61 protein-coding genes and 1 tRNA gene (1 of these 62 only partly in view) are annotated in these 55254 nt (G+C 63.9%); 9 read left to right on the top strand and 53 right to left on the bottom strand.

All coding sequences use genetic code 11. The features are described 5' to 3' along the window. Positions 1–970: the 3' portion of an OprD family porin gene (locus CTR55_RS00675; RefSeq protein ID WP_296283612.1), read on the top strand. The gene continues 269 nt to the left of window position 1, outside the view; 970 of the gene's 1239 nt are visible here — the last part of the coding sequence; the start codon falls outside the window, past its left edge; it ends in the stop codon at positions 968–970. Positions 971–1018: 48 nt separating this feature from the next. Here the strand turns inward: CTR55_RS00675 and CTR55_RS00670 are convergent, their stop codons facing one another. Further along, positions 1019–1351, bottom strand: coding sequence for a DUF5629 family protein (locus CTR55_RS00670; protein ID WP_296283610.1), 333 nt, complete (start codon positions 1349–1351; stop codon positions 1019–1021). A 132-nt stretch (positions 1352–1483) separates the two neighbouring features. On the opposite strand from CTR55_RS00670, the gene CTR55_RS00665 reads away from it, so the two are divergent. Beyond that, positions 1484–2437: an aldo/keto reductase gene (locus CTR55_RS00665; protein ID WP_296283609.1), complete on the top strand. Its 954-nt coding sequence runs from the start codon at positions 1484–1486 to the stop codon at positions 2435–2437. Between the two features lie 154 nt (positions 2438–2591). On the opposite strand, the gene CTR55_RS00660 is transcribed toward CTR55_RS00665, so the two are convergent. The 21 genes from CTR55_RS00660 to trmJ form a co-directional block, all read right to left on the bottom strand. Continuing rightward, positions 2592–3398, bottom strand: coding sequence for an amidohydrolase (locus CTR55_RS00660; RefSeq protein WP_296283608.1), 807 nt, complete (start codon positions 3396–3398; stop codon positions 2592–2594). Next, a complete protein-coding gene (locus CTR55_RS00655; RefSeq protein ID WP_296283607.1) occupies positions 3386–4534 on the bottom strand; it encodes a pyridoxal phosphate-dependent aminotransferase in 1149 nt (382 codons plus the stop codon). Before CTR55_RS00655 ends, CTR55_RS00660 begins: the two co-directional genes overlap by 13 nt. Positions 4535–4614: 80 nt before the next feature. After that, the gene (gene der, locus CTR55_RS00650; protein ID WP_296283606.1) at positions 4615–6102 is read right to left on the bottom strand and encodes a ribosome biogenesis GTPase Der; all 1488 of its coding nucleotides are present in this window, start codon (positions 6100–6102) and stop codon (positions 4615–4617) included. An 84-nt stretch (positions 6103–6186) separates the two neighbouring features. Further along, on the bottom strand, positions 6187–7329 hold the full coding sequence (gene bamB, locus CTR55_RS00645) for an outer membrane protein assembly factor BamB (protein ID WP_296283605.1): 1143 nt from the start codon (positions 7327–7329) through the stop codon (positions 6187–6189). Between the two features lies 1 nt (position 7330). Beyond that, positions 7331–7975: a tetratricopeptide repeat protein gene (locus CTR55_RS00640; protein ID WP_296283604.1), complete on the bottom strand. Its 645-nt coding sequence runs from the start codon at positions 7973–7975 to the stop codon at positions 7331–7333. 23 nt (positions 7976–7998) lie between these two features. Next, positions 7999–9288 carry a histidine--tRNA ligase gene (hisS, locus tag CTR55_RS00635; RefSeq protein WP_296283602.1) on the bottom strand — a complete coding sequence of 430 codons (1290 nt, stop codon included), beginning with the start codon at positions 9286–9288 and terminating at the stop codon, positions 7999–8001. Positions 9289–9306: 18 nt separating this feature from the next. Continuing rightward, on the bottom strand, positions 9307–10416 hold the full coding sequence (gene ispG / locus CTR55_RS00630) for a flavodoxin-dependent (E)-4-hydroxy-3-methylbut-2-enyl-diphosphate synthase (RefSeq protein ID WP_296283601.1): 1110 nt from the start codon (positions 10414–10416) through the stop codon (positions 9307–9309). Between the two features lies 1 nt (position 10417). After that, positions 10418–11440, bottom strand: a complete 1023-nt coding sequence (locus tag CTR55_RS00625; RefSeq protein ID WP_296283600.1) for a RodZ family helix-turn-helix domain-containing protein — start codon at positions 11438–11440, stop codon at positions 10418–10420. Further along, positions 11437–12195, bottom strand: coding sequence for a type IV pilus biogenesis/stability protein PilW (gene pilW / locus CTR55_RS00620; protein WP_296283598.1), 759 nt, complete (start codon positions 12193–12195; stop codon positions 11437–11439). The genes CTR55_RS00625 and pilW overlap by 4 nt, the downstream gene beginning before the upstream one ends. Before the next feature lie 16 nt (positions 12196–12211). Continuing rightward, entirely contained in the window at positions 12212–13360 is a 1149-nt protein-coding gene (rlmN, locus tag CTR55_RS00615) for a 23S rRNA (adenine(2503)-C(2))-methyltransferase RlmN (RefSeq protein ID WP_296283596.1), read from the bottom strand. A gap of 27 nt (positions 13361–13387) precedes the next feature. Further along, the gene (ndk, locus tag CTR55_RS00610; RefSeq protein WP_296283595.1) at positions 13388–13819 is read right to left on the bottom strand and encodes a nucleoside-diphosphate kinase; all 432 of its coding nucleotides are present in this window, start codon (positions 13817–13819) and stop codon (positions 13388–13390) included. A gap of 250 nt (positions 13820–14069) precedes the next feature. Further along, a complete protein-coding gene (gene iscX / locus CTR55_RS00605) occupies positions 14070–14270 on the bottom strand; it encodes a Fe-S cluster assembly protein IscX (protein WP_296283592.1) in 201 nt (66 codons plus the stop codon). Positions 14271–14284: 14 nt separating this feature from the next. Then, positions 14285–14623 (bottom strand): ISC system 2Fe-2S type ferredoxin, encoded by a 339-nt coding sequence (gene fdx, locus CTR55_RS00600; RefSeq protein WP_296283591.1) that lies wholly within the window; start codon positions 14621–14623, stop codon positions 14285–14287. Positions 14624–14629: 6 nt separating this feature from the next. Next, positions 14630–16489: a Fe-S protein assembly chaperone HscA gene (hscA, locus tag CTR55_RS00595; protein ID WP_296283589.1), complete on the bottom strand. Its 1860-nt coding sequence runs from the start codon at positions 16487–16489 to the stop codon at positions 14630–14632. 44 nt (positions 16490–16533) lie between these two features. After that, positions 16534–17055, bottom strand: a complete 522-nt coding sequence (hscB, locus tag CTR55_RS00590) for a co-chaperone HscB (RefSeq protein WP_296283587.1) — start codon at positions 17053–17055, stop codon at positions 16534–16536. 8 nt (positions 17056–17063) lie between these two features. Then, positions 17064–17387 (bottom strand): iron-sulfur cluster assembly protein IscA, encoded by a 324-nt coding sequence (gene iscA / locus CTR55_RS00585; protein ID WP_017522292.1) that lies wholly within the window; start codon positions 17385–17387, stop codon positions 17064–17066. A 26-nt stretch (positions 17388–17413) separates the two neighbouring features. Further along, entirely contained in the window at positions 17414–17800 is a 387-nt protein-coding gene (iscU, locus tag CTR55_RS00580) for a Fe-S cluster assembly scaffold IscU (protein ID WP_015478505.1), read from the bottom strand. 27 nt (positions 17801–17827) lie between these two features. Then, a complete protein-coding gene (locus CTR55_RS00575) occupies positions 17828–19042 on the bottom strand; it encodes an IscS subfamily cysteine desulfurase (protein WP_081515981.1) in 1215 nt (404 codons plus the stop codon). A 28-nt stretch (positions 19043–19070) separates the two neighbouring features. Next, entirely contained in the window at positions 19071–19565 is a 495-nt protein-coding gene (gene iscR, locus CTR55_RS00570) for a Fe-S cluster assembly transcriptional regulator IscR (protein ID WP_296283581.1), read from the bottom strand. A gap of 141 nt (positions 19566–19706) precedes the next feature. Continuing rightward, positions 19707–20486, bottom strand: coding sequence for a serine O-acetyltransferase (gene cysE / locus CTR55_RS00565; protein ID WP_296283578.1), 780 nt, complete (start codon positions 20484–20486; stop codon positions 19707–19709). Then, positions 20479–21258: a tRNA (cytosine(32)/uridine(32)-2'-O)-methyltransferase TrmJ gene (gene trmJ / locus CTR55_RS00560; protein WP_296283577.1), complete on the bottom strand. Its 780-nt coding sequence runs from the start codon at positions 21256–21258 to the stop codon at positions 20479–20481. Before trmJ ends, cysE begins: the two co-directional genes overlap by 8 nt. Positions 21259–21407: 149 nt before the next feature. Between trmJ and suhB the strand changes: the two genes are divergently transcribed. Beyond that, the gene (gene suhB, locus CTR55_RS00555; protein ID WP_296283574.1) at positions 21408–22223 is read left to right on the top strand and encodes an inositol-phosphate phosphatase; all 816 of its coding nucleotides are present in this window, start codon (positions 21408–21410) and stop codon (positions 22221–22223) included. A 203-nt stretch (positions 22224–22426) separates the two neighbouring features. Here the strand turns inward: suhB and CTR55_RS00550 are convergent, their stop codons facing one another. The 6 genes from CTR55_RS00550 to queA form a co-directional block, all read right to left on the bottom strand. After that, positions 22427–22963 carry a glycine zipper 2TM domain-containing protein gene (locus tag CTR55_RS00550; RefSeq protein WP_296283573.1) on the bottom strand — a complete coding sequence of 179 codons (537 nt, stop codon included), beginning with the start codon at positions 22961–22963 and terminating at the stop codon, positions 22427–22429. Positions 22964–23122: 159 nt separating this feature from the next. Then, positions 23123–24040 carry a protein translocase subunit SecF gene (secF, locus tag CTR55_RS00545; RefSeq protein ID WP_296283571.1) on the bottom strand — a complete coding sequence of 306 codons (918 nt, stop codon included), beginning with the start codon at positions 24038–24040 and terminating at the stop codon, positions 23123–23125. Between the two features lie 10 nt (positions 24041–24050). Further along, positions 24051–25913 (bottom strand): protein translocase subunit SecD, encoded by a 1863-nt coding sequence (gene secD, locus CTR55_RS00540; RefSeq protein WP_296283569.1) that lies wholly within the window; start codon positions 25911–25913, stop codon positions 24051–24053. A 64-nt stretch (positions 25914–25977) separates the two neighbouring features. Beyond that, positions 25978–26319, bottom strand: a complete 342-nt coding sequence (yajC, locus tag CTR55_RS00535; protein WP_024762947.1) for a preprotein translocase subunit YajC — start codon at positions 26317–26319, stop codon at positions 25978–25980. Between the two features lie 38 nt (positions 26320–26357). Then, entirely contained in the window at positions 26358–27476 is a 1119-nt protein-coding gene (tgt, locus tag CTR55_RS00530) for a tRNA guanosine(34) transglycosylase Tgt (protein WP_296283954.1), read from the bottom strand. Positions 27477–27488: 12 nt separating this feature from the next. Next, positions 27489–28532, bottom strand: coding sequence for a tRNA preQ1(34) S-adenosylmethionine ribosyltransferase-isomerase QueA (gene queA, locus CTR55_RS00525; protein WP_296283566.1), 1044 nt, complete (start codon positions 28530–28532; stop codon positions 27489–27491). 106 nt (positions 28533–28638) lie between these two features. Here queA and CTR55_RS00520 point away from each other — a divergent pair. From CTR55_RS00520 to CTR55_RS00505, 4 genes are all read left to right on the top strand, one after another. Next, a tRNA-Leu gene (locus CTR55_RS00520) sits at positions 28639–28724 on the top strand. A gap of 188 nt (positions 28725–28912) precedes the next feature. Next, on the top strand, positions 28913–29188 hold the full coding sequence (locus CTR55_RS00515) for a hypothetical protein (protein WP_296283564.1): 276 nt from the start codon (positions 28913–28915) through the stop codon (positions 29186–29188). Between the two features lie 119 nt (positions 29189–29307). Beyond that, positions 29308–29658 (top strand): hypothetical protein, encoded by a 351-nt coding sequence (locus CTR55_RS00510; RefSeq protein WP_296283562.1) that lies wholly within the window; start codon positions 29308–29310, stop codon positions 29656–29658. Between the two features lie 158 nt (positions 29659–29816). Beyond that, entirely contained in the window at positions 29817–30506 is a 690-nt protein-coding gene (locus CTR55_RS00505) for an SOS response-associated peptidase (protein ID WP_296283560.1), read from the top strand. 1 nt (position 30507) lies between these two features. Here the strand turns inward: CTR55_RS00505 and CTR55_RS00500 are convergent, their stop codons facing one another. The 25 genes from CTR55_RS00500 to CTR55_RS00380 form a co-directional block, all read right to left on the bottom strand. After that, the gene (locus CTR55_RS00500) at positions 30508–30789 is read right to left on the bottom strand and encodes a hypothetical protein (protein ID WP_296283559.1); all 282 of its coding nucleotides are present in this window, start codon (positions 30787–30789) and stop codon (positions 30508–30510) included. A 489-nt stretch (positions 30790–31278) separates the two neighbouring features. Continuing rightward, complete coding sequence (locus CTR55_RS00495; RefSeq protein ID WP_296283557.1) at positions 31279–31539, bottom strand: hypothetical protein; 261 nt, start codon at positions 31537–31539, stop codon at positions 31279–31281. Further along, positions 31536–31910 carry a hypothetical protein gene (locus tag CTR55_RS00490; RefSeq protein WP_296283556.1) on the bottom strand — a complete coding sequence of 125 codons (375 nt, stop codon included), beginning with the start codon at positions 31908–31910 and terminating at the stop codon, positions 31536–31538. The genes CTR55_RS00495 and CTR55_RS00490 overlap by 4 nt, the downstream gene beginning before the upstream one ends. Before the next feature lie 9 nt (positions 31911–31919). Continuing rightward, positions 31920–32330, bottom strand: a complete 411-nt coding sequence (locus tag CTR55_RS00485) for a cell wall hydrolase (protein ID WP_296283554.1) — start codon at positions 32328–32330, stop codon at positions 31920–31922. Positions 32331–32393: 63 nt separating this feature from the next. Continuing rightward, positions 32394–32630, bottom strand: coding sequence for a hypothetical protein (locus CTR55_RS00480; RefSeq protein ID WP_296283552.1), 237 nt, complete (start codon positions 32628–32630; stop codon positions 32394–32396). Next, positions 32630–34393 (bottom strand): hypothetical protein, encoded by a 1764-nt coding sequence (locus CTR55_RS00475; RefSeq protein WP_296283551.1) that lies wholly within the window; start codon positions 34391–34393, stop codon positions 32630–32632. Before CTR55_RS00475 ends, CTR55_RS00480 begins: the two co-directional genes overlap by 1 nt. Beyond that, positions 34393–35244 (bottom strand): hypothetical protein, encoded by an 852-nt coding sequence (locus tag CTR55_RS00470; RefSeq protein WP_296283550.1) that lies wholly within the window; start codon positions 35242–35244, stop codon positions 34393–34395. The genes CTR55_RS00475 and CTR55_RS00470 overlap by 1 nt, the downstream gene beginning before the upstream one ends. Continuing rightward, positions 35244–36209: a hypothetical protein gene (locus tag CTR55_RS00465; protein ID WP_296283548.1), complete on the bottom strand. Its 966-nt coding sequence runs from the start codon at positions 36207–36209 to the stop codon at positions 35244–35246. Before CTR55_RS00465 ends, CTR55_RS00470 begins: the two co-directional genes overlap by 1 nt. Then, positions 36209–39781, bottom strand: coding sequence for a hypothetical protein (locus tag CTR55_RS00460; RefSeq protein ID WP_296283546.1), 3573 nt, complete (start codon positions 39779–39781; stop codon positions 36209–36211). The genes CTR55_RS00465 and CTR55_RS00460 overlap by 1 nt, the downstream gene beginning before the upstream one ends. Before the next feature lie 69 nt (positions 39782–39850). Then, complete coding sequence (locus tag CTR55_RS00455) at positions 39851–40150, bottom strand: hypothetical protein (protein WP_296283544.1); 300 nt, start codon at positions 40148–40150, stop codon at positions 39851–39853. Between the two features lie 11 nt (positions 40151–40161). Next, complete coding sequence (locus CTR55_RS00450; protein WP_296283543.1) at positions 40162–40557, bottom strand: hypothetical protein; 396 nt, start codon at positions 40555–40557, stop codon at positions 40162–40164. Further along, positions 40557–43829, bottom strand: coding sequence for a tape measure protein (locus CTR55_RS00445; protein ID WP_296283542.1), 3273 nt, complete (start codon positions 43827–43829; stop codon positions 40557–40559). The genes CTR55_RS00450 and CTR55_RS00445 overlap by 1 nt, the downstream gene beginning before the upstream one ends. A gap of 75 nt (positions 43830–43904) precedes the next feature. Next, the gene (locus CTR55_RS00440; RefSeq protein WP_296283541.1) at positions 43905–44651 is read right to left on the bottom strand and encodes a hypothetical protein; all 747 of its coding nucleotides are present in this window, start codon (positions 44649–44651) and stop codon (positions 43905–43907) included. A gap of 29 nt (positions 44652–44680) precedes the next feature. Beyond that, complete coding sequence (locus CTR55_RS00435; protein ID WP_296283540.1) at positions 44681–44902, bottom strand: hypothetical protein; 222 nt, start codon at positions 44900–44902, stop codon at positions 44681–44683. Between the two features lie 49 nt (positions 44903–44951). Further along, on the bottom strand, positions 44952–45389 hold the full coding sequence (locus CTR55_RS00430; protein ID WP_296283539.1) for a hypothetical protein: 438 nt from the start codon (positions 45387–45389) through the stop codon (positions 44952–44954). After that, positions 45386–45700 carry a hypothetical protein gene (locus CTR55_RS00425; RefSeq protein WP_296283538.1) on the bottom strand — a complete coding sequence of 105 codons (315 nt, stop codon included), beginning with the start codon at positions 45698–45700 and terminating at the stop codon, positions 45386–45388. Before CTR55_RS00425 ends, CTR55_RS00430 begins: the two co-directional genes overlap by 4 nt. Further along, positions 45700–46695 (bottom strand): major capsid protein, encoded by a 996-nt coding sequence (locus CTR55_RS00420; RefSeq protein WP_296283537.1) that lies wholly within the window; start codon positions 46693–46695, stop codon positions 45700–45702. The genes CTR55_RS00425 and CTR55_RS00420 overlap by 1 nt, the downstream gene beginning before the upstream one ends. Positions 46696–46764: 69 nt before the next feature. After that, complete coding sequence (locus CTR55_RS00415) at positions 46765–47124, bottom strand: head decoration protein (RefSeq protein WP_296283535.1); 360 nt, start codon at positions 47122–47124, stop codon at positions 46765–46767. A gap of 10 nt (positions 47125–47134) precedes the next feature. After that, positions 47135–48325, bottom strand: coding sequence for a head maturation protease, ClpP-related (locus tag CTR55_RS00410; RefSeq protein ID WP_296283533.1), 1191 nt, complete (start codon positions 48323–48325; stop codon positions 47135–47137). After that, positions 48322–49800, bottom strand: coding sequence for a phage portal protein (locus CTR55_RS00405; protein WP_296283531.1), 1479 nt, complete (start codon positions 49798–49800; stop codon positions 48322–48324). Before CTR55_RS00405 ends, CTR55_RS00410 begins: the two co-directional genes overlap by 4 nt. Beyond that, positions 49800–50024: a gpW family head-tail joining protein gene (gene gpW / locus CTR55_RS00400; RefSeq protein WP_296283529.1), complete on the bottom strand. Its 225-nt coding sequence runs from the start codon at positions 50022–50024 to the stop codon at positions 49800–49802. The genes CTR55_RS00405 and gpW overlap by 1 nt, the downstream gene beginning before the upstream one ends. Positions 50025–50039: 15 nt before the next feature. Continuing rightward, positions 50040–51968, bottom strand: coding sequence for a terminase gpA endonuclease subunit (locus CTR55_RS00395; RefSeq protein ID WP_296283528.1), 1929 nt, complete (start codon positions 51966–51968; stop codon positions 50040–50042). Further along, on the bottom strand, positions 51940–52485 hold the full coding sequence (locus tag CTR55_RS00390; protein WP_065086006.1) for a terminase small subunit: 546 nt from the start codon (positions 52483–52485) through the stop codon (positions 51940–51942). The genes CTR55_RS00395 and CTR55_RS00390 overlap by 29 nt, the downstream gene beginning before the upstream one ends. Before the next feature lie 194 nt (positions 52486–52679). After that, positions 52680–53432 carry a hypothetical protein gene (locus tag CTR55_RS00385; RefSeq protein WP_296283523.1) on the bottom strand — a complete coding sequence of 251 codons (753 nt, stop codon included), beginning with the start codon at positions 53430–53432 and terminating at the stop codon, positions 52680–52682. 1 nt (position 53433) lies between these two features. Continuing rightward, positions 53434–53805 carry a hypothetical protein gene (locus CTR55_RS00380; RefSeq protein ID WP_296283521.1) on the bottom strand — a complete coding sequence of 124 codons (372 nt, stop codon included), beginning with the start codon at positions 53803–53805 and terminating at the stop codon, positions 53434–53436. Positions 53806–53947: 142 nt separating this feature from the next. On the opposite strand from CTR55_RS00380, the gene CTR55_RS00375 reads away from it, so the two are divergent. Together CTR55_RS00375 and CTR55_RS00370 are read left to right on the top strand one after the other, a co-directional pair. After that, a complete protein-coding gene (locus CTR55_RS00375; RefSeq protein WP_296283519.1) occupies positions 53948–54232 on the top strand; it encodes a hypothetical protein in 285 nt (94 codons plus the stop codon). Positions 54233–54508: 276 nt separating this feature from the next. Then, positions 54509–54850 (top strand): hypothetical protein, encoded by a 342-nt coding sequence (locus CTR55_RS00370; protein ID WP_296283517.1) that lies wholly within the window; start codon positions 54509–54511, stop codon positions 54848–54850. Positions 54851–55254: the final 404 nt, after the last annotated feature.

The raw sequence follows: 55254 nt of genomic DNA, 5'->3' as shown, positions 1-55254 counted from the left end.
CGCCGGCACCAGCAACGACAGCAACCTGCCCTATGACCGCACGACCGGTGAGCCGGTCGATGACTTCAGCCGTGGCGGCGCCACGCTCAAGCTGCGCTATTCGAAGACCACGCTGAAGGTCGGCCTGCTGGAGCCCCGCCTGCCGGTGATCTTCCAGGACGACGTGCGCGTGCTGCCGCAGACTTTCCAGGGCGTGATGCTGGAGTCGAAGGAGTCGGAGCGCTTCAAGTTCACCGCCGCGCAACTCTGGAATACCAGCACCCGCGCCTCCAGCGACCGCGAGTCGTTCTACCTGGCTACCCGTCCCGCCAGCCAGGACAGCAACAAGCTGAACCTGGGTGGCGTCGATGCGCAGTGGACGCCCGGTTTGTCCACCAGCTACTACTTCGCCCAGCTCGAGGACGTCTACGACCAGCACTACGTCGGCGCCAACTTCAAGCAGCCGGTGGGCGAGAACACCGCGCTGCTCGGCACCCTGAGCTACTTCCACAACGAGGAATCCGGGCAGGCGCTGTCCGGACGCATCGACAACCGCGCCTACGGCGCTCGGCTCGGGGTGAAGCACGGCGGCCACACGCTATCCGCCACCTACCAGCGCATGCTTGGCGAGGACATGTTCCCCATGCTACTGGGCAACACGCCGCAGCCGTACCTGGTCAACTGGGTCACCAATGGCGGCTTCTTCTGGGCGCAGGAGCGCTCCTACCAGCTGCGCTACGACTACGACTTCGCCAGCCTCGGTCTACCAGGTCTGACCCTGATGACGCGCTACACCAAGGGCACCGACATCTCGCGGCCGGGCAAGAGCGATGGTCACGAGTACGAGCGCGACACGGATATCGGCTACACCCTCCAGAGCGGGCCCTTGAAGACACTGTCGTTCCTCATGCGCACCTCCACGGTCCGCAGCAGCTACGCCAACGATTACGACGAAGTGCGCTTCATCACCAGCTATCCGCTGGCGTTCTGAATGTCATAAAAAAGGCCCCTCACGGGGCCTTCTTCGTTCACGGGACGCTTACTCGTCGTCGCCGCTGGCGGCGACTGCGCCAAGGCAGCAGAGTCGATGCTGCTGCTCCCCGGCCTGCAGCAACCAGGTCTCGTCTTCGGCCTGGTAGCTGGCCTCCATCACCTGGTTGTAGCTGAAGCGCCATTCGCGGCGGTCGCGCCCGTCAATGGACTCGATCTGCAGCACCACGTCTTCGCTGGCGAACGGCTGATCGGCGTGGGCGGCGGCGTCAGCCTGGTCCAGCAATGCCTCGTTGAGCTCGAACTGCCAGGCGTGCAGACCGTCGATCAACAGCATGTCGGCGGTTTCCAACTGGTCCAGCAGATAGGGAGTCGTGGTCATGACGGGCACTCGGCAATTGGGCAGGTCGCCATGATAGACCAGTCAGCGCACCACTGCCGGTCATTCCGCCCGGCGACGGCAGGAGCGGCGTCTACACTGAGGGCTCCCGCACAGCCTCAGGAGCCAAAGCAGATGCGTACTCGCGAACTCGGCCAATCGGGCCTGAAGATTCCCGCGCTGGTGTTCGGCGGCAACGTGTTCGGCTGGGCCGCCGACGAGGCGACCTCGTTCCGCTTGCTGGATGCGCTGGTCGATGCCGGGCTCAACTGCATCGATACCGCCGACGTCTATTCGCGCTGGGTACCCGGCCACGAGGGCGGCGAGTCGGAAGTGCTCATCGGCAAATGGCTGAAGAAGACCGGCAAGCGCAACCAGGTGCAGATCGCCACCAAGGTCGGCATGGACATGGGCAACGGTCACAAGGGCCTGTCGGCGGTGTACATCGAGCAGGCCCTGGGACGTTCGCTCAAGCGCCTGCAGACCGACTACATCGACCTCTACCAGGCTCACTGCGACGACCCGCACACCTCCATGGAGGAAACCATGGGGGCCTTCGCCGATGCCGTGGAGAGCGGCAAGGTGCGGGTGATCGGCGCCTCGAACCTGGAGGCCAAGCGTCTGCGCGAGGCACGCGATGTCTGCGACCGCCTGAAGCTGCCGAACTACCAGAGCCTGCAGCCCAACTACAACCTCTACGACCGCGCCAACTACGAGACCAACCTGGAACCCACGGTGCAGCAACTGGGGCTCGGGGTCATCAGCTTCTACTCGCTGGCCGCGGGCTTCCTCACCGGCAAGTACCGCAGCGAGGCGGACCTGAACAAAAGCAGCGTGCGCGGCTACAAGGTGAAGAACTTCATGAACGAGCGTGGCTTCGCCATCATCGATGCACTGGAAGAGGTGGCCGGCGATCTCAAGGCTACGCCGACGCAGGTCGCGCTGGCCTGGCTGATGACCCGCCCGAGCATCACCGCACCGATAGCCAGTGCGTCGAAGCTGGAGCAGTTACCGGACCTGATCGCAGCGGTGGACCTGAAGCTCAGTGACGAGGCGATCCAGCGGCTGAATACCGCCAGCGCGTATTGAGGAAGTTACAGGCTAACTCTGACCGTAGGATGGGTGGAGCGAAGCGATACCCATGCTGTCGGTGCCGCAATTGATGGGTATCGCTCCGCTCCACACCATCCTACTTCGAGGCCCCCTGTAGGAGCGCGCGCAGTCCGCCCTGCAGGGAAATCCGTTACGCCCGGATATCGAACTGGTCCGCGTCGAGGCTCGCCGGGAAACGCTCGCGGTAAGCCGCCAGGTCCGCCCCGCTCAGGGCGATCTGGAACACCCCGTCGGCACTGCCGGCGGCCAGCAGGTTGTCACCCTGGAAGTCGAGCACCTGGCTGTCGCCGGAATAGGTGTGGCCCTTGCCGTCTTCGCCGACGCGGTTGACCGCCGCGACGTAGCAGAGGTTTTCGATGGCCCGAGCCGGCAGCAGGCGGTTCCAGTGTTGGCGGCGCGCGGCCGGCCAGTTGGCGGTGTAGAGCAGCACGTCGGTGTCCTGGGCATCGCGGCTCCATACCGGGAAGCGCAGGTCGTAGCAAACCAGCGGGCGAATCCGCCAGCCCTTCCACTCCAGCAGAACCTGCTGCTCGCCCGGCGTGTAGTGCTGGTGCTCGCCAGCCATGCGGAACAGGTGGCGCTTGTCGTAATGCTGCATCTCGCCGTCAGGGCGTGCCCAGAGCAGGCGGTTACGATGGCTGCCGTCTGCGGCGCGGATGATCACGCTGCCGCAGACCACGGCATCGAGCCTCGCAGCCTGCTCGCGGAGCCAGGCGTAGGTTGCGCCCTCCTCCGCTTCGGCCAGTGCCTCGGAGTCCATGGAGAAGCCGGTGGTGAACATCTCCGGGAGGATCACCACATCCGCACCACGGGCGCTTTCCAGCAGCGCCTCGAAGCGTTCGCGGTTGGCCTTGGCGTCGTGCCAGACCAGCGTGGTCTGTACGAGGGCGAGTTTCAGGTCCGCCAATTGGCTTAGGTCGCGGCTCAGATCGCGCATAGTCGTTCCGCTGCCTGACGCAGCGTCTCCTCTTTCTTCGCGAAGCAGAAGCGCACCAGGCGCATGTCCGCCGGGGCGTGCTGGTAGAACACCGAGACCGGAATGGCGGCCACCCCGTGTTCGCGGGTCAACCATTCGGACATGGCGACGTCATCGAGGTCCGGGCGAATTGCCGAATAGTCCACCACCTGGAAGTAGGTGCCGGCAGCGCGCTGGAAGCGGAAGCGCGAGCCCTCCAGCAGGTCGCAGAACAGGTCGCGCTTGGCCTGGTAGAAGCCCGGCAGTTCGCGCAGGTGCTCGGGGTGAGCGGCCATGAAGTCGGCCAGCGCCCATTGCAGCGGGGTCACGCCACAGAAGTTCACGTACTGGTGGATCTTGCGCATCTCCGCCGACAGCGCCGGCGGCGCCACCACGTAGCCGGTCTTCCAGCCGGTGACGTGGTAGGTCTTGCCAAAGGAGCTGATGACGAAGGCGCGCGGATACAGCTCGTCATGGGCCAGCACGCTGGCGTGCTGTACGCCGTCGTAGATCAGGTGCTCGTAGACCTCGTCGCTGATCACGTAGATCTCGCGATCGCGGATCAGCTCGGCCAGGCGGTCCAGGTCGGCACGATCGATCAACGCGCCGCTGGGGTTGTGCGGGCTGTTGAGGAAGATCAGGCGCGTGCGCGGGGTGATGGCATCGGCCAGACGCTGCCAGTCGATGCGGAAGTCCGGCTGGCTGAGCGCGACGTGCACGCAACGGCCGCCGGCCAGTTCAACCGAAGGCTCGTAGCTGTCGTAGCAGGGGTCGAGGACGATGGCTTCGTCGCCGGGGCGGATCAGCGCCTGTACCGCGCAAAAGATCCCTTCGGTCGCACCGGGGACGATGGTCACCTCGGTGTCGGCGCTGACGTGGCGGCCATAGAGGCTCGCGACCTTGAGCGCGACCTGCTCGCGCAGCGCCGGCAGGCCGGTCATCGGGCTGTACTGGTTGTGCCCGTCCATCACATGGCGGGCGACCGCTTCGAGCAGCGGTGCGGGGCCGGGGAAGTCCGGGAAGCCCTGGGAGAGATTCAGCGCCCCGCTTTCGGCGGCGAGCTGGGACATGCGGGTGAAGATGGTGGTGCCGACATTCGGCAGTTTGCTGGTAAGCATGGCGTGACTACAGGCTGCGGGCGATGAGGGGAAGTCCCTACTCTATCGCCTGCAGCCGGCAGCCTGAAGCCCGACGGACGTTATTTACGTTTGTCTTTCTTCTTCTTCTCGGCTTTCTTGTGGTGCGACATCAGGCGACGCTTCTTGTTGACCTGGCGTTCGGTGAGCTGAGTTTTCTTGCCCTCGAACGGGTTGTCGCCGCCCTTGTACTCGATGCGGATCGGCGTACCGACCAGTTTCAGCACGCGGCGGTAGGTCTTCTCCAGGTAGCGCGTGTAGGCCTTGGGCACCGCGTCCACCTGGTTGCCGTGGATCACGATCAGCGGCGGGTTGGCGCCACCCAGGTGCGCATAGCGCAGCTTGATGCGGCGACCGTTGACCATCGGCGGCTGGTGAACCTGGATGGCGTCCTCGAGAATCTGCGTGAGCTTGCTGGTGGGCCAGCGGGTCACGGCGGAACGGAAGGAGTCCTGCACCGACTTGTACAGGTGGCCGACGCCGGTGCCGTGCAGCGCGGAGATGAAGTGAATGTCGGCGAAGTCGGCGAACATCAGCCGGCGCTCCAGCTCGGTCTTCACGTAGTCGCGCTCGCCCGACTCCATGCCGTCCCACTTGTTCAGGGCGATGACCAGCGCGCGGCCGGTTTCCAGCACGAAGCCGAGCAGGTTGAGGTCATGCTCGACCACACCTTCGCGGGCGTCCATGACGAAGATGACCACGTTGGCATCCTGAATCGCCTGCAGGGTCTTCACCACGGAGAACTTTTCCACCGCTTCGAAGATCTTGCCGCGGCGACGCACGCCCGCGGTGTCGATCAGCGTGTACTTCTCTTCGTTGCGCTCGAAGGGAATGTAGATGCTGTCGCGGGTGGTGCCGGCCTGGTCATACACGATCACCCGCTCTTCACCGAGCATGCGGTTGACCAGGGTAGACTTGCCGACGTTGGGGCGGCCGATGATGGCGATCTTGATGCCATCCTTCTCGCTCGGGCCGGGGATGCGCTTGGCTTCCTCGCCCTCGGCGACCTCTTCCTGCTCACCGGGCAGGTCGTTGTCTTCCGGCGCCTCGGGCTCCGGAGCGAACATTTCGCCCAGGGCCTCCTGCAGCATCTGGGTGATGCCACGGCCGTGAGCGGCGGCGATCGGGATCGCATGCCCCAGGGCCAGCGGGCTGAACTCGGCGCGGGCGATGTCCGGATCGACGGTGTCGACCTTGTTGGCCACCAGGTAGGTGCGCTTGTTCTTCTTGCGCAGGTGCTCGCCAATCATCTCGTCGGCGGCGGTGAGGCCGGCGCGGGAGTCGACCATGAACAGGACGGCATCGGCCTCTTCGATGGCCTGCAACGACTGCTCGGCCATCTTGGCGTCGATACCCTCTTCGTCACCGGAGATACCGCCGGTATCGATGACGATGAATTTCTTGCCCTGCCACTTGGCCTCGCCATATTGGCGGTCGCGGGTCAGACCGGCGTACTCGGCGACGATGGCGTCACGGGTGCGGGTCAGGCGGTTGAACAGGGTGGACTTGCCGACGTTCGGGCGGCCCACCAGGGCTATTACGGGAACCATGCGGCTCTCCAGGAAGTTTCAGATTTCAGAAAACACGACGGCCGCTGCCGTATTTCACGGCAGCGGCCGGCAGTAACACTCAGCTTAGCGGAGCGTGTAGGCGACCAGCTTGCCGCTGTTGCCGAACACGTACATCCAGCTGCCGACTACCAGCGGGCGAACCCGCACACCGTCACCGTCGACCTTCTCGCGGCCAACGAAACGACCATCCACCTGGCTCAGCAGGTGCACGTAACCTTCGAGGTCCCCCACGACCACGTTGCTCGACAACACGGCCGGAGCGGACAGCTGGCGGCGAGCCAGGGCGTCGTTGCTCCACAGCGAGGACGAACCACGGGAGTCGAGGCTTTCCACGGTACCGCTGGCCTGGCTGATGAACACACTGCCAGTACCCTCGGCGACGCCAACGTAGCTGGAAGCTTCACGCTGCCAGAGTACCCGGCCGGTGCCGACGTCCAGCGCCGCAGCGCGGCCCTGGTAGCTGGCCACATAGAGAACGTCGTCCACCAGCAGCAGACCGCCGTCGATATCCACAACGCGATCCAGCTCGGAACGGCCTTGCGGGATCGCAACGCGTTGCTCCCAGACCGGCAGGCCACGCTGCACGTCAACGGCAACGACCTTGCCGCTGGCCAGGCCGGCCAGAGCGAGTCGGCCGGCGATCAGCGGAGCACCGGTGCCGCGCAGGGTCAGCACCGGAACGGTACCTTCGTAGATCCAGCGCTGGTTGCCGGTGGACGCATCGAAGCCGATCAGCTTGTCGTCCTGGGTCTGCACCACCACCACGTCACCGTTGGTGGCCGGGGCAGCCAGTACTTCGCTGCTGACCTTGGCGCGCCACTTCTGCTCGCCCGAACCTGCGTCCAGGGCGATCACGTCACCGCGCAGGGTGCCCAGCAGGACCAGGCCGTTGCCAACGCCAATGGCGCCGGAGACCGGCAGGTCGAGGTCTTTTTTCCACAGCACGTCACCGCTCTCGCGCTGCATGGCCATGACGCGGCCTTCGGCAGATGCGGCGTAGATCGTCTGGCCATCCACGGCGGGTTCGAGCAGGTTGTACAGGTCGCCCTGGCCGTCACCGACCGAACGGCTCCACTGTTTCTCCAGGCGAACCTCTTCCTTGAAATCGGTCAGTTCGGCCGGCGGCAGTTCTTTCTTGCTATTGCTGCTGCAACCCACAGCCATCAGGGTCAGTGCCAGCAGTGCAACGTGTTTCCAACGCAACATCTCAGGCATCTCCCTTGGCCAGGTCGTCGAGTTTCATCTGCAGGGCGCCAACGGCGGCGTCTTCCGGCAGAGCTGCCTTGGCCTTTTCGTAGGCGACGCGGGCGTCGTCATTGCGCTTGAGCTGCAGCAGCAGGTCGCCACGCAGTTCCTCGCGAGTCGCAACGTAGGCCTTGTCGACGTTGCCGTCGAGCAGCTTCAGACCGTCTTCGGCCTTGCCCTGGGCAGCCAGAACACGGGCCAGGCGCTGACGGGCCAGTTCACCGAGAGTGGCATCCACCGGCTTGTCGACCACGGCCTTGAGCTCAAGGACAGCGTCATCCAGCTTGCCGCTGTCCACCGCGACCTTGGCAACGAACAGGCGGCCGTACTGGGCGTACGGAGTGCCGGCGTATTCGCTGGTGAGCTTGTTGGCCAGCTCGGCGACCTTGGCTGTGTCGGGCTTGCCGGTCGGATTCAGCGCGGTTTCCAGCAGGGCCTGATAAATGATGGAAGCGCCCTGGGACTGGTTGGTCTGGTACTTTTTCCAGGCCTGCCAGCCGAACACCACGATCAGCGCCAGAGCGGCGCCGGTCAGCAGGGGCATGCCGTTACGCTGCCACCAGTCCTTGATGTCAGCGATCTGTTCTTCTTCGGTACGGTTACTCACCCCAATACTCCTATCCGCTCGATTCAGGCCTGCTTGAGGCAGGCAGCCAGGTGCTCGGGCAGAGCATCCCAGGCGATATTCTGTTGTTCGCCCTCGCCACGCAGGGGCTTGAAACCTACCACGCGGTTGGCCAGTTCGTCGTCACCCAGAATCATTGCGAACTGTGCACCGCTCTTGTCGGCCTTCTTGAACTGGCTCTTGAAGCTGCCAGCACCAGCGTTGACCAGCAGGCGAATGCCCGGAATGGCCGCGCGCAGTTTTTCCGCCAGGGTCAGCGCGGCCAGTTCAGCCGGCTCACCGAAGGCACACACATAGAGATCAGCCGGGCGATTCAGCTCGGCCGGGACCACGCCCAGGGTTTCCAGCAGCAGCACCAGGCGCTCCACGCCCATGGCGAAGCCCACACCCGGAGTCGGCTTGCCGCCGAACTGGCTGACCAGGCCGTCGTAGCGGCCGCCGCCACACACGGTGCCTTGGGCACCGAGCTTGTCGGTCACCCACTCGAACGCGGTACGGCAGTAGTAATCCAGGCCGCGCACCAGCTTCTGGTTGATTTCGTAGCGCAGGCCGACCGCATCCAGGCGAGCCTTGAGGCCCTCGAAGTGGGCGATCGACTCTTCATCCAGGTAGTCATGCAGGCTCGGCGCGCCGACCAGCAGTGCCTGGGTGCTTTCCACCTTGCTGTCGAGGATACGCAGCGGATTGGTGGTCATGCGACGCTGGCTGTCTTCGTCGAGCTGGTCGAAGCGGTCCTGCAGGTAAGCCACCAGGTCGTCGCGATAGCGCGCACGCGCCTCACTGGACCCCAGGGTGTTCAGCTGCAGGGTCACGGCGTCGGCCATGCCCAGCTTCTGCCACAGGCGCCAGGTCAGGATGATCAGCTCGGCGTCGATGTCCGGGCCGGGCAGGTTGAAGACTTCCACGCCGATCTGGTGGAACTGGCGGTAGCGGCCTTTCTGCGGCTTTTCGTAGCGGAACATCGGGCCGGTGTACCAGAGTTTCTGCACCTGGCCGCCGCCCGACAGACCGTGCTCGAGCACCGCGCGCACGCAGCCCGCAGTGCCTTCCGGACGCATGGTCAGGGATTCGCCGTTGCGGTCGAGGAAGGTGTACATCTCCTTGTCGACCACGTCGGTGCCTTCACCGATGCCGCGCGCAAAGAGCTCGGTGAACTCGAGGATCGGCAGGCGGATCTCGCTGTAGCCGTAGCTGTCCAGCAAGCCGGCGAAAGTGCGCTCCAGATAGCGCCAGGCCGGTGTCTGTTCCGGCAGGATGTCGTTCATGCCACGGATGGCTTGCAGGGACTTGCTCACTTAGGATCCTTGTTGCGGTCAGCCGCGCACGATGAGTGCGGCGTCGGCCTCGGCCTTCTCGGCCGCTTTTTCTCGGATCAGCCGTTCCAGCTCATCCACCAGGTTATCGTTCTGCAGTTTCTGCGCCGGCTTGCCGTCGATGTAGATCAGGTTCGGCGTGCCGCCGGTGAGGCCGATGTGAGCCTCCTTGGCCTCGCCCGGGCCGTTGACCACGCAACCGATCACGGCGACGTCCAGCGGCACCAGCAGGTCTTCCAGGCGACCCTCCAGCTCGTTCATGGTCTTCACCACATCGAAGTTCTGCCGCGAGCAACTCGGGCAGGCGATGAAGTTGATGCCACGGGAGCGCAGGCGCAGCGACTTGAGGATGTCGAAGCCGACCTTGATCTCTTCCACCGGGTCGGCGGCCAGGGAAATGCGGATGGTGTCGCCGATGCCTTCGGCGAGCAGCATGCCCAGGCCGACAGCCGACTTCACGGTGCCCGAACGCAGGCCACCGGCTTCGGTGATACCCAGGTGCAGGGGTTGCTCGATCTCTTTGGCCAGCAACCGGTAGGCGGCGACGGCCATGAATACGTCGGAGGCCTTCACGCTGACCTTGAAGTTCTGGAAGTCCAGGCGGTCGAGATGATCGACGTGGCGCATGGCCGATTCCAGCAGCGCCTCGGGGGTGGGCTCGCCGTATTTCTTCTGCAGGTCCTTCTCCAAGGAGCCTGCGTTGACGCCGATGCGGATCGGGATATTGCGCTCGCGAGCGGCATCCACCACGGCCTTCACGCGGTCCTCGCGACCGATGTTGCCAGGGTTGATGCGCAGGCAGTCGACACCCAGCTCGGCCACGCGCAGAGCGATCTTGTAGTCGAAGTGGATATCGGCCACCAGCGGGACTTTCACCTGCTGCTTGATCTTGCCGAACGCTTCGGCAGCGTCCATGTCCGGCACGGAGACGCGAACGATATCGGCGCCTGCGTCTTCCAGGCGGCGGATCTGGCCAACAGTGGCGGCCACATCCAGGGTATCGGTGTTGGTCATGCTCTGCACGGCGATGGGGGCATCCCCACCCACCGGCACGTTACCTACCCAGATCTTGCGGGACAGGCGACGTTTGATCGGAGACTCGCAATGCATCTTACTGTCCACCCAACTTCAGGCGTGCGGTGCCACCGCGCGCCGGCGTGACTTCGACCGGCTGGCCGTTGTAGCTGACCTGAGCGCCCTGGGCAAAGCCCAGGCGCAGCTGCGCCGGCGCCTTGGCAGCGACTTCCAGCGAATCGCCCTTGCGCTTGAGACCCTCGAACAGGACCTTGCCATCGGCATCGGTCACCTGGGTCCAGCAATCGGCGATGAATTGAATCTTGACCACGCCCTGGCCGGCGGCGGCAACCACCGGTGCGGCGGGCGCCTCGGCAGCCGGCGCGGGGGCAAGCGAAGCAGCCGGGCTGGTCGGTGCGACAGGCGGCTGGGCCGGTACTGCCGGAGCCTGGGCCGGGACAGCTTCAGCCGCAGCCGGAGCGCCGGGAGTAACTGGCGCTGCAGCGACCGGCGGAGCGGCTTCGGCCGGCGCCTCGGCGCTGCCGTTATCCCCGACAGGCTCGGACGGAACCGGTGGAGTATTCGCCTGGTCCTCGGCGACAGCCTGGTCCTCCGGCTCGTCGAGGGTATGAATCTCGGTGGTGCCGTCGGCGCTCTCGACCTCGACGTGCTCCATGTTCAGGCTGCCGGTCTCGGCCGGACGCGCGGAGCGTTCCTGCCACCAGAAGTAGCCAAAGCCGATCAGCACGGCCAGCAGGACCAGGCTGAACAGGCGCAACAGGTTGCGCGACAGGCGTACCGGCTCGACCACACGACCGAGGGCCTGGACATTGCTGCCAGAGGCATCGGTGCCGGTGTACTGGTCGAAGGCAGTGACCATTTGAGCCTGGTCCATGCCCAACAGCTTGGCGTAGGCGCGGATATAACCACGGGCGAAGGTGTGCCCCGGCAACTGCTCGAAGGAACCCTGCTCCAGCTGACGCAGCGCGTTCTCGGTCAGGTTCAGTTGGCCGGCGACCTGAGCAGTGCTCCAACCCTTGCTTTCACGCGCCTGGCGCAGTGTTTCGCCAGGATTGGTGCGGGTCGTGCCGATGACATCGGACTGCGACGTATTCATCATTTATCCGCCTGGTATGCCTGGTATTCGGGAGATGCGGGATACAGGCGCTTGAGTTGCAGCCCGTAGCTGGCAGCGGTATCCCGGTCGTCGAAGATCTTTGCCAGTCGAACCCCCAGCAGCAGGCTGCGCGCGGTTTGCGGGCCCCGCTTGAGGTATTCCTCGTAATAACCGCGGGAGGGAACGAACTCGCGGTCCTGGTAGCTCAAGTCAGCCAACTCGATCAGAGCACCCGTCGAATTGCGATTCAGGCGCACGGCCTTCTCGAAGAACTCCTTGGCCTGGGCCCGATTGTTGAGCTTCAAGCTGACCAGTCCGAGGTTCTCGAAAACGCGCGAACGCTCCGAATAAAGGCCGTCTTCGGTGGCCTTCATGTAGGTGTCGTAGGCTTCCTGGTAGCGCTTCTGCTCGAACAGGAAGCCCGCATAGTTGTTCAGGATGCGCGCATCACCCGAGCGCGAGGACAGCGCCTTGCGAAACTCGCTCTCGGCGAGCTTGGGCTCTTTCTCGACCTGATAGACCACAGCCAGGGTTGCATGGGCATCGGCGCTGGAGGAATCGATGTCCAGAGCCTGGCGCAGCGGCACCTTGGCCTGCTCGGTGTTGCCCATCTGCAGGTAGCCAATACCGAGCTGGATGTAGGCGTCACGCGCCTCATCGCGACCCTTCTCGGTTTTCAGAGGATCCTGTTTACCACTCGTCACGCAACCCGTCAGCACGGTTGCCAACAGTAAACACAGCGCGGCGCGCAGGGTCATCGGAATCCTCCCTCGTTCAGTTTCGATTGGTGGTGGAGTTGGCCTGCTCGGCCTCGGCTGCCAGCTCGCGCACGGCAATATAGCGTTCGCTGCGGCGAGTGCGGTCCATCACCTGGCCTACCAGCTGACCACAGGCGGCGTCGATATCCTCGCCACGAGTGGTGCGAACGGTCACGTTGAAGCCGCCTTTGTGCAGCATGTCCTGGAAACGGCGGATCGCATTGTTGCTCGGCCGCTCGTAGCCGGAGTGCGGGAACGGATTAAACGGAATCAGGTTGATCTTGCAAGGGAAATCCTTGAGCAATGCGACCAGTTGCTCAGCATGCTCGGGCTGGTCGTTCACATTGGCCAGCAGGGTGTACTCGACGGTCAGCACGCGTTCCTTGCCCAGACGCGTGATGTAGCGGTAGCAGGCGTCGAGCAGCATCTCCAGCGGGTACTTCTTGTTGATCGGCACCAGCTTGTTGCGCAGTTCGTCATTGGGCGCATGCAGCGACAACGCCAGGGACACGTCGGTCACTTCGGCGAGCTTGTCGATCATCGGCACCACGCCAGAGGTGGACAGGGTCACCTTGCGCTTGGAAATACCGTAGCCGAGGTCTTCCATCATGATGCTCATCGAGCTCACGACATTGTCGAAGTTCAGCAGCGGCTCGCCCATGCCCATCATCACCACGTTGGTAATGGCACGGTCGATCTTCGCCGGGATGGTCCCGAACGATTTGTTGGCGATCCACACCTGGCCGATGATCTCGGCGGAGGTCAGGTCGCTGTTGAAGCCTTGCTTGCCGGTGGAGCAGAAACTGCAGTCCAGCGCGCAACCGGCCTGGGACGACACGCACAGGGTGCCGCGGCCGCCCTGCGGGATGTACACGGTCTCGACGCAACTGCCCGAGGCGACGCGCACGACCCACTTGCGGGTACCGTCAGTGGAAATATCCTGGCTGACGATTTCCGGACCCCGAATTTCGGCAACGGCCTTGAGCTTTTCGCGCAAGGCCTTGCCGACGTTCGTCATGGCGTCGAAATCCTCGGCGCCAAAGTGGTGAATCCATTGCATCACCTGGCCGGCGCGGAAGCGCTTTTCACCGATGGACTCGAAGAATTCCTCGAGCTGGGGCTTGGTCATGCCCAGCAGGTTGGCCTTTACAGCGGTATCAGTCATGGATTCACCCTCGCTCATTCGCCGTTATCAGCGAATGCGCTCGCACACCTCGGTGCTTGCGAAGAAGTAAGCGATTTCGCGAGCAGCGGAAGCTTCCGAGTCGGAACCGTGTACGGCGTTCTCGTCGATGGAAACGGCGAAGTCGGCGCGGATGGTGCCGGCGTCGGCTTTCTTCGGATCGGTGGCGCCCATCAGCTCACGGTTGCGCAGGATGGCGTCTTCGCCTTCCAGAACCTGAACGACGACCGGGCCGGAAGTCATGAAGGAAACCAGATCCTTGAAGAAGGGGCGCTCTTTGTGCTCGGCGTAGAAGCCGCCAGCTTCGCGCTCGGACAGCTGAACCATCTTGGAAGCGACGACGCGCAGGCCGGCTTTCTCGAAGCGGGTCAGGATTTCGCCGATGACGTTCTTGGAAACGGCGTCGGGCTTGATGATGGAGAAGGTACGTTGCAGGGCCATGGAAATAACTCCGAAAAGCAAGGTTGGTAATGCCAAGAAGCCCCTGGCGTGGCCAGGAGCTCCTGCGATTCTAGGGTTTGCCGCACGCTGCGCCCGATGGGCGGCAGCCGCGAAACCGGCCCGACTGCGACAGGGCCGGCGGCTGGAAAATCCCCTCGGGGAAATTTTCGACAGCTCACCTAAAGATAAAACCCGCGAATTATACGCGGGTTCATGACAAATGGGTACGCGGCTCTAGTGAGCCGCGCCCTCAGTCGGCTTCTTCGATCCAGGCGGCCTGGATGGCTTCCAGGACCTTCTCCCCGCCACGGGAAGGATCGTCACTGAACTCCGGCAATGCCAGCACCCAACGGTGCAGATCGACGAAATTCACATAGCGCGGATCGACATCCGGCTTGGTCTCGGTCAGCTGGATGGCGATTTCGAGCACATCAACCCATTTCAGACTCATGTCGACGCTCCGCCTCAGTGACCTTCGGACACCTGGTTGATGGTGTATTTCGGAATTTCCACCACCAGGTCCGTTTCGCCCACTACCGCCTGGCAGGACAGGCGCGAATCCGCCTCCAGACCCCAGGCCTTGTCGAGCATGTCGTCTTCCAGCTCGTCGGAGCCCTCCATCGAGTTGAAGCCTTCACGCACGATCACGTGACAGGTGGTACAGGCGCAGGACATCTCGCAGGCGTGTTCGATCTCGATGCCGTTACGCAGCGCCGCCTTCATGATGGTTTCGCCCGGCTGGGCTTCGATCACCGCGCCTTCCGGGCAGTGTTCGGCGTTGGGCAGAAATACGATCTGCGGCATCTTCGCTTATTCCTCGAGTTCGTTGAGCCGGCGACCGGCCAGTGCGGCTTTGACCGTGGCATCCATACGGCGCGCGGCAAAGGCGTCGGTCAGCTGGGACAAACGCTTGATCTGTTGTTCGATGGCAACGGTATCGCTACCTGTGGCCAGCTCGCGCAGGGAGTCCATGCCGGCGTCGATGACCAGACGCTCGTCGGCGTCCAGCAGGCGCTCGCCATCCACGTCCAGCGCGGACTGTACCGCCTCCAGCAGGCGCTGGGCCTCGACCTGCTGCTCGCGCAGAGCGCGGGCAGCCAGGTCATCACCCGCATACTGGAAGGAATCCTGCAGCATACGGGCGATCTCGCCATCGGTCAGGCCGTAGGACGGCTTGACCTGAATGCTCGCCTCGACACCCGAGGACAACTCGCGAGCGGAAACGCCCAGCAAGCCGTCGGCGTCGACCTGGAAGCTGACGCGGATCTTCGCCGCGCCCGCCACCATCGGCGGAATGCCACGCAGCTCGAAGCGCGCCAGGGACCGACAGTCCTTGACCAGCTCTCGCTCGCCTTGCAGCACGTGAATCATCATGGCCGTCTGGCCATCTTTGTACGTGGTGAACTCCTGGGCGCGAGCCACCGGGATAGTGGTGTTGCGCGGAATCACCTTCTCCATCAGCCCGCCCATGGTTTCCAGGCCGAGCGACAGGGGGATGACATCCAGCAGCAGAAGCTCTTCGCCACGCTTGTTGCCAGCCAGGGCATCAGCCTGGATGGCGGCGCCGATGGCGACCACCTGGTCCGGGTCGATATCGGTCAGCGGCTCGCGACCGAACAGCTCACCAACCAGCTCGCGCACTCGCGGCACACGGGTGGAACCCCCCACCATGACCACGGCGCTGACCTCTTCCAGCTCGACACCAGAGTCACGCACGGCGCGGCGGCAGGACTTGAGGCTGCGCTGAATCAGCGCGTCGATCAGCGACTCCAGCTGAGCGCGGGTCAGCTCGCCCGACCAGGCGTCGTAGGCCACGACAACGCTGGCGCTATGGGTCAGCGCTTCCTTGGCCGCGCAGGCAGTCTGCAGCAGGCGGCGCTGTGCGCCCGGATCGAGGTCCGCCGAGATACCGGCCTGCTCGATGACCCAGCCAGCGATGGCATGATCGAAATCGTCGCCACCCAGGGCAGTATCGCCGCCGGTGGCCAGCACCTCGAAGACACCACGAGTCAGGCGCAGGATGGAAATGTCGAAAGTACCACCACCCAGGTCATAGATGGCGACCACGCCCTCGGCATTCTTGTCCAGACCGTAGGCCACGGCGGCAGCGGTCGGCTCATTGAGCAGGCGCAGTACGTGCAGGCCGGCCAGACGCGCAGCGTCCTTGGTGGCCTGCCGCTGAGCATCGTCGAAATAGGCGGGAACGGTGATCACCGCACCAACCAGCTCGCCACCCAGAGTAGATTCGGCGCGCTGGCGCAGAACGCGGAGAATTTCAGCCGAGACTTCCACGGGGCTCTTGGCGCCCTGGACGGTCTCGATGAAGGGCATGTGCGATTCGCCCTGGGTGAAGCGGTACGGCAGTTGGCCGCCCAGTTGCTTCACATCTTCCAGGCCGCGCCCCATGAAGCGCTTGACCGAGATAATGGAGTTCAGCGGATCCTGCGAGGCAGTGACGCGAACACTCTCGCCCACTTCGATGCGGTCGGCGAGATAACGCACCGCCGAGGGCAGAATCACTTCGCCGCGCTCATCAGGCAACGGCGCGGCGACGCCGCTGCGCACGGCAGCGACCAGGGAATTCGTGGTGCCCAGATCAATCCCCACCGCCAGGCGACGCTGGTGTGGCTGGGGGGTCTGGCCGGGCTCGGCGATCTGCAGTAGGGCCATGCGGTTTCTAATCAGGCTATCGGGCGCGGCACGGGCCGCGCGGATTAATCGTCGAGTCGCTCTTCCAGCTGCCGCACTTCCTGCGCCAGCTTGTCGAGGAACTGCATGCGCCGTACCAGGCGTTCGGCCAGGTCACGACGGGCGGCATCATCCCAGCAGTCGGCGAAATCGGCCTCCAACTGCTGCTGGGCGGACTTCAGCTGACGCTTGAATTGCGCCACGCCATCGAGATCGGCACTGTCCTGCAGGTCTTCGAGGTCCTCGCGCAACTGCATCTGCTGCAGGAGAAACTCCGGATCCTGCACCGTGGCTTCCAGCGGCAGCGCGTCACCGCGCAGCGCCAGCAAGTACAGGGCACGGCGCGGAACGCTCTTCAGCGTCTGGTAGGCATCGTTGAGCTCGGCGGCCTTCGATTGCGCCAAGCGCTGCTCGCGTTCGGAGGCATCGGCGAACCGGTCCGGATGGACAGTACGCACCAGCTCGCGGTAGCGGCTGCCGAGGACCTCCAGATCGATCCGGAAGCCCGGCTGCAAGTCGAACAGCGCGAAGTGACAGGGACTACCCACACCCGACCTCAGACGTTGAAGCTTTCGCCGCAGCCACACTCACCGCGCACGTTCGGGTTGTTGAACTTGAAGCCCTCATTGAGGCCTTCCTTGGTGAAGTCCAACTCGGTGCCATCGAGGTAAACCAGGCTTTTCGGGTCGATGATGACCTTCACGCCATGGCTCTCGAAAACCTGGTCTTCGGCTGCCAGCTCGTCAACGAACTCCAGCACGTAAGCCAGACCGGAACACCCGGTGGTGCGCACGCCAAGACGAATGCCCTCACCCTTGCCGCGCCCCTCAAGGGAACGACGGACATGGTTGGCGGCGGATTCGGTCATGCTGATGGCCATGGGAACTCCTTACTCAACGAATCGCTTCAGAGCAGACCTTTCTTCTGCTTGTAGTCGCGCACGGCCGCCTTGATGGCGTCCTCGGCGAGCACCGAGCAGTGGATCTTCACCGGCGGCAGGGCCAGTTCTTCAGCGATGGTGGTGTTCTTGATCGACTCGGCTTCGTCCAGGGTCTTGCCCTTCATCCACTCGGTGGCGAGGGAGCTGGAGGCGATAGCCGATCCGCAGCCATAGGTCTTGAACTTGGCATCTTCGATGACGCCCTGCTCGTTGACCTTGATCTGCAGGCGCATCACGTCGCCGCAGGCTGGAGCACCGACCATGCCGGTGCCGACATCCGGGTCTTCGGCATTGAGCTTGCCGACGTTGCGCGGGTTTTCGTAGTGGTCGATGACCTTGTCACTGTAAGCCATGGCTAATCCTCACTTCTATGGGGCGGGTCAGTGGGCCTGCCATTCGACCTTGGACAGGTCGACACCCTCTTTGAACATATCCCACAGCGGCGAGAGTTCACGCAGCTTGGAAACGGCTTCCACCACCTTCTTGGCGGCGTAGTCGACCTCTTCTTCAGTGGTGAAGCGGCCGAAGCTGAAACGGATGGAGCTGTGCGCCAGTTCGTCGTTGCGACCCAGGGCGCGGAGCACGTAGGACGGCTCCAGCGAGGCCGAGGTGCAGGCGGAACCGGACGAAACGGCGAGGTCCTTGAGCGACATCATCAGCGACTCGCCCTCGACGTAGTTGAAGCTGACGTTGAGGATGTTCGGCGCGTAGGAAGTCGGGCTGCCATTGAGGTACAGCTCTTCCAGGTCCTGCACCTGATCGAAGAAGCGCTTGCGCAGGCCTTCGATACGGGCCATTTCCTGGTGCATTTCTTCCTTGGCGATGCGGAAGGCTTCGCCCATGCCGACGATCTGGTGAGTCGCCAGGGTGCCCGAACGCATGCCGCGCTCGTGGCCGCCACCGTGCATCTGGGCTTCCAGGCGCACGCGCGGCTTGCGGCGCACGTACAGTGCGCCCATGCCTTTGGGGCCGTAGACCTTGTGGGCGGAGAAGGACATCAGGTCGACCTTGAGTTTCTCCAGGTCGATGTCCACCTTGCCGGCGGACTGGGCAGCGTCGACGTGCAGCAGGATGCCGCGCGAGCGGGTGAGCTCACCGATGGCAGCGATGTCGTTGATGCTGCCGACTTCGTTGTTCACATGCATGACCGAGACCAGGATGGTGTCGTCACGCAGGGCGGCCTCGACCATCGCCGGGGTGATGATGCCCTCGGGAGTCGGCTCCAGGTAGGTCACTTCGAAACCTTCGCGCTCCAACTGGCGGCAGGTATCCAGGACCGCCTTGTGCTCGATCTTCGAGGTGATGATGTGCTTGCCCTTGGTCGCATAGAAATGCGCGACGCCCTTGACGGCAAGGTTGTCGGACTCGGTGGCACCGGAAGTCCAGACAATCTCGCGGGGGTCGGCATTGACCAGCTCGGCGACCTGGCGACGGGCATTCTCAGCCGCTTCCTCGGCCTTCCAGCCGAAGAGGTGGGAGCGCGAGGCCGGGTTGCCGAAGTTGCCGTCAACCAGCAGGCAGTCGGCCATTTTCTGAGCGACACGCGGATCCACCGGGGTGGTGGCGGAATAGTCGAGGTAAATCGGCAATCTCATCAGGTAACTCCTACAGGCGGGCGTTCGCTCAATCGATGGCGGACGCTTCAATCTTGTCGAGGCGCAGTGGCTTGCTGCCCGAGCAGCGACGCTCGTCCTGGCGCTGGGCGACCTCTTGAACTTCGCGGCGCTCGACCAGGTCGGCCAGGCTGATGCCGCTGAGGAACTCGTGAATCTGCTGACTGAGGTCGCACCACAGGTGGTGGGTCAGGCAGGTATCGCCGGAGTGGCAGTCGCCCTGACCCTGGCAGCGGGTGGCGTCGACCGACTCGTTGACCGCATCGATCACCTGGGCGACGTGGATGCCGGTCATGTCGCGGGACAGCTGGTAGCCGCCACCGGGACCACGCACGCTGATCACCAGGTTGCCACGGCGCAACTTGGCGAACAGCTGTTCCAGATAGGACAGGGAGATACCCTGGCGCTCGGAGATATCGGCGAGAGAAACCGGACCACGCTGGGCGTGCAACGCCAGATCGAGCATGGCGGTGACGGCATAGCGGCCTTTGGTGGTCAATCGCATGGGAAATTCCGGAAGAATCGCTGGTATGGGGAAAAGTATGCTCTTTTCCGACTATTTAAGTCAACTATAAGACCTATTACTTTAGTCGGATTTAACCAGCGAGCGGCGCCGTATTCTAGCAGCAATGCAAGGGCTGGCGCATCACTGCGCCGACTTGCTGCTCTCCTCGTCCTTCACCCCGGCGAAGTCCTCTTCCCGCAGAATCGGAAGATCTTTCGCACAATAGTCGCTACCCAGAGCCGTCAGAGCTTTGCACACACCCTCCAAACGACCATCGACCGCCTGCAGGTGGTCGAGCAACTGGCCGATGGCGCGCGCCACCGGGTCGGGCATGTCCTGGCTGACGCCGTAGGCATCGAAGCCGAGCTTTTCCGCCATGGCCTGACGCTTGGCCGCCTGATCGGCATCATCCTTGATGATGATGCGCCCCGGGATACCCACGACGGTCGCGCCCGGCGGCACTTCTTTGGTCACCACCGCGTTGGAACCGACCTTGGCGCCAGCACCGACAGTGAACGGACCGAGCACCTTGGCGCCCGCCCCTACCACGACACCGTCAGCCAGGGTCGGGTGACGCTTGCCCTTGTTCCAACTGGTGCCGCCCAGGGTCACGCCCTGATAGAGGGTCACGTCGTCGCCGATCTCGGCGGTCTCGCCGATGACGATGCCCAGGCCGTGGTCGATAAAGAAGCGGCGACCGATCTTCGCGCCCGGATGGATCTCGATGCCGGTCATCCAGCGACCGAAGTTCGACACCATGCGCGCCAGCCACTTCCAGCCGGACGCCCACAGGCCATGGGCCAGGCGATGCAGCCAGACGGCGTGCAGACCCGGATAGCAGGTCAGCACCTCGAAGGCGTTGCGCGCCGCCGGGTCACGATGAAATACGCTCTGGATATCTTCGCGTACACGCTCAAACATCTTCATCACTCCGCTTGGAAAGCTCCCCACGGGCAGCCTTCTGTGTCTCGGTGAGGATACCCCGCAGGATATTCATCTCCAGCTTGCTGACACCGCTGCGGCCGTACAGGCGGCGCAGGCGCGACATCAAGTGGCGCGGCTTCTGCGGGTCGAGGAACTGGATATCCACCAGGGTCGATTCCAGGTGCGCATAGAAGCGCTCCAGCTCATCCGACGTCACCGGGACGCTGTTGAGCATCGCCGTGGACTCGACTTTCTCGTGCTTGGTCGGCTGCCCCTGAACGGCCAGCCAGGCCATGCGCACCTCGTAGACCAGCACCTGCACCGCCGTCGCCAGGTTCAGCGAGCTGAAGTCAGGATTGGACGGGATGTGCACATGGAACTGACATCGCTGCAGCTCTTCGTTGGTCAGGCCGGCGTATTCGCGGCCAAACACCAGCGCAACCTCGCCACCCTGCTGGACATGCTCAACACTGGTGGCGCCGCACTCACGCGGATCGAGCAGCGGCCAGGGGATGCGGCGATCACGCGCGCTGGTGCCGAGCACCAGACTGCAACCCGCCAAGGCATCCTCCAGAGTGGGCACGACCACGGCCGAATCGAGAATGTCATCAGCGCCGGAAGCGCGCGCACGCGCCTCACCGCTGGGGAAATCCATCGGATCGACCAGGACCAGTCGCGAAAGGCCCATGTTCTTCATCGCACGGGCCGTACCGCCGATATTGCCGGGATGACTGGTGTTGACCAGCACCACGCGAATTCTGTCGAGCAACGCCTGCGACCCCACACAAAAGCGAAAAAAGGGAGGGAATCCTACCGCAGCGGTGGGGCTTGCGCCACGCAGGCGACAGGCCGCTCTATGAACGCCGTGGCTTTCTGCTAGAATGTCCGGCTTTCTTTAACGACCCAGGTGACCTCTCCATGCAGCCTATGCTGAATATCGCCCTGCGCGCCGCTCGCAGCGCCGGTGAACTGATCTTCCGCTCCATCGAACGCCTGGATACCCTGTCGGTCAACGAGAAAGAAGCCAACGACTACGTCACCGAAGTCGATCGCGCTGCCGAGCTCTCCATCGTCACCGCCCTGCGCAAGGCCTACCCGAACCACGGGATCATGGGCGAAGAAGGCGGTGTACTCGAAGGCAGCGGCGAAGGCGCCGACTACCTGTGGATCATCGATCCGCTGGACGGCACCACCAACTTCATCCACGGCGTTCCGCACTACGCCGTCAGCATCGCCTGCAAATACCGCGGCCGTCTCGAACACGCCGTGGTCCTCGACCCGATCCGCCAGGAAGAATTCACCGCCAGCCGTGGTCGTGGCGCCGCGCTGAACGGCCGCCGCCTGCGCGTCAGCAACCGCAAGAGCCTGGAAGGCGCACTGCTGGGTACCGGCTTCCCGTTCCGCGAAAGCCAGATGGACAACCTGGACGCCTACCTGGGCATGTTCCGCAGCCTGGTCGGCCAGACCGCCGGCATCCGCCGCGCCGGCGCCGCCAGCCTGGACCTGGCCTACGTCGCCGCCGGCCGTTACGACGCCTTCTGGGAGTTCGGCCTGTCCGAATGGGACATGGCCGCTGGCGCCCTGCTGATCCAGGAAGCGGGCGGCCTGGTGAGCGATTTCACCGGCGGTCACGAGTTCCTCGAGAAGGGCCAGATCGTTGCCGGCAACACCAAGTGCTTCAAGGCCCTGCTGACCAGCATCCAGCCGCACCTGCCGCCGTCGCTCAAGCGCTGAGCCTGAGCCACGAGAAAAAGCCCGGCAATGCCGGGCTTTTTTGTGCCCGCGAGAACGCGCGACCTATAGGGGCTGGCTTGCTCGCTAAGCTTTTCATTCCAGCGACGATGCTGGGCGGTTCGCGAGCAAGCTCGCCCCTACAAACAGCGGAAAAGAAAAAGGCGCCCATCGGGCGCCCTTTTCATTCCACACCTGGCGACTGCTTATTGCTGACCCAGGACCAGTCGACCGCTCTTGTCGACCGGAATCTGCGAGCCCGGATCGCGGTCCATGCGGACCTGGCCGGGCTTGCCGTCGAGCAGGTACTTCACGTCGTAACCCACGACTTTCTCGCTGGTGTCATTGACGGTGCTGCAACGAGTTTCGGTGGTGGTGTAGGTGTCACGCTCCTGCATGCCCTCCTGCACCTTGTTACCGGCGTAGCCGCCGCCGATCGCGCCAGCTACGGTGGCAATCTTCTTGCCGTTGCCGCCACCGATCTGGTTGCCCAGCAGGCCACCGGCAATGGCGCCAATCGCCGTACCGGCAATCTGGTGCTGGTCCTTCACCGGACGCTGGTGGGTCACCGCCACGTCCTTGCAGACCTGGCGCGGATTCTTGATGGTTTCCTTGACCGGCTGAACGGCGAGCACCTCGGCATATTGCGGCGCACGGTCCACCAGACTGTAGGTAGCCACAGCACCACCGGCAGTCACGCCTACAGCGCCCAGCACGGTACCGATTAGCAACGACTTGTTCATAAAGTTCTCCTGGTCTTTCTTCTCATTCGGGCATTGCCCTTTACCTTGCCTTGGAGCGATCCAATTATAAGAAAGTTCCAGCCGACTCGTGACACAGCGCCGACAAACGAAAACTCCCGCCGAAGCGGGAGTTTTCTGCCAAAGGCCGGAAGCGCTCTATTACGGGCGCTCGTCGGCTTCCTTGCTCGGCGGAGGAATCAGGTCCTCGCTGGACAGGTTCAGCCAGATCAGCACCACGTTGGCGATATAGATCGACGAATAGGTACCCGCCATCACGCCGACGAACAGGGCGATGGAGAAACCGAACAGGTTGTCGCCGCCGAAGAACAGCAGCGCGGCAATAGCCAACAGCGTCGACACCGAAGTGGCGATGGTCCGCAGCAGGGTCTGGCTGGTCGAAATGTTGATGTTGTCGATCAGGCTGGCCTTGCGCAGCACTCGGAAGTTTTCGCGCACCCGGTCGAAGATCACGATGGTGTCGTTCAGCGAGTAGCCCACCACCGCCAGCACCGCGGCAAGCACGGTCAGGTCGAAGGTGATCTGGAAGAACGACAGCACGCCCATCACGATAATGGCATCGTGGATCAGCGAGAGGATCGCACCCAGGGCAAACTTCCACTGGAAGCGGAAGCCCACGTACAGCAGGATGCCACCCAGCGCCAGGAGCATGCCGAGGCCACCCTGGTCGCGAAGCTCTTCACCCACTTGCGGGCCGACATACTCGACACCATTCACCTTGGCCGGGTTGGAAGCATCGGCCTTCTGCAGTGCAGTGGCGACCTTCTTGCCCAGTTCAGGGTCTTCGCTGGGCATACGCACCAGCACGTCCTTGGTATCGCCGAAGCTCTGTACCACGGCCTCGCTGTAGCCAGCGGCAACCAGTTGTTCACGCACCTTGGAGAGGTCGGCAGGCTGCTCGTAGGTCAGCTTGATCGACGTACCGCCGGTGAAGTCCAGGCCAAAGTTGATGCCCTTGAAGACCCAGCTGCCGAGGGCGATCAGGGTCAGGATCAGGGTCGCGGCGAACGCAATGTTGCGCACGCCCATGAAGTTGATAGTACCGATCTTGATATTCATCTCTGCCCCCTTAGATCCACAGCTTCTTGAAGTCGCGGCCGCCGTAGATCAGGTTGACCATTGCGCGGGTGACCAGGATGGCGGTGAACATCGAGGTGAGAATACCGAGGGACATGGTCACGGCGAAGCCCTTCACCGGGCCGGTACCCATGGCGTAGAGGATGCCGCCGACCAGCAGCGAGGTCAGGTTGGCGTCGATGATCGCGGTGAAGGCGCGGTTGAAACCTTCATGGATCGCTCGCTGCACCGACATGCCTGACGCCAGCTCCTCGCGTATCCGCGAGAAGATCAGCACGTTGGCGTCCACCGCCATGCCCATGGTCAGCACGATACCCGCGATACCCGGCAGGGTCAGGGTCGCACCGAGGATCGACATCAGCGCCACCAGCATGACCATGTTGAAGGCCAGGGCGACGGTGGCGATCACGCCGAAGAAGCGGTAGATGACAATGATGAACAGGGAGACGAAGACCATGCCCCAAAGGGAGGCGTCGATACCCTTGGCGATGTTGTCCGCACCCAGGCTCGGGCCGATGGTGCGTTCTTCGGCGAAGTACATCGGCGCGGCCAGGCCACCGGCGCGCAGCAGCAGGGCCAGCTCCGAGGACTCGCCCGGAGCGTCCAGGCCGGTGATGCGGAACTGGTTGCCCAGCGGCGACTGGATGGTCGCCAGGCTGATGATCTGCTTCTCTTCCTTGAACGCCGGAACAGCCACTTCCTGCTCGACGCCGTCGACAACCTGCTTGGTATAGCGGGTGATCGGCTTCTGCTCGATGAACACCACAGCCATGCTGCGGCCGACGTTGTTGCGGGTCGCGCGGTTCATCAGCTCGCCGCCGTGGCCATCCAGACGGATGTTCACCTGCTGGCGACCGTTCTCGTCAAAGCTTGCGCTGGCATCGGTGACCTGGTCACCGGTGATGATCACACCACGCTCCAGGGTCGCCGGCGGACGGCGCGGCTCGCGGAAGTCGAAGGTTTCGGTGGAGGACTTGATCGCATCCGGCTCAGCGGCCAGGCGGAACTCCAGGTTGGCGGTCTTGCCGAGGATACGCTTGGCTTCGGCGGTGTCCTGCACGCCCGGCAGCTCGACCACGATGCGGTTGGCGCCCTGGCGCTGTACCAGCGGCTCGGACACGCCCAGCTCGTTCACGCGGTTGCGGACGGTGGTGAGGTTCTGCTTGATCGAGTATTCGCGGATTTCAGCCAGTTTGGTGGCGGTCATGGCCAGGCGCAGGACCTGCATGCCATTGCGCTCACTCTGGGTAGCCTCGAAATCGCGGAAATCCTTGGCGATGATCGCCTTGGCCTTGTCCAGGTCGGCTTCTTCGCTGAAGCCCAGCTGGATACCGCCATCCTGTACGGGCAGGCTGCGGTAGCGCACGCGCTCTTTACGCAGGGCGCTCTTGACCTCGTTCTCGTACACCTTCATGCGGGCGTCGACGGCCTTGTCCATGTCCACTTCCAGCAGGAAGTGCACACCACCGGACAGATCGAGACCCAGCTTCATCGGGTGGGCGGCGATGTTGCGCAGCCAGTTCGGCGTGGTCTGAGCCAGGTTCAGGGCGACTACGTAATCGTCACCCAGCGCACGGCGGACGATGTCCTTGGCGGGCAACTGGTCTTCCTGCTTGACCAGGCGGATCAGACCGCTGTTCTTGCCGAGGGAGCTCGCCTTGACGGCGATGCCCGCATCGGTCAGCGCCTTGCCGGCCTTGTCCACGTCGGCCTGGGAAATCTGTAGCGCGGTGCTCGCGCCACTGATCTGGACGGCCGGATCGTCAGGATAGAGGTTGGGTGCGGAGTAGATGAAACCGACGGCCAGGACCGCCAGGATCAGCAGATACTTCCACAGGGGATACTTGTTGAGCATGACACCGCCCGTTATGACGCGGGGCGCATCTTGCGCCCCGTCGGTTGGGTTTCTAAGTGGAGGATCAGATCGCCTTCAGGGTGCCTTTCGGCAGGGTGGCGGCGATGGCGGCCTTCTGGAACTTCAGCTCGACGTTGTCGGAAACCTCGACGACGACGAAGTCATCGGCAACCTTGGTGACCTTGCCGGCGATACCGGCGGAAGTGACGACTTCATCGCCCTTCTGCAGGCCGGACAGCAGGTTCTTGTGCTCTTTGGAGCGCTTGGCCTGGGGACGCCAGATCATCAGGTAGAAGATGACCAGGAAACCAACCAGGAAAATCCACTCGAAGCCGGTGCCGGCAGGGCCTGCAGCAGCGGCGGGAGCTGCGGCGTCAGCGTAGGCAGCGGGAATCAGAAAACTCATTGGAAACTCCTGTCTCAAAGCTTTTTCGATGAATAAGGTCAGTCCGCCAGCGGCGGCACGGGAAGGCCGCGCTTGGCGTAGAAGGCGTCGACAAAGTTCGCCAATGTACCCTGTTGGATTGCCTCGCGCAAACCAGCCATAAGCCGCTGATAATGCCGCAAGTTGTGGATGGTATTGAGCATGCTGCCGAGCATTTCGCCGCACTTGTCCAGGTGGTAGAGGTAGGCGCGGGAGAAGTGCTTGCAGGTGTAGCAATCGCAGGTCGGGTCCAGCGGCGATTCGTCATGTTTGTGCACCGCGTTGCGGATCTTGATCACCCCGGTGTCAACGAAAAGGTGACCATTGCGCGCGTTGCGGGTAGGCATGACGCAGTCGAACATGTCGACGCCCCGGCGCACACCTTCCACGAGGTCCTCGGGTTTGCCCACACCCATCAGGTAACGAGGTTTGTCGGCCGGCATGTGCGGCGGCAGGAAGTCGAGCACGCGGATCATTTCTTCCTTGGGCTCGCCGACCGACAGGCCGCCGATGGCCAGGCCGTCGAAGCCGATTTCCTGCAAGCCTTCGAGTGAGCGCATGCGCAACTCTTCGTGCATGCCGCCCTGGACGATGCCGAACAGCGCCGACGGGCTGTCGCCGTGGGCGATTTTCGAGCGCTTGGCCCAGCGCAACGACAGCTCCATGGAGCGCTTGGCCACGTCGAACTCCGCCGGGTACGGGGTGCACTCGTCGAAGATCATCACGATGTCCGAGCCCAGCGCACGCTGGACGGCCATGGACTCTTCCGGGCCCATGAAGACCTTGGCGCCATCGACCGGCGAAGCAAAGTACACGCCCTCCTCCTTGATCTTGCGCAGCGCGCCCAGGCTGAACACCTGGAAGCCGCCCGAGTCGGTGAGGATCGGCCCCTTCCATTGCATGAAGTCATGCAGGTCGCCGTGCTTCTGGATCACCTCGGTGCCCGGGCGCAGCCACAGGTGGAAGGTGTTGCCGAGGATGATCTGCGCGCCGATGCCCTCGATGTCGTGCGGGAGCATGCCCTTCACGGTGCCGTAGGTGCCCACCGGCATGAACGTCGGGGTTTCCACCACGCCGCGGGGGAAGGTCAGGCGGCCGCGACGGGCCTTGCCCTCGGTGGCCAGCAGTTCGAATTTCATGAAGCTCATGGATCAGTCCTCGGGGCCGCGCGGAGCCGGGTTGCGGGTGATGAACATGGCATCGCCGTAGCTGAAGAAGCGATAGCCCTGCTCCACCGCCGCTGCATAGGCGGCCATGGTCTCCGGGTAGCCAGCGAAGGCAGAGACCAGCATCAGCAGGGTGGATTCCGGCAGGTGGAAATTGGTCACCAGGGCGTCGACCACATGGAACGGCCGCCCGGGGAAAATGAAGATATCGGTGTCGCCGCTGAACGGCTTGAGCACGCCATCGCGGGCGGCGCTTTCCAGCGAACGCACGCTGGTGGTGCCCACGGCAACCACGCGACCACCGCGGGCCTTGCAGGCGGCCACGGCGTCGACCACATCCTGGCTGACTTCCAGCCATTCGTTGTGCATGTGGTGGTCTTCGATGCGCTCCACGCGTACTGGCTGGAAGGTACCGGCGCCAACGTGCAGGGTGACAAAGGCGGTGTCCACGCCCTTGCCGCGGATCGACTCCAGCAGCGCCTCATCGAAGTGCAGGCCGGCGGTCGGGGCGGCAACGGCGCCCGCGCGCTCGGCATAGACAGTCTGGTAGCGCTCGCGGTCGGCATCTTCATCCGGACGGTCTATATAGGGCGGCAGCGGCATGTGGCCGACGCGATCCAACAGCGGCAGCACTTCCTCGCTAAAGCCCAGCTCGAACAGCGCATCGTGGCGCTGCAGCATCTGGGCCTCGCCACCGCCGTCGATAAGGATCTTCGAACCCGGCTTGGGCGATTTGCTGGAGCGCACGTGGGCCAGCACGCGATGGCTGTCCAGCACGCGCTCCACGAGGATTTCCAGCTTGCCGCCAGAGGCCTTCTGGCCGAACAGGCGAGCAGGAATTACCCGGGTGTTGTTGAACACCATCAGGTCACCCGGCTTGAGGAAGCCGAGAATGTCGGTGAATTGCCGGTGGCTGAGCTCGCCGCTCGGTCCGTCCAGCACCAGCAGACGGCTGGAGCGGCGTTCCGCGAGCGGATGGCGGGCGATCAGCGCCTCGGGCAGGTCGAAATGAAAGTCAGCGACGCGCATGAAGGGAGCTATCTCGAAGGGGCGAACATCTTACTGGAATTGCCCATTTCTGACCATTCGCACCGATTGACCGACGCAGAGCGTCTCCCTATACTGCCGCGCCATTGCCTCGGTGGCGGAATGGTAGACGCGGCGGATTCAAAATCCGTTTCTGGCGACAGAGTGAGAGTTCGAGTCTCTCCCGGGGCACCAAATAAAACCCGTAAGACATTGTTCTTACGGGTTTTTTCTTTTCTGATGGCGTAATTTTGGCGTAATGCGCATACGGCCATTTGCATCTATATCTGTTATTGTCTTGTTGAAACCTGACCCATATATTCCTCAGGTTTTCGGTGCAATGCCGTATTGCTGGGTTGATCCAGCCGTATAGAAGGAACGTCATGGCCATCTTTACCGTCATCTCTGATCTTGATCCGAGCGACTCGCGCCTAGCCAATGCGATCAAGAGAAGCCCGCCTGAAGTGCTGCAATGGTATGAGCTTCCTCGCGGAGAGTTCCTCGTTAGCTACAAGGGCACTTCGGTTGAGCTCAGCAATTACCTGGGAATTTCCGAAGGTCAGAACGGCTCAGGCATCGTTATCGCGGTTGCGTCATATTGGGGAAGAGCAAGCACTGATACATGGGAGTGGATCAAAACACATTGGGAGGGGCAGTGATGGGAGGGCGTGATCAAGGCCACCGCCCCAGCACGACTAGCACGCCTAGCGGCCAACTCCCCACTGGCACGCCCCAGGGCTATGGGCTGCCGGACCACAGCTTTACGCTCCAGACAATCATGGAGTTGCAGAAGTCGATGGGTACTCTCACTGGGCAGGTTCAGCACCTAAGCACCCTGATAGAACGACTGGAGAGCGCATCCAAAGACTCCACCAATAAACACGAGACGAAACTGGAAGCCCTGAGCGACGCAGTTCAAGAGGTTAAGACCAAGATTTCGCTCACCAGCAAAATCGCTGCGATTGTTGTTGCCGGCATCCTATTCCTTATCGGTGGGGCTTGGTCATTGGCGCAGAGCACGATTGCTGACATTGCCAAGTCAGCCATTACGCAGGCATTCAACAGCGGCCAACAGAGTGTCGCTTCCCAGCCACCTGCAATTTTGCAACCCGCCCAGCCGAAGCCTTGATCGCTGCCGGCACCAAGGCTAGCCACTGCAGGTAAGCACGGCAGCGACCAACTGCACCTCATAACCCTTCCGCTGCTCCACACGCCTCGCCAATTTGGACGAATGTGCCCGCTGCTCCGGGCTAGGCTTTATCCGGGTTGCTGTTTGAGGATCTGGGAATGTGCGGGAGATACGTGACGCCAGAGGAAGCCGCGATGGAGCGGTACTGGCATATCGGAAGGAGGAACTCCGGGCGCTGGATCAATCGCGCATACAACGTCGCGCCGACCAATCAAGTGCCCATGGTGATCCTGAACGAGACGGGAGAACAGGAAGTGGTGGCCGCCCGCTGGGGGCTGATCCCGTTCTGGTGGAAGCAGGAGAAGCTTCCGGCGCTTACCTTCAACGCTCGGAGCGAGGAAGCAGCGACGAAGCCGATGTGGCGGGATGCGATCCGGCACAAACGCTGCCTGATGCCGGCTGCTGGCTGGTATGAGTGGAACGAGAAGGAGCCGGTGAAGAACAAGGCCGGCCGCGCCGTGAACCAGCCCTATTACCATCACGCCATCGATAACGGCGTGATGGCGATCGCCGGGATCTGGTCAACCTGGTCGCCACTGGAGGGTGAGCCGATCACCTCCTGCGCGCTGCTGACCAAGGAGGCCGAGGGGCTGGTGGCTGCAGTTCACCACCGGATGCCCGTGATCCTGTCGCCGGAGCAATGGGCCACCTGGTTGTCGCCGGAGACCTCACTGGAATTGGCCTACGACACCATCGCCCTGGCGCGGCAGGACTTCGAGGCCTACCGCATCTCCACGGATGTCGGGAGCGTCAGGAACCAGGGTGCGCAGCTGATCGAACCGTTATAGTTCAGCGTCGGTTGTACTCATCGATGACGCCCTGGCGGAGATCGTTTCCGCCCTTTTGATACGCATCGTCAACAAGCCGGCGAACCTCGTCAGCTGAGTAGTTCTGCTCCGGTGTTCCGGAGCCGCTATATCGAGCACGTCGGGCTTTCTCAGCTTGCTCTCGACGCTTTTTGGGCTCGTCCATCACGTCCATAACCCAAAGGACACCAGTGCCGAGCTTTGCCAGCCAGCCCTTCGATACAACCGCTTTACCCTTCGATACAACCAATTTGTCCTTGGACATGACCAGCTCCCCTTTCAGCAATACCAATTGGCGGAACGGTAGCACAGCACTGCCGCCGCCAGCTTCCTCTCGTAGCCTACTCCGCGAACACTGGCTCTTCGCCGCGCATTGGCTATAGTCAGTGTGCAGCCGACGGATCGGCTGCCCGTTTAACCCCTATAGCGAAGTCCTGAAGCCCCGCCTCCCCAGCGGGGCTTCTTGTTTGTGCCGACCAGCCTAAAACCTTACAATTCGAGAGCATTTGCTTGCACGCATTTGCACTCCTTGTAGGCCGCCTCGGACGACTTGTTCTTGGCGGCCTTTTTTATTGGCATGCCTGCACCGCCGCGTCCAGCCTCTTCTCGTACCCAACCCGCGAACACTGGCGATCCGCCACGCACTGGCTATAGTCAGCATGCAGCCGACGGAACGGCTCATCTCGTGATGTCCCGCGTAAGTAAGCAGACGTCTTGAAGCCCCGCACAGCAATGCGGGGCTTCTCGTTTCTGCCTATGACTGGCAGGCCTGCACCGCCGCCAGCAACTGCACCTCATAGCCCTTCCGCTGCTCCAGCTCCGCCAGCAGAGCACGCACCTTGGCCTGCAAGCTGTCGCCCTTCTCCAGCGAAGCCGTGGCCCATGTAGGCACCTGAACCTCAGGCGCCCGACACGGGACCGCCATCGGCACCTCCACGCGCACCGTGCGCGGCTCAGGCTCGACCTGGCCGGCGCATCCCGCCAGCGCGACCACCAACACCAGAAGCCACTTCATAGCCCCAGCTCCTTGTCGATCAGCGCCTCTGCCACTGAGGCCGGGTCTCCCTCGGCGCGCTCCTGCTGCAGCCGCTGGGCGGCGGCGTAGTGCTGGCCAGCCTGCTGCTGCGCATCGGCGACAGCCTGTGCCGCCTTCGCCTGCCGCTGCTGGGCCTGGTTCGACAGTTCGCCGAGCTTGGCGCCCTGCTCCGTCACCAGCGCCAGCACGTTGTCGCGCGCCATGGTGCAGGCCGTCAGCCTCTCGCCCTGGTCCTTGAGCTGCGGGGCATATTGCTCAGAACTGAGCCATACCCCGCCGGCCGCACCGACACCCACAAGCAAGGCGGCCGCCAGCGCCAGCGCGCCGACCTTCCATGAAAACGTCAGCATCGTCACCTCCTACGGCACATCGCGGAAGAAGCGGTGCCGACCGATCTGCACCGTCTGCTTGGCTTTCACCGACCAGGCCGGCGGCGTCTTGAGGCTGGTCGAGTAGTAGTGCGTGGCTCCGCCCGTCGGGTCGGCCTGTCGGCCCGCAATGACGACCAGCGCCGCCTCGCGCGCCTTCACGTATTCCGCCGAGGGGATCGGCCGGGCGCCGCTCAGGTACTGATGATTCGGGTCTTTCACGTTCCAGCAGCTGTACTGCCAGGGGTGCTGGCAAACGCTGATGATGTCTTTCCCCCACCAGCCTGGGCGGGCCGCACGGTTCTTGATGGTGAACCCGACCGCCACCATGCCGGCGAACCCTTCGCCGCGCGCTTCGCCCCACAGGGTCCGCGCCAACACATCCACTTCACGATCGCTCATGCTTTTCTCCGGGCATGAAAAAGCCCGCCGAAGTGCGGGCTTGGGAGCGCCTGGCCTGCTGGCTCAGACTTCGAAGTCGTACTGCGGCAGGCTCGGCGCCTGCCCCATCACCTGGCCATCGCTGATGAAGGCATTCTGTCCGGCCGCCACAGAGGTGCCGCGGGCGACCACCTGGCTACCGTTGCGCAGCTCCACCACGCTGGTGCCGGCCGAGGAGTTGACGCTCACCACCTCCCCCACCGTCTTGGAGCCGCCAGGCAGCAGGCCGATGAACTTTTTCCAAGGGTTCACGGTTGCCATCAGGTGCCGCCCTCCTCGTAATGGCGCTCGATCTTCAGCGTCTGCCAGACCTTGGAGGCCCCGACGCCCTCGGCGCGGATGTTCACGCCCAGGCACAGGCCTCGCCAGGTCTCCTCGGGGTCACGGAACTCCACCAGCATGCCCGGCTGTACCAGCCCCGGCGCGCTGCCGCCTTGCTCGAACAGCGGGATGCGGCGCGTCTCGATGGACTGGTTACCGCCCTTGCTCAGCTCGCAGAGGCCGCGCGAGCGGCCGACGTCGGTGCCGGTCATCCACTCCTCCATCACGTCCGGCGCCGCGACATCACCAGCTGTGCCTGCGCGGCGCACCTGCACCGACACGCCGTAGTTGATGCCGCTCACATAGACGTAATTCCAGGCCGTCTGCGGGCTCCACTCGCCGCCCCACTCCGCAACGATCTCCGCCGGCACGATGCAGTCCGGGACTGCACTCCCCCAGAACCAGGTCGCCTCGCGGTAGCGCGGCAGGATGGTGAAAGCGTCCCCGGCCAGGGATGGCCGCACGATTCCGCCGGCGACCTCGGCCAGACGGTGGACCACCTCCATGGGCGTCATCTCCGAATAGCTAAACGCGCCGGCCGGCAGCGTCCAGTCCGGCGGCCCCATGGCCACCGTGTCCCAGCTGGCGGCAAAGCCGGTGAACTCCAGCTGATCGTCCACGACGTTGCGGGCGGTGAGGCCCACGGTGTTCATGCCGCTGCGTGCGGGCGCGTAGGGTGACGCCAGCAGCTGGGTCCGGCTGCTGCCGCTGATGGTGTAGCGCTCGCTCCCGAGCCGGCCGCTTCCGCTGTAGCGCTCCACCAAGAAGCGCCACACCCAGCCGTTGATCGTTAGCTCTACCGTCTTCGGGCCGTCGGCGTCTTGCTTTACCAGGTTCAGCGAGGTGCGGCCGAACAGTTCTGCGCTGAAGGTCCAGGCGAAGCTATCAATGTCCAGGCCGATGTCGATGCTGACCGCATCCAGCGGCGTGTTGGTGGCCACGTCAACCAGGGTAACTGTGTTGGCGATCATGTAGGTCTCCAGAATGTCGGGCTCCTGGGGCGGGTCGACCACGACCACTGGCCCCGGATAGTCCGGGTAAACAATCCCTGTAGGCTTCGGGTCCGTCGGCGTGCCCCAGCCCCACGGCGTGGTGCGCATCGCCTCGATGATCCGGGCCGGCGTGAAGTGCACCGCCACCCCGCTGTCGCGCGGCTGGATGGCATGCACCGGCGCCACGTAGCGAAAGTCGAAGAACGCCAGGGGCGTGGTGGATGGGGTGTACCTGGCGCCGCCGAAACTGAACTCCAGCACCGAGCCCGGAACGTACAGGCTGCCCAGCTGCTCGCTGACCGCATCCCGTGTCGGGCCGAACTCGTCGCTACGGTTCCAGCCAGGTACCTGCCCTGTGTCCTTCCAGGGCGGCAGAGGGCGATAGATCAGGCGCAACCGCGCGTCACGCTGCGGCAGCCGCCGCGACCAGGCCAGCCATGCACCGCTGTCCCGCTCGGGCACCGCTCCCCAGCCACCAGCAGCGCCGGCGTCAGCGGTCGAGCCAGCGCCCCACTCCCCGGCCAGCGCCTGGTCGGCCGTCGCCACCGAGCCCCATCCATCACCGGATCGAGCGTCGACCACATCGCCGGTCCCCCAGCGGTGCAGCGAGCCCCGCTCGCGCTCGGGCACGGTCGACCAGGTAGAAAGGTGCGCAAGGTCACCCAGGCGCCGGGCTGGCTGCCAGGCGCACGTCGCATCGTGTGTCAGCATCAGGTCATCTCGACAGGGACAGGCCCGAGGCCAAGGGGCTGGTAGTAGCGCACCGCCTGCAGGCGAGCCGTTCCGATCAGGCGGGGCGGGTTCTCGCCGAGAATCGGCCACCACTCCGGCTCGCTCGCCGGGAGGTTGCCCGCCTGGGTGACCTCATACAGCCAGCCCTCCATCAGGGTCGGCCGCACCCGATGGCCTACCGTCACGGCCTGGCCCGCTTCGAACACCTCGCCCCAGTCATCCATGCCCAGCGCGTACCAGGTGCCGGCGTCGGTCACCTCCAGTTCGAGGTCCACCAGGGTCTCCGGCGCTGTGCTCCCCGCACCGGCGACGCGCCACTGGCCGTCAGCCTGACGCTCAACCACCACCACCTCGCGGATCTCGCGCTGATCGTCGACCCGCGCGCCGATGGGGATGGTCGCCGGCCGCGTCACCAGCCCGCCGCCATTCCCCTCGGTAAGGTTGTACGACAGCGCCGAGGTGCTGGCATCGAACACCGGCCAGCGCAGCAGGCCCAGCCGGGGCGAGCCGTTGTCGGTCGCCTGCACCAGGAACTGCCCGCGCAGCAGCTCGGTCTTGAAGCGCTGCACCGCTGGTTCTGCACCAAGCTTGAAGAACGCGAAGGAACTGGGCCCCGTCGGTTCGTCGCCCACAAACAGCGTGACGGACTTCGGGTCGGGGGTCGGCTCGCCCTCGCGCAATACCTGCAGGGACAAGGACTGCCAGACAGGCAGCCCCTGCCCAGCAGGGGTAACGGCGAGCGTGCCGGATGGAACGCCCAGTACCAGCGACGGGGTGAAGAACCCGCGCCGCAGGATCGGCAGTGTTGCGACTGGAAAGGCAAGATCCATCACCAGGCCCCCGGATCATCCGTCACAAAGAGAAGCCCCCAGGCCGTCGGGATCGGCCAGACGTTCTGCCCATTGATCACCTTGGGCGATTTCCAGGCCTCGACGCTTGGCGTGAACCCCAGCGCAGCCATCACCGCATCCGGGGCGAAGTGGCCCAGGATGTTGTCGTACAGCACACCGGGAACCAGCCCGGCATAGCTGCCGCCGTAAGTCATGTGCAGCGGCTGCAACCGCAGGACCGGAGGCAGCGCGCTGGGCAGAGGGCTGTAGTAGGTTGCGAATTGCTGCATGTTGTACGGAGCGGCGTAGACTTCCAGACCGGCGCCGGTGATAGCCGCCCCGGTCAATGGGTCACGAAGAGCGGTGTACCCCACGCAAAACACGTTGTTGGAAATACCGTTGCTGACGTAGGTCACCGGCTGCGAGGTGCCAGTCAGAGCGAACATGTTCTGTACGCCCGTCAGCCCGGAGTAAAGCTTTGCAGCGCCAATAAACAGGGTGAAGCTGGTTTGGTACGAGGTGTCCGACACTGCATCCATGAAACGCACATGCAGTAGGAAAGCATCGGCCGTGGCGGCGACAAACCAACTTTTAACCGCCACCGAATCCAAGAAATAGAACCAGTGACGGCTCGTTTCACCCGGGTTACTGCTGGCGGAGTACGCCAGCGAGCGCAGGTTCTGCCCTGTCGGCGGCGAAGCCGCCCCCGACGTCAGCGACTCCATCAGGTACAGCATCAGGCCGTACTGCTGTGTCCGCGTGAAGTTGACCGCAGCGCCCGACGGCCTGGCCAGGGTGAAGCCGTTGCTGATGTTCTGCGCGAGGGTCCACCCTGCCGCCGGCTTACCGGAGTACCCGTTGACCAGGCACGGCACCAGGATCTGCAGCAGCTTGGCCAGGTTGTTGCCGGTCAGGTTCAACCCTGGACCAGCAGCGTCGTGGTGCGTGTAGATTGTGACTGCCATCAGTCAGCGTCTCCTCGAATTTGCAGCGCAAACTTGTCATCCGACACGGTGCCCTGCCCGCTCAGCACGGTGCGGGCTATCCACAGCGGCCCCAGGCAGCTATCGGTGTTGAAGCGCACGGCGTTGGCCGCTGCCCAGCCACTGCCCCAGCCGGCGGCGCGGATGGTGAAGTACGGCGTGTTGGTCTGCGGGTTGATCGGCGCGCAGTCCTGCGCGGTCGAGCCGACGGCGATCACCCCCAGTTTTTCCTCGACCACCTGGAACGACGTCGCGCTGGTGAACACCAGCGCCCACTTCCCGTCGATGGCGCCCATGTTGGCGATCACCGGCGGATAGCTGAGCAGGTTGTAGTTGGAGGTGGTGGTGTCGCCGATTGGCGCGTCCGTCCAGTTCGGCGCCCCGGTGTTCCAGGCCTTCTGCGTGAACCAGTGGTGATAACGCGACTGCAGGTCGCCCCAGCTCACCGCGCTGGACACAGTCGCCTCCTCGGCCGGGAAGTTCCACGGCAGCGGCGAGGCCAGGCCCAACTCGCCGTTGATCTGCACCTCGGTGCACATCGTCATGTGCTCCACCCGGTCCCGCACCACCAGGGGCAGGGTCAGCGGGTTGCCGGCGGCGTCCTGCAGGACCAGGGGATTACCCCAGGTCACCCGGCCCAACTCGCGGTTGACGCTGTAGCTGGCGGGGCGCAGCGCCACGCCGTTGCCGTCGAAGACCTCAATGGCGGCTTGCTGCTGGCGGGCCAGCTGCACGGTGTTGCCCGCTATCGGGTTGGCCACCGTCGTCTCGGCGACGTGCCGAACTACCAGCACATCCGAGTCGCGGAACTGCGGCACCCGGCCATCCGCCGGCAGCCGCACCGGGTCCAGGCCGATCAGGTTGGCGTCCAACGGCAGGGTGGTGAACACCACGCCGTTGTAGCGCAGCAGCAGCGGGATCACCGGGATGTCGCTCGCCCCGGTCTGGTCGTCCAGATTGCTGGTGAAGCGCAACCGGGCGATGCCGGTGGACACGTCCACCGAGCCCTTGATCACGCTGCCATTGAAGATGCCGTTGGCGTCCGCCGTGGCCGTCACGACCTGGGCGTTATCCACACGCACACCAGTGATCTGCAGGCTGCCGACGCGCAGAGGCGAACCCTGTGTGCGGAAGGTCATCGCGTTGACGCTGAAACCGGCGTTGGTGGTCAGGCAGGCCAGCAGCGTGACCGCCGACCCGGCGCCGGCACTGTAGGTGCTCAGGGTCGCGGTACGGCCGGCGTAGTCCACCGAGCCGACCGCCGTGCCGGCGTTCGTGGTGCTGCTGATGCCCTTGTACAGAACGCCCGAGCGGTCGACATAGGTGTCGGCGCCCCAGGTGAACATCAGCGAGCCCGGCAAGATGTTCTCGGAGATGCCCGGCAGCAGGTCCAGGGTGACCGGGATCACCGCCTGCGTGTCGGTTTGCGCGCCGTAGCTCTGGCCGTTGGACTGCGCGCGAACGCTCAGGGTGCCGCCGAACGACTCCCGCAGGTTGGTGATGGTGGTCACCAGCTCCAGGGTGTCAGGCTTGAAGCCGTTCTTCTGCGTGGCATAGGTGAACTCCTTGAAGGCATACAGCGTGGCCACCTGCAGCGTGCAGGCGCCGGTGGCGTAGTTGATGGTCCCGGTACGCCCGCCGGTGAAGCCGTTGGCGCCGTTGTCGGTGACAGAGATGTTCAGCTGCACCTCGGACTCGTACACCGGCAGCGTGTTGCCGCTGTTGGTCACACCCTTGTCGATGGCCGGCACCGCCGCCCGCTGCCGGGTGATCCAGCTCACCTGGACACTGCCTGGCTTCAGCGGCGCACCGGGGATGGTGAAGGTGCACATCCCCGAGCTGTCCGACGTCACCGCCAGCGGGGAGTCGGTGAAGGTCCCCTGCTGGTAGCTGTGCGTGATCGCAGAGCCAGCGTCAGGCGTGGCGGTCAGTTCCATGCTCACCGTGCCGGCGGCGTAGTTGATTACGCCACTGCCGCCGGTGCCGCTCAAACCGCCGGTGCCGTTGTCGGTGATGGTCTTGGTCACCCCACCGACCTTGAAGGTCGCCGAGTAGGAGCCCGGCAGCAGGCCCTGGTGCGGCAAGGTGCGATTGACCTTGGCCTTGGCCTGCACGCTGACGCCAGTGCGCTGGGTGAAGGCCGCGCTGTTCTGGCCGACATAGGCCCAGATCACCGAGCTGCCCACGTCCGGAAGCGCCGCCAGGGTCAGAGCGACCGAGCCGGTGGAGAAGGTGATGGTGCCGGTGCCCTCGCCCGTCAGCTCGCCGTTGCCGGGATCGCGCAGGGTCTGCCACTTGCCGAGGGCCATGTAACTGACCTCCAGCGTGCCCGGCATGGGCGGCGCGTCGGCCAGGCTCAAGGTGTAGACGTAGCCCCGATTCGACAGGTCAATCGGGATCTCCCCGGTGACTGTCTCGCCGGTAGCGGCTGCGCCCGGCTGGTGGGCCGCGCTGGCGGCGCCGGTGTAACCGCCCCCGGTGCGCACCAGGTTGATCTCGCCGGTCTCATAGTCGACCGTGCCGCTGGTGATCCAGTTGCTGCCCGAGACAAAGCGCAGACCGCCCTTGCTGTCGTCGGCGAAGGTGCCACCGTTGACCGTCAGCGACAGGGAGCCCGGCGCGCAGCCGGTGCCCAGGAACGCGCGCGACTGGCCGCCGGTGACCAGCGCGAAGGTCAGGTTGACGTTACGCGCAGGCCCCGTGGCCAGCACGATGCGGCGCTGATAGCCGGCCAGCTGGTCGATCATGGCGTTTTCGCGGGTGCTGCTGGGCACCAACTGCGCGTAGACCGATTCGACCTTGAGGCTCAGCGCGCCGGCCTGCACGGCCTCGGCCAACGGGCTGATGCCGTAATAGCGGGCGGCGTCGGCTACCTGGGTGCTCAGCACCTGGCTTTTGGTCTGCGCGGGGTTGAGCATCACGGTGCCGGCCGGGGTCGGCGTGCCGCCCAGGAAGGTGTTGAGCAGCGGCGCGCTGATCGACAGATCGAGCCGACGGCGGGTGAAGTTCACGAAGTTGCCGTTACCGTAATCGTAGGTGAACGACTCGATGCGCGATTCCACGCGAGTGATACGCAGGTACTGCGACAGGCTGCCATTCACCAGCTGGTAAACCTCGCCGTTCTCCGGCAGCTTCTGCTCCTCGCGCTGGATTGCCGCGATGGCGCGCTGGCCCTGCAGCTGGTTGCCCAGCAGCTCGAAGGACGCCGCCACGGCTGGCACCACATAGGACTCGATGGCGTTGCGGGCATCCGAGCGCACGTCGGTCTGACTGCCGGTGTTGAACAGCAGCACCGACACGCGCGGATCGGCCGGCGCCTCGGTCAGGATGGAGTGCGCGCCCAGGTAAGGGTCGGAGTTCTGCGAGACGACCCCGGCGAAGACCTTGCGCAGATTGATGCGGCCGATGGTGCGGTCCAGGCGCGAGATGTCCGGGAAGAGGTTGTTGACCTCGCTGTCCACCACGGCCTCGCCAGTGGCACGACCGCCGCCGTCGTCTTCGTCAGTCAGGCGCTGCGACTTGAGCAGCTTGATATCGCTGTTGCTGATTGCCATGAGCACTCCAGCCAAAAATGGAAAACCCCGCCGAGGCGGGGTCTATTGAGAGAGGGGATCAGGGGTGCGCTACGCGCCGGGGAAGTCCCAGTAGATCAACTGGGGGCGGCCCATGCCGGCCTGCGCTATGGCGAGTCGAGAGTCTGCCCGGCCCGAAGGCGATTCGGCTTGGCAGCGCGCCAGGGCTTCGCGGAAGGTCTCCGGCGTATCCGGCGTCACCTGGTGGTCCAACTGGTTCTCGGCCAACGCCATCACGTCTTCGAGGCGGTAGCGTCCGGCCGGCTCGTGCTGGCCCATCACCGCAATGGCGCCCTCCGCCGAGCGCGCCGCCACGACGTTGCTGCCCACCCAGTACGCGGTCAGTTGCATGGTTCTCTCCGTCAGGGGGCGGCCACCGGGGCCACCGTTATCAGGCTGATCTCGACGTCGTAGGTCGCGTCCGGCGTCGGATTCACTTCGCGGAAGATTGGCGTGGCCTTCAGCGGCGCGCCGTTGCTGCGGTTGAAGATCACCGAGAACTCTCGCCCATCGGGCAGCACCAGAGGCATCACCTGCATCCGCTGATCGCGCAGCGCCTCGAGCTGCCGCACGACCGACAGTGGCGTCCAGACGCCGCCGCTGGCCTTGAGGGTGATCGGGCGCCCGTGCAACTTGACGCCCTCCTGCACCAGTAGCGCCCCGGTCAGCGAGCGCTCCTGATCCTGCGCCACCGCGTCCCAATCGAACTCGTCCGCCCATTCGAACTGGTCGTCCAGTTCGATGCTGTCGAGCATCATCAGCTTGTCCTCATTGCAGCCACGCCGAGCAAGTCGAGCAGCTGGGTTCCATCATCGGTGACGCCGACGTCAACAGTCCGGCCTTGAAGCTCAAGGCGGATTGTCTTCATCGGCTGGGAGGGTACGACTGCCGCTGGCTGAGCCTCGGGCGCTGCCGCCGGCTGCGCCGCGCTCTGCGCCTCTACGCGGGCCTTCTGCTCGGCCAGTTGCCGCTGGCTGTTTGCCTCAGCTTCGACCTGCTGTAGCGTGCCAAGCGCCTTCATATAGTTCTCCACCGCATCCAGGTCACCGCCGGCTTGCGCATCAGCGAGCTGCTGCTGAAGATCGCGCTTGCGGCTGGCGAACTTGCTGCGGTCCACCGCTTCCTGCTCGCCACGCAGCCCGGCCAGCTCCTCCTGCAGGCTCGCCAAGGTGTCCCGCGAGCCCTCGGACAGTTGCTGCATCCGCTGCTTCGCCGACTCGATGGTGCTCTCCAGCTGACGGAGGTCGGAGTCGTTCAGTTGGTTCATCCCGTTGCGGGCCGCCTTGGCCTGCTCCAGGAAGTTGCGCACGCTGATCTCGCCGCCCTCGTAACCGTCGAGCAAGCTCAGCAGGCTCTGTTTCTGCTCGAGGTATGAGACCGCCAACCGGTCACTGTCCGCCTTCATCGAAAGCGCCCAGCGCCCGAGGCCTGAAACCCCCGGCATGGTCGATGCTGCATCGACTGCTGCCAGTTCCTGCCGCATCCGCGCCAGCGCCTCGGTCGTACTTTCCAGCGAGCTGGTGTCAATCTCCGGGCTCGCAGAAGAGATCCCCTTGAGCTGATCGAACAGCGCGAGCGTTTCCGCACTGAGCTGCGCCAGCGGGGTGCGTGCACTGCTGATGACGCCGCCGAAGAAGTTGGCAAAGCCCGTCATGTCCTCTTCAGTGCTGCCGACCGCCTTGCGCGTGGCCTCCATCGATTCACCGATGGCTTGGCGCTGCTCCTCCAGGGTCTTGGTGGCCTTGCCGGTGGACTCGGCCAACTGGTCCATGCCCTGTGCGCCGGTATCGCCAGCGGCCTTCAGCTCCTTCAGCTTCTCGCCCAGGCGCTGCTGCTCCCGCTTGAAGTCCTGCGCCTTGATCGTGCCGTCGTTGTACAGCTTGTTCAGCGCGGTGCGGATGTTCTGGATGTCCGCCGTGGTACGGGCGTTGCTGATGGCGTCCTGAATCTGCTTCAGGTTTTCCAGGCCCGTACTGAGGTCCGACACCCCGAGGGCGGCCGAGCCGGCGGCGGTCTTCAGCTCCTTCAGTTTCGCGTTGAGGACCCCGGCGCCATTGGCGTACTCGTCCTGCAGCAAGGTCCCTTCGGAGTACGCCTTGCGCATTTCCTCCTGCAGCTTGGTCAGCTGCGCCACCGAAGTGGCCGAGCTGATCTGGTCCAGGGCGTTCTGCAGGCTGGTGACCGCCTGCACGGACGCGCCGGACGCATCCTGCGCACTGGCCTTGATGTCGCCGAAGTGCTCGGTGACGGCCTGGGCCTGCTGCTGGACTGCGCCCTCGCCCTCGTCCGCGCTGGTCTTCCAAGCGTCGGCAATGTCCTTGGCGTCCTGTTGGATCTGGTTCTTGAAGCCCTCGCTCATACCGGCGAGCATTTCGCTGACGCCCGCGACCGAGCGACGGATCTCCTCGCCGCCCAGCGCCTCGGGAATCTTCGCGGCGATCGCTTCGATTGCCGAGACCATCAGCCCCATGTTGCTCGTGAACGCCAGGGCGATGCCGCTCAGGCCGGTGGTCAGGCCGTTGAACAACGTCCGGAACGGCGCCACGAACAGCTTGACCTTGGTGGCCATGTTGTCGAGCGAGGAGCTGAAGTCGCTCAGCCAGGCCGAGGTCTTGTCCACCAGGGTGCCGAAATCCACTTCGGCCATGCGCTTGATGAAGTTGCCGATCCACTCGGCCCCCTGCACGAAGGCATCGGACAGTCCGCGCGCCAGCTTGTCCAGGCGGCCGTCGGCGTCCATCTGGGCGATGGTCTGGCCCAGTTCCTTCAGCTTGTTCTTCGCGTAGTCCAGCGCGCCGCTGTTGGCGATGCGCCCGAGGAAGTCGGTCGCGGTGTCGGCCAGGTTGCTGACCAGGCCGGTCAGGGTGCCCATGGCCTTGGCCGCGGCGCCTTCGGAGCTGCGGCCCATCTCATCGATCAGGGCCTGGATCACGTCCCGACCCAGTTTGCCCTTGGTGGCCAGGTCCTGCAGCTGGCTGGTGGTCTTGCCGGTCACCTTGCCCAGCATGTCCCACACCGGCACGCCGCGTTCGATCAGCTGCAGAATCTCTTCGGTCTGCAGCTTCTCCTTCGCCCAGGCCTGGCCGAGGGCGGTGGAAATACCTTCCAGGCGCTCTAGGCCGCCGCCGAGCTTCTCGGACTGGTCCTCGATAGCCTTCAGGGACCCGTTCATGGGGTCGACGCCGTAGGCCTTGAGCAGGGCGAAGGCATCGGTTACATCGGACAGCTGCAGCGGCGTGTCCTTGGCGAAGCGCTTGATCCACGCCGTTGCCTGCTCGCCGCCCTCGACCGACCCCATGAGAGAGGTCAGGCGGTTCTGCAGGTTCTCGAACATGTCGCCGGTGCTGAGCATCTCGACGATGCCGGTGCGCACCGTGTCGATGCCTTTGCGTACCAAGCCGAATGCCGCCTGGATGCCAAAGAAGGCCGCGGCATAGCCCGCAGCCTGTCGGACGCCCGAGGCCATGGCTTGGCGCAGCGCGGTCACGCGGGAGACGTGGTTGGCCGCCTCGCGCGCCGCACGGGCCTGGTCGCGCTCAAGGTCGCGCAGGGCCTTGGCGTTCTGGCTGATGCCGTCCTTGGCCTTGGCGACCTCGGCCGCCAGGCGCTTCTCTTCGTCGGCCAGCTTACTGGTGTCGACGCCTGCCTCTCTGGCGGCACGCTGCTGGTCGGCGTGCTTGGTGTTCAGCGTGTCCAGCGTCCGGCGCAGGTTCGCCGCATCGCGCTCGGCCGCCTTCAGCGAGGTCTCGAAGCCCTTGCTGTCGGGGTTCTTATCGAGCGCCTCGCGCAGCGCCTGGACGGTGCTCTCCGCTCGCTCGATCGAGGTCTTGGTCTGGGCGATCGCGCGCTCGGTGTTGTTCAGCGCGACGACCATGCCGCGGGCATCTTTCGCCGAGTCCAATGCCTGATTCAGCTCGCCGGTTTTGGCGCGCAGCGCCTCCATGGCTTCGGTGGCTTTCTTGGCGGGGTCGGACAGGTCGTCCTTGCCGCGCAGCACGAACTGAATCAGGCGCTGGATCGGGTTTGCCATGAAAAACTCCGGGCAATAAAAAGCCCGCCGGGTGGCGGGCTTGGTTCATGGGGTGGCCATCCGTGGCCGAGGGGATTAGGCCGCGAGGTCCATCTGGCAGAATTTCGAGATATCGTCAGCAACCACGGTCGGATCGGACAACAGCTCGATGGGGCCGGTCAGCTTCAGGTAGTCCTGGCCGAGCACCGCCAGCTCCTGGAGCATGCCGAACTTGGCGCGGCGGATGCGCAGCGCGTAGGGCTCGCCGGACTGGGCGTCGTTGAGACCAGCGATGAGCATTTCGTATTCACGCTCGGAAGCATTGAGCATGTGCACCACCGAACTCTTGCGCGGCGTGTAGCTGACCTTCACGCCCGTGGCATCGATGGCGCTATCGGTCAGTACCTGAATGCCATGGGGCGTCAGCAGGTAATCGGTGCCGGCGACCAGCGGTCCGTCGGCGGCAGTCTTTACCGTGACGTTCTTCGTCATGTCCGGCAGGTACTTGAACGGAATCAGCTCGAACACCACGCCCGCCGAGGTGTGAATTTCGTCGGTGATTGCCGCAGTAGGGGCCACCTTGATGGAGCCACGGGTGATGCGCGCCAGGTTGTCAGAAGTGATGTCGTACATGCCGATGGAACCGGTCACGTCGGTGGGACGGGTACGCACGTTGCGGTTACCACCGCCGCCCTGGAAGTCGGGCAACGCCTTACGATCAGTGGCATAGCTGACACTGAAGGCATCGCAGTTACCGAACGGCAACAGCGCATCCTGGGAACCGTAGAGCCGGGCAAATACCTGACCCTCACCGATGAAGGAGCGATCGATCGTCTTGAGCATTGGAATCTCCTGATGGGAGGCCGCGCGGCTTACTTGCCTGCGCTGGGTTCAGTGGTCGCTGCCGGGACCGGCGCAGCAGGTTTGGCGGCGGGCTTCTGGGCCTTCTCTTCCGGCTTGGGAGTGAAGCCGCGGGCCAGCGCGTGGTCGGCAACAGCCTGAGAGACCGCGACGGCCTTCTCCGACTTCGGGTAGTGGGTGACCTGCGCCCCCTCGCGGTGGTTGAAGGCCTGGGTGATGACGATCTCGGGCATGAGCCCTCCGGAAATGAAGAGGCCGCCCGAAGGCGGCCTGATGGATGAGTTACAGCGGCTGGTTATAGGTGAAAGTGATGGGCACGACGCGATAGCTCCAGCGGCGCCCAGGCTCAGGCAGGCGCACCGACGAGGCGGGAAACTCGACTGAGATCAGCCCCACCACTTCGATGCCGGCCCTGCTGCCTTTCAGCGCGCGCTTGATGGCGAGGCGAGCCGCGCGCAGGGCCTGCGGTGCGTCGCGCTTACGGGACATGGCCACCAGGTTGATGGTCCACTGTTCCTTGCAGTTGCTCGGCGTGCGATCGAGCTCTACGGTGTCGCCCTCCTGCAGCACGATCATCTCGTCAGGCAGGTCGGCGTCTTCCGCGTCCAGCACGCGCGCCACCGAATCTTCTGAGACGGCAGCGCCGAACTGCGGAACACCAGCCAGCACGGCCAGGACCTGGCCGATAATCTCGGCCTGCATATTTCGATCAAGGCTCATTCGGGCACCACGTAGAAGGTGATGAGATGGCCGTCATCCAGGTGGATGCCGTCGATCGTCCAGCGGTTGCCCTCGGTGTCCACGAAGCCGCCGCGCCGGTCGTAGGAACCGAGCAGCGCCTTACGGACCTCGATGGTTCTGACGCGATCCACCGCCCCACTATCGATGCGTTCCACCCCATCCTCGACGAGACCGTGGAGCACATCGACCTGCACATGGCCGTTGCGGTCGACCAGGGCGAACTCACCATCCCCGAGAACCTCGAGGATGGTGTCGTCCATTTCGTCGACCAGATCGCCGAAGCCGGCCACTACTTCACCAGCTTGATGACCGCGCGCGGGCGGGTGCAGATGTGCAGCGGGTTGGACTGCGCCTCGCCGGCAATGCCCTTGTTGAACGGCATGGCTTCCTGCTTGGCGTAGTACGGCAGACCCAGGGTGTTGACCGTTTCCATGTAGTTGGCCGGAGCGAAGATGCTCAGGAACAGCTCCGGCACACCCAGCGGAACCAGGCGGGCTTCGTCGTCCGGGATGAAGGAACGACCGCCGACCTTGCCGCGGTAGCGCTCCCAGACGATGCCGCCGAACTCGAACTCCTCGCGGGCGTCGCCGCGCAGCTGGGCGGCCTGTTGGGTGTTCAGGTAGGTCTCTTCGACCGACTTGTGGGTGATCAGCGCATTCCAGAAGTTCTTGCCGCACAACGCGCGCGAGCCGCTGCTGGAGATATTGCCCAGCGCATCTTCCTGCGCATCGAGCGCCTCGCCGGCCTTCAGGCGCACCTTGGTGGTGGCAGTGCCCAGCTCCATCTGGACCACCTGGGGGCTGATGCCGAAGCGGTCGTACAGGTCGAGCAGAACAGTGCTGCCGTCGGCATCGAGGATAGTGCCGAGCACCGCACCCATGCGCTGGTGTTCGTGGGTGGCGTCGAGCGCGCGGCGCATCTTCTCCAGGCGGCGGTTCACCACGTCCTGCACAGCCTGCAGCTCGGTCTGCTCACCGAAGGCGCGAATGCCCTGGATCTCGTCAGCCATGATGCTGAAGGTCTGCGGCAGGTGCACGTTGTTGAAGGGAATCAGCAGGCGCTTGTTGCCTTGGACAACCAGGCCCGGGGCGCCGCGGTCTGCGGCCGGCACCAGGTGCAGGGAGTCGCCGTCCTTCTCGATCTGCTGGGTGATGGTGGTGCTGCCCTCTTCTTCGAAGAGGCCAAGCGCGGCCAGGCGGCCGGGCACTTCGGGGGTTTCGTTGATCGCGGCAGTCAGTGCACCGACGCCGAACGCTTCGTCTTCGAAAATGTTGATCTCAGCCATTGGCATGCTCCAGAAATGGAAAACCCCGCCGAAGCGGGGTTTGAAGGGGTTGGGTGTGATCGGCGTGGATCAGTACGGCGTGCCGACGCGGACGATGATGTTGCGAGCCTTGAGGTCGGCGCGGGCAGCAGCGTCGAGGCCGCTCAGGGCTACGTCCACCACCTCGGCGAGACGAGCGACGATGGTCGCAGCCTGCGGTTCGGTAGAGATCGGCTTCGGCGCGTAGAGGATGCCGGCAACAATCTCGGTGCCGTTGGTGGCCGCGTTGTCGTAGGGCGCGTATTCGCCGGACGCGGTGACAATGCCCAGGAGCTGGCCGGCCGGCAGGTTGACGGTGGTGGCCGCGAGGGTGACCTGCTCGCGCGAGATGGCACCGGCGCCCTCCGACAGGAGGAACTCGCCAGCGTGGAAGCCTTCGGTCTTGTTCATCTGCTTCTCCTTACGAAGCCTTGGGTTTGGCGGTGCGAGCTTGCTTGCGGTTCGCGTAAACCTTCGCGGGCGAAGCAGCCTTCGGGGTGGTGGGTGCCGGCTGATCATCCAGCGGCGGGGTGTTGATGATTTCGCCGAAGCCGTTGCCGGCCAGCTTGTCGAACAGGCGGGCGCGCACGGCCTCCGGCTCGAGGCCGGCTTTCACATAGTCCGCGGCAAGTTCGGGCAGGCGGGCGCTGACGCACAGCTCGCGGACCGCTTTGGCCCGTGCGATTGCTGCGTCGACGCTCGCCTCGTCTTTCAGGTCTCCAGACATGGACAGGACCTCCACGAGGTTGCTGATGCCAGCGTCCGCGCAGCCTTTGATGATGCGGCTGACCAGAGCGGCGGCGTTGGGTTGGGGAACAGGGGTGGCTGGTGGTTCATCTGCCGGCGGCACCACCGCAGCCGGTGGCTGCTCCGCCTCTTCGAGCGATGCCAGAAGGGCCAGCGGGGCCTTGTGATAGCGACGCAGCGCACCGCCATCGCCGACCATGGCCTTGACCGTCACGCCCTCGATGACCTCATCGCACAGGCCCAGATTCTTGGCCTCGGTGGCGGTCAGCCAGGTTTCCTCGTTGATCAGCCGACGCAGCTCGGCATCGTCGACCTCGGGGGCCTTGCGCTTGTACGAGGCAACGATCGCCTCCAGGGTCTGGTCGAGCATGTCGGCGACCTTGCGGAAGTCGTCCGCATCGCCGCTCGCCCAGGTCCATGGGTTATGGATCATCAGCATGGCGTTGGAAGCCATCTCCAGGCGGTGCGCGCCGCAAGCCGCGACGCTGCCCGCGCTGGCGGCCAGCGCATCGACTCGCGCGGTGCAGCGCTCACCCAGCCGGCTCAGCGCGTTGTGGATCGCCAGTCCCTCGAACAGATCGCCGCCGATGGTGTTGAAGGCGACCAGCACCGGGGACGTGCCGTCGTCGACGGCCTTCAAGTCCTGGATGAACTGGTTCGCCGTGACGCCCCACGCGCCAATCTCGCCGTAGATGTAGACCTCGATGGCCTGGCCGGCTTCTGCTTCGGCTCCCTCGGCGACGTCGGCAGCAGCCTTGATCTGGTACCAGGTGCCATCCTGGGGTGCCGGCGGTGCCGGGGTCTTGTTGAGGATGACCAGGCCGAGCTGGCCGGCCAGCGCCTTCAGGCTGGAAAAGCTGATCATGGGGTTTCGCCCTCGTCGTCTTTGAGCGGTGCTTCGCCGCCCGTGGTGTAGGAAAGCCCCAGGCTCTGTGCCCGGGCCTGGTCAGCTGCGTTTTCTTCGTCGATCGTTTCGGCGTCGTAGCCGTTGCGCAGCACCACCTCGCTGCGCGACGTGACACCACCGTTGATTTCCATGAGCTTGCCCTGGATGTCCTGCACCGGATGGATGTAGGCCCAGCCCTGCGGAACCCAGCGCGTGCGCAAGTACTCGCGGCGCCGGCGCGCGAAGTCAGGCAAGGCGATCGCGCCGGAGAGGTACGCCATGTCCAGCCAGGCGGCCCGGATCGGCCGGCAGAACTGGTGGACGTAAACGCTGAACTGGAGCTGCTCCAAGCGGCGCCGGAACTCGTTGAGCACCACGCGAATGACACGGTCGTTGACCTGTCGGAGATCGCCCGTCATCAGCTCGTAGGGAACGCTGGCCCCGACTGCGGACGCCTGCAGTTGCTGCCGCATGAAGTCCGGGTAGTTGTTGCCCGCCTCCGGTGGCTTCGAGAACTCCACCTTCTCCCCCGGCAGCAGCTCCTGCATGGTCCCCGGCTCCAGCCCCACCATCGGGGTAAAGCCGTCCGAGTCCAGCTGTGCGGGTCCACCGTTGATGGGGTCGAGCAGCGGCATGTCCGACGGTGCCGGGCGAGTAATGAAGCCGGCGAAGAGGTTCGAGACCTCCTGCCGGAACAGCACGGCGTCGTCGAAGTTGTCCAGCGAGCGCAGCCGCAGCAGCACGCGCGACAACCGCGGCACGCCACGGAGCTGACCTGCCTCTCGCAGTTCGTAGATGTGCAGCACCTCGCTGGCCGGCACGCGCACCAGCTGGTTGTAGCCCGCGCCTGTCACCGTGCTGTCGCCCGGGTGCCGGCGGTACATCCAGTAGGCGACCCGCTTGCCCAGAGCGTTGAACTCGATCCCGGCGCGGATCAGGTTGCCGTTGCGGGTCGTTTCGTTCTTCTCGACCGGCACGAACTCGGCCGGAAGCAGCTGCACCTGCAGCGGCACAGCCAGCCCATCCTCGAGGCGGCGCGGGCGAAGACGTACGAAGCACTCGCCGCTTTCCTCAACCATCCGCGCCGCCAGCGCCTGCTGACCGTAGAAATCCGTTCGCTCGTCGGCGTCAGACTCGTCGGTCCAGTCCGCCCACAGGTCGAGCAGCGCGCGGCGAAGCTCCTTGTCCTTGGTCGATGGCATCGGCGTGATGCCGGTACCGATCAGGTTACTGACCCGGGCGTCGATCGCGCCGCCGGCATAAGGATCATTGCTGACCGCGGCCCTGGAGCGCTTCCGGAGCATGGGCAGCGCCGGCAGAGAAAGGGTGTTGATTGAGCCGGGTGGCGCGTCCCAGTTCTTCGCCCGTCGGCCGGTGCCGGCGCCGTCGTAGCTGTTCTTGATGCGACCAGGAAGGCGAGAGCCCGCCAGGGCGCGACGAGGAAACTCTTTCATCACACCCCCTTCCCGCCCGAGTACAGCCGGAACGCCCGCGACCGACGAACATTGCGCGCGGTCTCCATATCAACATCGGCGACGTACTGGCCTTCCAGCATCCGCAAGCTTGAGAGCTGGGCGCGCTCCAGCTTTCTGCCGTCCTTCGTGATGGCCTGTCCCTTGGTGAGAATGTCGTGGATGGCCGCGCGCACATCCGCCAGCCGTTGCTGCGCATCGGTCATATCCGCCTCGCGTGGTTATCGACGTTGTTTCAGGTAGCCGCTGCCGGAGCTGCGGCGCTTGGTGGCCGGGGCCGAAGGTGCCGAGGACGTGGTGGGTGGAGCATCGAGGACCAGGCCGAAGCGCTGCTGGGCAACGCGCAGCATCGCCAGGGCGCCGACGGCGCAGTCCAGTGCCTCGTTGCGGCGCCCCTTCGCATCCCAGCGATACACCCGCTGGCCCTTCTCGATCTTCATCACCTTGGTTTCGGCGGTGAGCTGCTTCAGCTCGTTCTCGTCGCAGATCGCGTCGTTGGCCGGCAGGTGCATCACGCCCGGGAGAACCTTGCCCGGCTCGGGCTGCAGCTTCAGGCGGCTGTAGATCAGCTCCTTGGCGTTGTCCGTACCGATCATCGTCAGGTAGACGCCGGCCTTGCTCTTGTTGTCGGGGAACATCGCAATGGGCTTGCCATAGACGTTGTGCCCCTTGGTCGGGATGACCCAGAACAGGCCGTGCTTCTTGCTCTCCTCGTAGACCTCGTCGGTGTAGTGGCCGCCGGAGTCCCAGCCCCAGAGCGCAACGCGCATGCTCACGCCGTCCTCGCGCTGGTACTGCTGGTGAAGCTTGAGCCCGACCTTCCGCCGTAGCTCGGTGCTGCCCGGGTCACCCTGCAGAATCCAGCGGTCTACCAGCCAGCCCTCCTCGCCTGCGGCCCACGCCCAGATGCGCGCCTCGTAGCGGTCGTCCTGGGTGTCGATGAAGCCGGTCAGCGCGGCCACTCGCGCGGGCATGTGCTGCCAGATTTCGCGCCGGCCGTAGAGGTTCTCCCACTCCAGCTTCTCGCCCTGGTCACCCTCCCACGTCTCGCCCAAGGTGGTGTTGACGAAGGTGATCAGCTTCTCGCGGTCGCCCTTCACGTTCAGCCAGTCGCCGACCATGTCGAGCCAGGTAGTGAAGACGCTGTACGCGGTCCAGATGTGGAAGGTGACCGAGCGCGGCGTGCGCGCTGGCTCGCCATCTGCCTTGAACCAATCCATGGAATCGCGCGTCCAGAGACCGGTCCGCTCGCAAATCCAGCGGCCATCGTTGGCCGCCTCTACCGCCTCGTGGTACTCGATCACGCAGGCGTTGTGCTCGCAGGTGTACCAGGCCTTCTCGGCTTCCCCGAGCGCGTTGGTCTCGTACTTGATGCCGAACGCGCAGTCCTTGCCGCCCCACTTTAGGAACTGCTCGCCGCCGCAATGCGGGCAACGAATGTGGAAGCGCATGAAGTGTGGCGACTCTTCGCCGGCCTTGGTGACCTGGCACTCGCCCGCCGTCCCCGGAGTGGAACCGCGGATCGACTTCTTGAAGGTGGCCCCCTCCAGGCGCTTGTCGCCGAGGAAGGTTGGCGAGCCCTCGCCCTCGATGTCAGCGTCGAACTTCGACAGCTCGTCGTAAATGACCTCGTCGGGCGACTTCTCGCGATAGTTGCGCGCGGCCTTGCCGCCCAGGCACCAGAGCATCTTCTGGTGGCTGAACTTCTTCGCGGCCAGCGTGTTGTCCCGGTGCTTCTTCCCGTACCAGGGAGCCAGAGCGAGCAGGACCGGAACGTCGCGGATGAACGACTCGACGTGCCGCTTCATCAGCTCTTCGGCGTCGGGGTCCGTCGGGCAGTAGCTCAGCACGTTGCGCTTCTTGTGCTGCAGCTTGTAGCCGATGTTCGCCATCAGCATCTTGGTGTAACCGACCCGCGCCGACTTGATCAGGTTGACCACGCGGATCAGGTCGTTGCCCATCGCGTTCAGGATTCCGACCTGGAACGCAGCGGTCTCCCACTTTCCCTCCTGGTAGGAGGACTCGGACGACAAGTAGAAATGCTTGTCCGCCCACTCCACCGCCGTCAGCGGTGGTTCACGGAACAGGGATTCGAGGCCGAGCCGGATCTGCTTCTGCAGGTCATTCAGCCAAGGACTCGACATATTCATCCAGCATCCCCGGTAGTAGGTCGCCCAGCTCAGAAGCGCGGTTGCGCGCCAGGGCGATCTCTCGCTGCAGCGCCTCGACGTGTCGCACGTCGAGGTCCGGGTGCTTGCGGCGCAACTTCAACGGCACCGTGTCGAGAATTGAACCGATCTGGGCAGCGATCTTGCCCAGGGCGAAGACCGCAAATTCGGTAGGCACCAGGTGCTTGTCGGCGACCAGGTTCTTCTTCTCCTGGGCGTCGGCCTGGGCCGAGGTGAGGCGCAGACGCTCCTGCGTCAGCTTGTGTTCAGCCAGCGGGTCGATACCTTCCGGAACGTCACCGTCTGGTTGGTGTTTCCGCTCCGCGAAGTCGAGGCGGTTTTCCAGTACCGACCGGACGTCATAGAAGGCCTCGCGGCCAATCCTTGCGACCGGCTCAACGCCCCATTTATCAAAGGCTTGCGTGCTAATGCCGAGGCTCGCCGCCATCCGGCTTTTGTTGAGCCAGTGAGGCTGCCGAGTGATGTCTGATTTGCTCATAACAACACAACAACCAACCTCTGAATTTGGGCCATATGTAGTGGAACGGCGGGGCTCGAATTACCCTCACGCCTTTCAGATGTGCCAGGGGCCCCCGGGGGTCCGGCTCGTGTGGCACGCCATTCCCCCGAATGGTTGCCCGCTCGGAATGAAGCACGCCAGTGGCGCGCATCAAAACCTCCCCATCGGCAGGGTCAGCGACCGCCCTTCGCTTGCAGCGCCTTCGCCAGGGCCTGCTCGATGTTCGCTTCGAGCCTGCTGTCGTCCTCGGCTATAGCCCTGACCACATCATGAAACTTGAAGCGGACGCTGTACTGGGGCTGGCTGACGAAGGCCAGCACCATCACCATGGTGCCGTCGCGGCGCTCACCGATGCCGATCGGCACGCTGCCCCGCTTCATCACGAAGTAGGCGCGCTGGTGTCCCTTGCGGATCGACCGAGCGCTGTCGGTGGCATTGCCTTTGAATCCGGCCTTGTATTCCAGCGCACCCAGGCCGGACAGGATCTGGATCATCTGGCCGCGGCTCATGTTGCCGAACTTGTCCAGCTTGGCCCCAGCACCTGGCACGAGGAACTTCCCGGCGGGCAGGATGCCCTTGGAGCGCAGGTTACGTTCCGATGCCTTGTCGACTCGCGGGCCGCCGAATACCTGGGGCGCTACCCAGTCTTCGGGCGCGGCTCCCTTCGATGCGCCGTCCTTCTCGTCCTTCACCCACAGCGAAGCCTCCAGGTTGTTGGGCTTCGCGTGAAAGACGCGGACGGCGTTGCGGGTGAACGACGTAGGGTTATCGAACACCTCGTCGATCTCATCGACCAGGGCCCGGTTCGCCTGGTTCGCCGTGTGGTTGAGCGCGTCGGCCAGGGCCTTGTTGGGCAGATCACCACCCAGCACCTGCAGCGAGGCGACAGCGTCGTCCAGGTCCTTGGCGCTGATGCTGCCCCTCATGTCAGATGCCAGTGCCGTCGCGGAACTCGCGGGCCAGCTCGGGCAGGCCGACGCCCTTGCGGGCCTCGCTCCAGGCAAACCAGGCGCGGACGATCACCCAGGCCGGCAGGCCGCAGACGAAGATGACGCCACAGATGGCGATCATCCCCACGTCGTCCTGCACCCAGCTGCCGAGGTCGAACCAGCGGACCACGAACGCCCCGCCGCACACGCTCGAAACCACCGTGCAGGTCATGGACACGACGAACTCCCGCACCGTCTTGGGCAAGGTCATCGCCATTACCAGGATGGCGGCGAGAATGGCGAAGAAGCCAAAGGCGCCGAGCTTGTAGAGCGCGATCCCGCCAACTGCAGTCGAGGCCGGCTCGGTCATGGTGTTTGTCCTCATAAGGGTGTCTCCAGGCTATGCCAGCCCTGGCTTTAGATGGATATCAAGGTGCTACTATCGAGCAGCCGGACGAACGAATCCGCGCCCGACCGGCCAATTGGACTAGCAGATGAATAGGGAGCCATTCATGGCGAAGTACAAATTTGCTCACATCAGGGAGCAAGGGCAGGACATGATCATCGTCCCTGTCGACTCGACGTTCGGCAGTAAGTCAGATCAGACCCAGCAAGACTTCATAGACGCGTTTCAAGCAGAGGTATCGCGAGCAGGGCTGGCAGGAACTGTTGTGCCAATCTGGAAGAGTGGCCGGCAGGTGTACTTCATCGCGCCCCGCCCGTGGCACCCGTTCTTCAAGAGCCCCGGCATCTATGAGTTGGTTCTCGCAAACATTAACAAGGAGCTAACGGTCTAGCAGACTGCATAGGCCGGCAGAGTTTTGCTTGGCCACGTCCACGTGAATGGGGAGCGGCTTATCCCGCTCTCCTTTCGCATGATGAAGAGCCAGCTCAAGAGCCAAAATGATTTCGTCAATGGTTCCATCCTCTCGGTGCGAGATAGAGGTCACTCCGCTTCGCCCTCCCCTGCTCCAAAGAACGTCCCCGCGCTCGTCATAAATTCGAACAATCATGATCAGACCCTTGAAGAAAGGCCCGCGCGTGCTGCGGGCTAAGGCGCAGGAGCGCGCACCATGAAATTCAGGCAACAAAAAACCCGGCGCGGAGGCCGGGTTCAGAAACGAAAAAGCCCAGCGCGATGGCTGGGCTTTTTTCTGGCCGCTCTGTGCGACGCGCACGGATCAGCAGATGTGGTGAATTTCGCTCATTCGCTCACAGTTGTCAATCAAGCCAGCCTACGAGCACCTGAGCAAATAGCACTTCATCTGTTTCAAGGTGATGCGTTGGGTGTCGTCATAGAGGTACTGCTCGACATCCTTATGCAACGTAAAATCCCTCTGCAAACAATCGAGATCAAATCCACTAAATCCCACCTCCGCCAAGACCTTCTGCTGTCCGTTGATTACCTCGATTAGATCGAACATGAATACAGGAAAGTACGAAGTATTCTTTGGGCGGTAACCTTCTGCCTTACTGGTAAACGAAAGATTCGCCTGTCCCTGACTGCCGTTTGACGTCAACTTCACAACCATATTCAAAAGCCGATAAGCCAATTCTCCGTTATCTACTCTATGTATTGGGATTTCATCAAAAAACCAAGTACGCGAACTTCCCCGCTCGATTTCAATTGACTTGGCTTTAATGATCGCCTCGATTGAATCAGTCATACATCCTCCTTGAACTATGGAAAACTGCAAAATCTCTATAGCTCAAGAAACTGATAAGACAAACTACCCCGCAGAGCTCAATAAGCACTCTGAATCGCCCCGGATTCCCTAGACACTTTCCAGGCTCAGTAAATGTCGCTTCTCAAACTCTA

The organism is Pseudomonas sp., assembly GCF_002796985.1.
GTDB lineage: Bacteria > Pseudomonadota > Gammaproteobacteria > Pseudomonadales > Pseudomonadaceae > Pseudomonas.
The sequence above is the reverse complement of the archived record's forward strand: the minus strand, read 5'-3'. Positions and strand labels throughout refer to the sequence as shown.

Coding starts and splice junctions, on each gene's coding strand:
- CTR55_RS00655 (WP_296283607.1), bottom strand. CDS start 4,534: ATGCTTACCAGCAAACTGCCGAATGTCGGCACCACCATCTTCACCCGC.
- CTR55_RS00670 (WP_296283610.1), bottom strand. CDS start 1,351: ATGACCACGACTCCCTATCTGCTGGACCAGTTGGAAACCGCCGACATG.
- CTR55_RS00440 (WP_296283541.1), bottom strand. CDS start 44,651: ATGCTCAAGACGATCGATCGCTCCTTCATCGGTGAGGGTCAGGTATTT.
- secF (WP_296283571.1), bottom strand. CDS start 24,040: ATGAATATCAAGATCGGTACTATCAACTTCATGGGCGTGCGCAACATT.
- gpW (WP_296283529.1), bottom strand. CDS start 50,024: ATGACCGATGCGCAGCAACGGCTGGCGGATGTGCGCGCGGCCATCCAC.
- CTR55_RS00445 (WP_296283542.1), bottom strand. CDS start 43,829: ATGGCAAACCCGATCCAGCGCCTGATTCAGTTCGTGCTGCGCGGCAAG.
- der (WP_296283606.1), bottom strand. CDS start 6,102: ATGGTTCCCGTAATAGCCCTGGTGGGCCGCCCGAACGTCGGCAAGTCC.
- rlmN (WP_296283596.1), bottom strand. CDS start 13,360: ATGACTGATACCGCTGTAAAGGCCAACCTGCTGGGCATGACCAAGCCC.
- pilW (WP_296283598.1), bottom strand. CDS start 12,195: ATGACCCTGCGCGCCGCGCTGTGTTTACTGTTGGCAACCGTGCTGACG.
- secD (WP_296283569.1), bottom strand. CDS start 25,913: ATGCTCAACAAGTATCCCCTGTGGAAGTATCTGCTGATCCTGGCGGTC.
- CTR55_RS00450 (WP_296283543.1), bottom strand. CDS start 40,557: ATGATGCTCGACAGCATCGAACTGGACGACCAGTTCGAATGGGCGGAC.
- CTR55_RS00500 (WP_296283559.1), bottom strand. CDS start 30,789: ATGTCCAAGGACAAATTGGTTGTATCGAAGGGTAAAGCGGTTGTATCG.
- CTR55_RS00385 (WP_296283523.1), bottom strand. CDS start 53,432: ATGAGGGGCAGCATCAGCGCCAAGGACCTGGACGACGCTGTCGCCTCG.
- CTR55_RS00420 (WP_296283537.1), bottom strand. CDS start 46,695: ATGGCTGAGATCAACATTTTCGAAGACGAAGCGTTCGGCGTCGGTGCA.
- CTR55_RS00495 (WP_296283557.1), bottom strand. CDS start 31,539: ATGAAGTGGCTTCTGGTGTTGGTGGTCGCGCTGGCGGGATGCGCCGGC.
- CTR55_RS00405 (WP_296283531.1), bottom strand. CDS start 49,800: ATGAAAGAGTTTCCTCGTCGCGCCCTGGCGGGCTCTCGCCTTCCTGGT.
- iscU (WP_015478505.1), bottom strand. CDS start 17,800: ATGGCTTACAGTGACAAGGTCATCGACCACTACGAAAACCCGCGCAAC.
- ispG (WP_296283601.1), bottom strand. CDS start 10,416: ATGCATTGCGAGTCTCCGATCAAACGTCGCCTGTCCCGCAAGATCTGG.
- CTR55_RS00485 (WP_296283554.1), bottom strand. CDS start 32,330: ATGAGCGATCGTGAAGTGGATGTGTTGGCGCGGACCCTGTGGGGCGAA.
- yajC (WP_024762947.1), bottom strand. CDS start 26,319: ATGAGTTTTCTGATTCCCGCTGCCTACGCTGACGCCGCAGCTCCCGCC.
- cysE (WP_296283578.1), bottom strand. CDS start 20,486: ATGTTTGAGCGTGTACGCGAAGATATCCAGAGCGTATTTCATCGTGAC.
- CTR55_RS00465 (WP_296283548.1), bottom strand. CDS start 36,209: ATGGCAGTCACAATCTACACGCACCACGACGCTGCTGGTCCAGGGTTG.
- CTR55_RS00460 (WP_296283546.1), bottom strand. CDS start 39,781: ATGGCAATCAGCAACAGCGATATCAAGCTGCTCAAGTCGCAGCGCCTG.
- CTR55_RS00380 (WP_296283521.1), bottom strand. CDS start 53,805: ATGACCGAGCCGGCCTCGACTGCAGTTGGCGGGATCGCGCTCTACAAG.
- CTR55_RS00480 (WP_296283552.1), bottom strand. CDS start 32,630: ATGGCAACCGTGAACCCTTGGAAAAAGTTCATCGGCCTGCTGCCTGGC.
- CTR55_RS00410 (WP_296283533.1), bottom strand. CDS start 48,325: ATGATCAGCTTTTCCAGCCTGAAGGCGCTGGCCGGCCAGCTCGGCCTG.
- CTR55_RS00475 (WP_296283551.1), bottom strand. CDS start 34,393: ATGCTGACACACGATGCGACGTGCGCCTGGCAGCCAGCCCGGCGCCTG.
- suhB (WP_296283574.1), top strand. CDS start 21,408: ATGCAGCCTATGCTGAATATCGCCCTGCGCGCCGCTCGCAGCGCCGGT.
- CTR55_RS00430 (WP_296283539.1), bottom strand. CDS start 45,389: ATGAGCCTTGATCGAAATATGCAGGCCGAGATTATCGGCCAGGTCCTG.
- hscA (WP_296283589.1), bottom strand. CDS start 16,489: ATGGCCCTACTGCAGATCGCCGAGCCCGGCCAGACCCCCCAGCCACAC.
- CTR55_RS00390 (WP_065086006.1), bottom strand. CDS start 52,485: ATGAGCAAATCAGACATCACTCGGCAGCCTCACTGGCTCAACAAAAGC.
- queA (WP_296283566.1), bottom strand. CDS start 28,532: ATGCGCGTCGCTGACTTTCATTTCGACCTGCCCGAGGCGCTGATCGCC.
- CTR55_RS00665 (WP_296283609.1), top strand. CDS start 1,484: ATGCGTACTCGCGAACTCGGCCAATCGGGCCTGAAGATTCCCGCGCTG.
- CTR55_RS00515 (WP_296283564.1), top strand. CDS start 28,913: ATGGCCATCTTTACCGTCATCTCTGATCTTGATCCGAGCGACTCGCGC.
- CTR55_RS00395 (WP_296283528.1), bottom strand. CDS start 51,968: ATGAATATGTCGAGTCCTTGGCTGAATGACCTGCAGAAGCAGATCCGG.
- fdx (WP_296283591.1), bottom strand. CDS start 14,623: ATGCCGCAGATCGTATTTCTGCCCAACGCCGAACACTGCCCGGAAGGC.
- CTR55_RS00660 (WP_296283608.1), bottom strand. CDS start 3,398: ATGCGCGATCTGAGCCGCGACCTAAGCCAATTGGCGGACCTGAAACTC.
- CTR55_RS00505 (WP_296283560.1), top strand. CDS start 29,817: ATGTGCGGGAGATACGTGACGCCAGAGGAAGCCGCGATGGAGCGGTAC.
- iscR (WP_296283581.1), bottom strand. CDS start 19,565: ATGCGATTGACCACCAAAGGCCGCTATGCCGTCACCGCCATGCTCGAT.
- CTR55_RS00510 (WP_296283562.1), top strand. CDS start 29,308: ATGGAGTTGCAGAAGTCGATGGGTACTCTCACTGGGCAGGTTCAGCAC.
- CTR55_RS00415 (WP_296283535.1), bottom strand. CDS start 47,124: ATGAACAAGACCGAAGGCTTCCACGCTGGCGAGTTCCTCCTGTCGGAG.
- ndk (WP_296283595.1), bottom strand. CDS start 13,819: ATGGCCCTGCAACGTACCTTCTCCATCATCAAGCCCGACGCCGTTTCC.
- CTR55_RS00575 (WP_081515981.1), bottom strand. CDS start 19,042: ATGAGATTGCCGATTTACCTCGACTATTCCGCCACCACCCCGGTGGAT.
- CTR55_RS00550 (WP_296283573.1), bottom strand. CDS start 22,963: ATGAACAAGTCGTTGCTAATCGGTACCGTGCTGGGCGCTGTAGGCGTG.
- CTR55_RS00470 (WP_296283550.1), bottom strand. CDS start 35,244: ATGGATCTTGCCTTTCCAGTCGCAACACTGCCGATCCTGCGGCGCGGG.
- iscX (WP_296283592.1), bottom strand. CDS start 14,270: ATGAGTCTGAAATGGGTTGATGTGCTCGAAATCGCCATCCAGCTGACC.
- CTR55_RS00490 (WP_296283556.1), bottom strand. CDS start 31,910: ATGCTGACGTTTTCATGGAAGGTCGGCGCGCTGGCGCTGGCGGCCGCC.
- bamB (WP_296283605.1), bottom strand. CDS start 7,329: ATGTTGCGTTGGAAACACGTTGCACTGCTGGCACTGACCCTGATGGCT.
- CTR55_RS00370 (WP_296283517.1), top strand. CDS start 54,509: ATGAAATTCAGGCAACAAAAAACCCGGCGCGGAGGCCGGGTTCAGAAA.
- CTR55_RS00375 (WP_296283519.1), top strand. CDS start 53,948: ATGGCGAAGTACAAATTTGCTCACATCAGGGAGCAAGGGCAGGACATG.
- tgt (WP_296283954.1), bottom strand. CDS start 27,476: ATGAAATTCGAACTGCTGGCCACCGAGGGCAAGGCCCGTCGCGGCCGC.
- iscA (WP_017522292.1), bottom strand. CDS start 17,387: ATGGCCATCAGCATGACCGAATCCGCCGCCAACCATGTCCGTCGTTCC.
- CTR55_RS00455 (WP_296283544.1), bottom strand. CDS start 40,150: ATGCAACTGACCGCGTACTGGGTGGGCAGCAACGTCGTGGCGGCGCGC.
- CTR55_RS00435 (WP_296283540.1), bottom strand. CDS start 44,902: ATGCCCGAGATCGTCATCACCCAGGCCTTCAACCACCGCGAGGGGGCG.
- CTR55_RS00625 (WP_296283600.1), bottom strand. CDS start 11,440: ATGATGAATACGTCGCAGTCCGATGTCATCGGCACGACCCGCACCAAT.